We start from the raw sequence: 55,170 nt of genomic DNA, 5'->3' as shown, positions 1-55,170 counted from the left end.
CGGCCTTTGCCGAAAAGCGTGAGCCCGTGTTCAAGGGAGAATGGTAATGACGGTTCTGATGCGGCCACAAGCGCTCGACAATTTCAAGGTGCGCGAATTCCGGATGCTGATCGACGGCAAATGGACCGATGGTGCAGAGGGCGGCGTGATCGAGCGCAAGAGCCCCGGCCATGGTGTCGTGGTCTCGCGCTATCAGGCGGGTACGAAAGCCGATGCGGAGCGCGCCATCCGTGCTGCCCGCAATGCCTTCGACAACGGCCCGTGGTCGCGCATGACCGGTGCCGAACGCTCGAATATCCTGCTCAAGGCCGCTGATCTGATTGCCGCACGTTCCGACGAACTTGCCTATCTCGACTGCATCGAATCCGGCAAACCAATTTCGCAGGCCAAGGGCGAGCTGGGCGGCGCGGTCGATATCTGGCGCTATGCCGCCGCGCTCGGCCGCGATCTGCACGGTGAAAGCTACAACACGCTGGGCGACGGCACGCTGGGTGTGGTCCTGCGGGAGGCGATCGGTGTCATCTCCATCATCACGCCGTGGAATTTCCCCTTCCTCATCGTCAGCCAGAAACTGCCCTTTGCCCTGGCTGCCGGCTGCACGGCCGTCGTCAAGCCGTCCGAACTGACCTCGGGGTCGACGCTCGTTCTCGGTGAAATCCTCATGGAAGCCGGTGTTCCCGCCGGTGTCGTCAACATCCTTGCCGGTACGGGCGCCGAGGTCGGCGCACCGATGACCACCCATCCGGATGTCGATATGGTCTCGTTCACAGGCTCGACCCTTGTCGGCAAGCTGACGATGGCCAATGCCGCCCAGACGCTGAAAAAGGTCTCGCTGGAACTTGGCGGCAAGAATCCGCAGATCGTTTTCCCCGATGCCAATCTCGATGATTTCATCGATGCGGCGGTGTTCGGCGCCTATTTCAATGCCGGTGAATGCTGCAATGCCGGTTCACGCCTGATCGTTCATCGGGATATTGCCGATGAGGTCACGCAGCGTGTTGCCGCGCTGTCGGCCAAGGTCCGGGTTGGCGATCCGCTTGATCCGCAGACCAAGGTCGGCGCGATCATTACACCGGAACATCTGGCCAAGATCGACACCTATGTGCGCAATGCCGCATCGGCGGGCGCTGCCGTTTCCCATGGCGGTACGCCGCTGGATCTCGGCCTTGGGCAGTATATGAGCCCGACCATTCTTTCGGCGGTGCAGCCGGATATGGCCGTCGCGCGTGAAGAAGTGTTTGGTCCTGTGCTTTCCGTGCTAACATTCGAAACGATGGAAGACGCCATCCGGATTGCCAATTCCATCGACTACGGCCTGTCGGCAGGCGTATGGAGCCGCGATTTCGATACGTGCCTGACGGTAGGCCGCCGGGTACGTGCCGGGACCATCTGGATGAACACGTTCATGGATGGTGCAGCGGAGCTGCCGTTCGGCGGTTATCGCCAGTCTGGCCTCGGTCGTGAACTGGGCCGTCATGCGGTCGAGGACTACACCGAGACCAAGACCCTGAACATGCATATGGGGCGGAGGACATTACTTTGGGCGTCGAATTAAATCGATTGTATTCGCCATTCGGCTTATTGTATGAATGAGGCAGGCTGAGGGATAACTGAGGTCTAGGGTAGTGGGAATTTTATCTTTTTTTCCTTGGGAGGAATGAAATGAATAAGTTGATGAATACGGTTGCTGCGGCAGCCATGCTGCTCGGCACGGCCACGATGGCCCGCGCTGCCGAAAACGTCGAAGTCCTGCATTGGTGGACATCCGGCGGTGAGGCGACAGCGCTGGAAGTCCTGAAGAAGGATCTGGAAAAGAAGGGCATCACCTGGTCCGACATGCCTGTTGCCGGTGGTGGCGGTACGGAAGCCATGACCGTTCTGCGCGCCCGCGTCACCGGCGGCAACCCTCCGACAGCCGTGCAGGCCTTGGGCTTCGACATCACCGACTGGGCCAAGCAGGGCGTTCTTGCCAACCTTGACGATGTCGCATCGAAGGAAAAGTGGGCCGACGTTATTCCCGGCGCGCTGCAGAACTTCTCCAAATATGACGGTCACTGGATCGCCGCACCGGTCAACGTCCACTCCACCAACTGGATGTGGATCAACAAGGCTGCACTCGACAAGGCTGGCGGCAAGGAACCCAAGAACTGGGACGAACTGATTGCCCTTCTCGACAACTTCAAGAAGCAGGGCATCACACCGATCGCCCACGGCGGTCAGCCATGGCAGGACGCGACGATTTTCGACGCGGTCGTGCTGTCGCTCGGCAATGACTTCTACAAGGCGGCTTTCATCGATCTCGATCCCAAGGCTTTGGGCGGCGCGAAGATGAAGGAAGCGTTTGACCGCATGACCAAGCTGCGCTCCTATGTGGATAACAACTTCTCCGGTCGCGACTGGAACCTCGCCTCCACCATGGTTATCGAAGGCAAGGCCGGCGTGCAGTTCATGGGCGATTGGGCCAAGGGCGAGTTCGTCAAGGCCAAGAAGGAGCCAGGCAAGGACTTCGTTTGCATGCGCTTCCCGGGCACCCAGGGTTCGGTCACGTTCAACTCTGATCAGTTCCTGTTCTTCAAGAAGAGCGATGCTGAGCACAAGTCGCAGCTCGTCATGGCATCGTCCATCGAGAGCCCGACCTTCCAGTCCGCTTTCAACGTCGTGAAGGGTTCAGCTCCGGCACGTACCGATGTGTCCGATGCAGCCTTCGATGCCTGCGGCAAGAAGGCGATCAAGGATCTTGCTGAAGCCAACAAGGCCGGCACGCTCTACGGTTCCATGGCCCATGGCTATGCGGTTCCGGCCGCCATCAAGAATGCGATCTATGACGTGGTTACCCGCGAATTCAACGGTGACCTGACATCAGACGCAGCGGTCAAGGAACTCGTTTCCGCCGTGGACGCTGCCAAGTAAGCGCGCTCCTTCTGTCCGGGGCGCAAAGCCCCGGACAGGTTCCCGTGAACATGCACGGCAATGACAAGAACTTAAGAGTTGAAGGGGTGAGGCTATGGATACCCGCAGCCGCATACAGGACTTGATACCCAAACTGGTGTTGGGACCGAGTTTTCTGATTGTCCTGATCTTCGTCTATGGCTTTATCATCTATACGGGCGTCCTGTCGTTCACCGACAGCAAGATGCTGCCGTCCTTTGGTTTTGTCGGACTGGAGAATTACCGCAAATTGTGGGCTTTGCCGCATTGGTGGCGGGCCATCACCAATCTGGGTATTTTTGCCTCGCTCTATATCATCATCTGCACCGTCATCGGGCTTGGCCTTGCCATCCTGCTGGATCAGAAGATCCGCATCGAAGGTTTCCTGCGGCCGATCTACCTCTATCCCATGGCGCTGTCGTTCATCGTGACCGGTGTTGCCTGGAAATGGTTTCTCGATCCCGGCATCGGCCTTGAGAACACCATGCACCAGTGGGGCTGGACCAGTTTCGCCTTCAATTGGATCAAGGATTCCAAGATGGCGATCTATACGGTGGTAATCGCCGCCGTCTGGCAGTCCTCCGGCTTCGTCATGGCCATGTTCCTTGCCGGACTGCGCGGCGTCGACAACGAGATCATCAAGGCGGCACAGATCGACGGCGCCTCGACGGCCATGATCTATCGCCGCATCATCATTCCGCTGATGCGTCCGGTTTTCCTGTCGGCCTTTGTCGTGCTCGCCCATCTCGCCATCAAGGCGTATGACCTGGTGATCGCGCTGACCGGCGGCGGCCCCGGACAGGCAACCGAACTGCCCGCGACCTTCATGTATTCCTATACGTTTACACGCAATTCCATGGGCATCGGCGCGTCCTCGGCCATCATCATGCTGATCACCATTTTCGCGATCATCATTCCCTATCTCTATTCTGAAGTCAGGGGAGGCAGCAAATGAGCGCTCCGAGTCCGGACAATGCCATCTCCAGCGGCAAGCTGACCCGCGTCCTTATCTATATCGCCCTGCTGGTCTTCGCCTTTTACTACCTTTTGCCGCTCTACGTCATGGTGGTGAATTCGCTGAAGACCCTTGATGAAATCCGTCAGGGCGGCATGCTGTCGCCGCCGCATGAATGGACCATCGAGCCCTGGCTTGCGGCCTGGTCGACGGCCCAGATCGGCGTGCAGCCGACAGGTTTGAAGCCTTATTTCATCAACTCGATCATCATGGTCATCCCGGCCGTGGCGATTTCAACCGTGCTGGGCGCGCTGAACGGCTATGTGCTGACGAAGTGGCGGTTCCGCGGCTCGAACGTCATGTTCGGCATGCTGCTGCTCGGCTGCTTCATTCCGTTCCAGATCGTCCTCATACCCATGGCGCGGGTTCTCGGCGCTCTCGGAATGGCCGGCACCATTCAAGGCCTGATTTTCGTGCACGTGATCTACGGTCTCGGTTTCACCACGCTGTATTTCCGCAACTACTACGAAGCATTCCCGACGGAGCTGGTCCGCGCTGCGCAGATCGACGGCGCCAGCTTCTTCCAGATTTTCTGGCGCATCCTGCTGCCGTCGTCGGGTCCTATCATCGTGGTGTCCGTCATCTGGCAGTTCACGAATATCTGGAACGACTTCCTGTTCGGCGCCTCGTTCTCGGGGTTCAGCAGCACGCCGATGACGGTCGCGCTCAACAACCTGGTGAACTCGTCGACGGGCGTGAAGGAATACAACGTGCATTTCGCCGGCGCGATCCTCGCCGCACTGCCAACTCTTATCGTCTACATCGTTTCCGGGCGCTACTTCGTCCGTGGACTTATGTCCGGCGCCGTGAAGGGATAACCCAATGTCATTTCTCCAGATCAAGAACCTGCATAAATCCTATGGCAATGTCCCGATCCTGAAGGACATCAATATCGAGATCGACGAGGGTGGCTTTCTCGTCCTCGTCGGCCCTTCCGGCTGCGGCAAGTCCACCCTGCTCAACACAATTGCCGGGCTCGAACCGATCAGTTCCGGCGACATTTCGATCAAGGGCAAATCGATCAGCGGCCTGCACCCGTCCAAGCGCGATATCGCCATGGTGTTCCAGTCCTATGCGCTTTATCCGAACATGACCGTTGGCGGAAACATCGCCTTCGGCATGGAAATCCGCGGCGTGCCGAAAGACGAGCGTGAGAAGGCCATCAAGCAGGTTGCCGACATGCTGCAGATCGGCCATCTGCTCGACCGCAAGCCGAGCCAGCTGTCCGGCGGCCAGCGCCAGCGCGTTGCCATGGGCCGGGCGCTCGTGCGCAACCCGCAGGTGTTCCTGTTCGATGAGCCACTGTCCAATCTCGATGCCAAGCTGCGCGTCGACATGCGCACCGAGATCAAGCGCCTGCACCAGCGGATGAAAACCACGATCGTCTATGTGACGCACGACCAGATCGAGGCGATGACGCTGGCCACCAAGATCGCCGTGCTCAAGGACGGCATCCTGCAGCAATTCGGTACCCCGGCGGAAATCTACAACAATCCGACCAACCTCTTTGTCGCCGACTTCATGGGCTCGCCTGCCATGAACCTGCTCAAGGCGAAAATCGAGGGCGGTGCTTCGGATTTGAGCGTCGTGCTCGACCGGCCCGATTCCTCGCCGTTGCGGTTGCCGATCAAGAAGACCAACAGCGCGCTGGTGGGCCATTCCGGCAAGGATGTGATTTTCGGCATCCGTCCGGAAGCCCTGACCGATCCCGATGGGGCAGACCGCAATGCGAGTTCGCTGGTGGAAGGCGAGTGCCTGATCGACGTGGTCGAACCAGCGGGGTCCGATACCTTCGCCGTGACCAGGCTTGGCAGCAAGGAAGTGGTGGCGCGCCTGCGTGCCGACGCCCAGATCCTGCCGGGGCAGAAGACGCAACTGGCGTTCAATCTCGACAAGGCCGTGTTCTTCGATCCGCAATCGCAGCTGCGTATCGGCGCCTGACGATCACGATGTCATGAACGCCGCGTCGCAACGAAGCCAATCCCCCGATATCGTCATCATCGGTTCGGGGATTGGCGGGTCGACTATTGCCGCCGGTCTGGCGGGATCGGGAGCAGACATCCTGATCCTGGAGGCGGGTGGTCATTTGCCCGACCGTCCGGAGAACCGTGATCCGCGCGCGATCTTCCAGAAGGGTTTCTTCCGCCCGGATGAAAGCTGGTACGATGCGGATGGCAAGGCGTTCAATCCCGGCAATTACTACAATGTCGGCGGCAATTCGAAGTTCTATGGCGCGGTGCTGACGCGTTACCGGGCCGAGGACTTTGCCGAGATGCGGCATCTCGAGGGGGTCTCACCCGCCTGGCCGTTTGCCTATGGCGAGCTGGAGCCGTGGTACGGCAAGGCGGAGGCGCTCTATCAGGTGCGCGGAAGCCAAGGCGAAGACCCGACGGAACCGCATCATTCGACGCCCTACGGCTTTCCCCCCGTGCCCGACGAGGAACCCATCGGTATCCTGCGCAGGCGGCTGCGTGTTGCCGGTGTCCATCCGTTTTCCCTGCCGCTCGGCGTCGATATCGATACATGGATGTCCCACGGCAGGACGCCCTGGGATGCACACCCCAACAGCTTCAACGGCAAGATGGATGCGGAGACCACTGCCCTTGCCCAGGCATTGAAGCACGGCAATATCCGCCTGCAGACCAATTCGCGCGTCACGCGGCTCGAGACAGCTGCAGACGGAAAATCGATTGCCGCCGTGCATTACGTCAGGGATGGCGTACCTGCTGTTCTCAAACCCAAACTGGTGATCCTCTCGGCAGGCGCCGTTCAATCCGCGGTGCTTCTGTTGCGTTCGGCTGACAGCCGCAATCCCGCCGGTCTTGCCAACCGCTCGGATCAGGTCGGCCGCAACTTCATGAATCACAATCTGTCAGCGGTCATCGGGTTCGATCCGCGCTTCCGCAATGATTCCATCTATCAGAAGACGTTCGGCTTCAATGATTTCTACCTGTCCGACGGCGAGGGTGGTGCACCGCTCGGCAATGTGCAATTGCTCGGGCGGATCAGCGGGCCCGTGCTGAAGTCGGACCTCAAGCTCGTACCTGAATGGATTCTCAACCGGTTCTGCAATCATACGGTGGATTTCCTCGCCATGAGCGAGGATGTGCCGAAACCGGAGAGCCGCGTTCGCGTCGACGATGACAGGATTATTCTCGAATGGGTGCGCAGCAACTGGCCGGCACATCAGAAACTGGTCGCCCGGATCAAGTCGGTGCTGCGGGCCGCCGGATTTCCCCTCGTTCTGTCCAAGGCCTTTGACCGCAAGACCCCGTCGCATCAATGCGGCACGGTGCGGATGGGCACCGACCCGGCGCAGGCACCGCTGGATGTCCATTGCCGCGCCTTCGACCACCCGAACCTGTTTGTCGTCGATGCCGCCTTCCTGCCGACATCAGCCGCGGTCAACCCGGCGCTGACCATCGCCGCACAGGCGCTGCGCGTCGCCGATCACATCATTGCCGGGGAGCTAGCATGATGAGTATCCAGTCCAAACCCGTCGCCCTGGTTACCGGCGCCCGGCGCGGCATCGGCCTTGGTATTGCCACGGCGCTTGCCGCCAGGGGATTTGATCTGGCGATCACCGACCTCGTGCGGGATGAAGCGGCTGATGCCGCTGTTTCAGCACTGGAATCACTCGGCGCAAAGGTACGGTTTATCGAGGCGGATCTGGCTGAACTTTCCAATCACGCGCAAACCGTCGGCGCCGTCATGGCAGCATTCGGCCGGATTGATTGTCTCGTCAACAATGCCGGCATCGGTTCGAAAGTGCGTGGTGATTTTCTCGATCTTGAGCCGGCAAACTACAATGCAATCTTTGATATCAATGTGCGGGGAACCGTGTTCTTCACGCAGGCGGTGCTGCGGGCCATGCTTGGCCGCACCGATGGCCGGGCCGCCCGTACGATCGTCAACATCACATCGGTTTCCGCGGAGATGACCTCGCCGGAACGTCTCGATTACTGCATGACCAAGGCGGCACTGGCGTCGTTCACGCAAGGGCTGGCCGTGCGGCTTGCGGACGAGGGGATCAGCGTTTTCGACGTGCGTCCCGGCATCATCCGCTCCGACATGACGGCCGTTGCCGCAGCCAAGTACGACAAACGCATCGCCGAAGGACTCGTGCCGATGAAGCGCTGGGGTGAGCCGGATGATCTCGGCCGCATCGTTGCGGCGCTGGCCGGCGGCGATTTCAACTTTGCCACAGGCTCGATCATCAACGCGGATGGCGCCCTTTCGATCAATCGGCTTTAACAGGTTGCAAAACATGAATTTCACCCCCCTCAGGGCTGCCGCCCATCTCCCCCACAGGGGGGGAGATCAGCTGTCGGTTTCGTTTCATTTCGCCTTGCATCGCTATTCAAGATGCAAAAACATCAATGCCGATGTGATCTCCCCCCCTGTGGGGGAGACGTGCGGCAGCCCAGAGGGGGGTGCCTGAGTCATGGCAAACCCAACCCAAAAATCATCCTCCTACGATTACATCATCACCGGTGCCGGCCCTGCGGGGTGTGTGCTTGCCAATCGCCTCAGCGAGGACCCCGAGGTAAAGGTCCTGCTGCTCGAGGCCGGCGGCGGCGACTGGAATCCGCTGTTCCACATGCCGGCCGGCTTTGCCAAGATGACCAAGGGTGTCGCCAGCTGGGGCTGGTCGACCGTGCCGCAGAAGCACATGAAGAACCGCGTGCTGCGCTATACGCAGGCCAAGGTCATCGGTGGCGGCTCCAGCATCAACGCACAGCTTTATACGCGCGGCAATGCAATCGATTACGACCTGTGGGCCTCGGAAGATAGCTGTGCCGGTTGGAGCTACCGCGACGTGCTGCCCTACTTCAAGCGTGCTGAAGACAATCAGCGCTTTGCCGATGACTACCATTCCTATGGCGGGCCGCTGGGTGTTTCCATGCCGGTGGCGACACTGCCGATCTGCGATGCCTATATCCGGGCCGGGCAGGAACTCGGCATTCCCTACAATCATGATTTCAACGGCAGGCAGCAGGCCGGTGTCGGTTTCTACCAGCTGACCCAGCGCGATCGCCGCCGCTCATCGGCCTCGATGGCCTATCTTGCCCCGGTCAAGGGCCGCAAGAACCTGACGGTCCGCATGGGCGCGCAGGTGACAAAAATCGTGGTGGAGAACGGCCGGGCCGTCGGTGTTGAAATCGCCAAAGGCAACGCCCGCGAGATCATCCGCGCCGAGCGGGAAGTGCTGGTCAGTTCCGGCGCCATCGGCTCGCCGAAACTGCTGCTGCAGTCGGGTATCGGCGCGGCGGATCACCTGCGGAAAACCGGCGTTCCCGTCGTGCACAATCTGCCCGGTGTCGGCGAAAACATGCAGGATCATCTGGATCTGTTCGTAATTTCCGAATGCACCGGCGATCACACCTATGACGGCGTCGCCAAGCTGCACCGCACCCTGTGGGCCGGGCTGCAATATGTGCTGTTCCGCTCCGGTCCCGTCGCGTCCAGCCTGTTTGAAACAGGCGGTTTCTGGTACGCCGATCCCGACGCCCGTTCGCCTGACATTCAGTTCCATCTCGGGCTGGGGTCGGGCATCGAGGCGGGTGTCGAACGGCTGAAGAATGCTGGAGTCACCCTGAATTCGGCCTATCTGCATCCGCGGTCGCGCGGCACGGTGCGGCTGCAATCGGCCGATCCAATGGCCGCGCCGCTGATCGATCCCAACTATTGGAGCGATCCGCACGACCGCAAGATGTCGATCGAAGGATTGAAACTTGCGCGCGAAATCATGAACCAGGCGGCACTGAAGCCCTTCGTCATGGCGGAACGCCTGCCGGGGCCGAAGTACAATTCGGACGAGGAATTGTTCGATTATGGTTGCGCCAATGCCAAGACCGATCACCATCCGGTCGGCACCTGCAAGATGGGCACCGATTCCATGGCCGTTGTCGGCCTCGACCTGAAGGTGCATGGGCTGGAGGGGCTGCGTGTCTGCGACAGTTCCGTCATGCCGCGGGTTCCCTCGTGCAACACCAATGCACCGACAATCATGATGGGCGAAAAGGGCGCTGATATCATCCGCAAGCTTGCGCCGCTGCCGCCCGCTGTGTTCAGTCATGAGCTGAATGAAAAACGCCCGCGGGCGCGGGCGGATATTCGCTGATATCGGAGAATGGGCGCCGCCGGAGCATATGGGTCCCGGCGTCGCCCGCTCCGGTTACTGACGCAGCCTCGTGTCGAGAAACACCCCGGCATCGCGCGCGGCGCTGATAAAGGCATGACGCGCCTTGTGGGCGGGTTTCCACCCGTCCAGGGCATCGAGACAGGCCTGCAATGCGCGGCGATAGCTCGCGCCGGTCTTCGATGGCCAGTAGCGCTGCAGGCACTCCATCGCTTCCCAGACACTGGTGATGGCCCTTTGGCCTGTAGCGCCCAGTTTGACCATGACCGGTATGGGAAAACGCTTGTCGTTCATCACTTCCTCCCTGAGTATTCTGATGAGCATGGCATGCTGTTTGGCAATGCCAGACTAGACGAGGAAATGCGTCGGGAGTCCGTCCGGTTCCATGACAAGTTGATTAAATATTTTTGAATGAGACGGGCCCTGAAAACACGCAGGTTTGATCGGCCCGATCACCGCATGTCCGCGGGCATGGAACTGACTTCGCGGAGCAGCCAGTCAAGGAATATGCGCATGGCCGGCCGTTGCGGCCGGTCCTGCGGACAGGTCAGCCAATAGGCGTGGCGGCTGACGAAGCCAAAGCCTTGCGGATTGACGAGCTTGCCGCTGGCCAGCTCATCGGCGATCAGGCCGCGCGGCACCAGTGCCAGCCCCTGTCCGGCAATTGCTGCCCGGATGACCAGCGCATAGAAGCCGAAATGCGTGATACGGTCCGGCGCGAAATCGGTGATGCGCTGCGCTTCGGCAAACTCCTCCCAGCGCAGGGGCGTGTGCTTGTGGTGGAGCAGCGGAAACGCGCCGATGTCGCCGGGATGCCGGATGCCGCCAAGCCGGGCAATGAAGTGCGGCGCACCGACGAGTGCCACCTCGCGGCCAAAGAGGTAGTGGTTGTCCTGATCGGGCCAATCGCCTTCGCCGAAACGAAACGCGGCATCCGCCTGGTTGATCAGATCGTTGTTGGCAAAGGTCGACAGTTCAACATTGATGTCCGGATGCGCTTCGGCGAAGCTGGCAAAGCGCGGGATCAGCCAGCGGTCGCCCATGATCGGCAGGATGTGCAGCTTGATGGCATTGGGCGACGATCCCAATGCGGCAACCCGCAAGGCCGCATTCTCCATGGCGCCAAGCGCGATGCGGGCTTCGACCACATAAATCCTGCCCGCTTCCGTGGTCGAGAGGCCGTAGGGGGTACGGACAAACAGCGGAACGCCGGCCAGGGCTTCCAGCGCCAGCAATTGCTTGCTGACGGCACTCTGCGTCATGTTCAATGCCTTGGCGCAGGCCGTCGTGCTGCCATGTTCGGCAATCGCCGCAATGACCTGCAATGCCCGTGTGGACGGATATATCCGGCCGGATACCATCGCCTTCGCCTCGCTGGTTCTTTGGAACAGAGGGTATTCCTTTTTGGAATGGATATGCGAATTCATTTCGTTTGTCGTGTCAAAAACACAACCATAAGCTTCCAACAACGAGAAAAAGGGGAATAAATGCCATGACCGAGCAGTCCGTCCGTTTGTGGGGGGCGCGTTTCAGGACGAGCCCATCACCTGAGCTGACAGCGCTTTCCCGTTCGGAAAGCAGCTATTTCCGGCTTGTCCCGTATGACCTGACCTCGTCGCTGTCCCATGCGCGGGAACTGGTGCGCGCCGGGATTTTGACCGAGGCCGAAGCGGAAACGGTTTTCGCGGCAATCAAGGGCATCGGCGCCGACTACGCGGCCGGCGCGATCGAGCCATCCGCTGCCGATGAAGATATTCATACATTCCTGGAGCGGGTTCTGGGCGAACGTATCGGTGCGCTCGGCGGCAAGCTGCGGGCGGGCCGTTCCCGCAATGATCAGGCCGCCAACGACCTGAAGCTTTATCTGCGCGATGTGGCGCGCGGGCTCGGTGCGGATATTCTTCTCCTGCAGCAGGCGCTGACCGGCCAGGCGGAAGCCCACGTGACGACGCTCACCGCGGGTTTCACCCATTTGCAGCCGGCCCAGCCCATCAGCTTTGCCCATCAGCTGCTTGCCCATGCCCAGACCTTTGCCCGCGATCTTGACCGGCTGCGCGATTGGGACAGGCGCGCGGCACGCTCGCCGCTCGGAGCGGCTGCCATGGCTGGTTCAAGCATCGCTGTGCAGCCGGAGCTGTCGGCGCACGAGCTTGGCTATGACGCGCCGTGCGAAAACTCCATCGATGCGGTGGGCAGCCGCGACCATGTGGCGGAATTCCTCTTTGTAACAGCCATGTTCGGCGTGCACCTGTCACGTCTTGCCGAGGAGCTCTTCCTGTGGTCCTCGCGCCAGTTCCGCTGGATCGAAATGGATGATGGCTATGCCACCGGCTCGTCGATCATGCCGCAGAAGAAGAACTGCGATATCGCCGAACTGACGCGCGGCCGTGCTTCCCGGCTGATCGGCAGCCTGACGACGATGCTCGTCGCCCTCAAGGGGCTGCCCTTCGCCTATAACCGTGACCTTGCCGAGGACAAGCATGCCGCCTTCGATACGATCGATGCGCTGACGCTCGTCGTGCCTGCCATGGCCGGCCTCATCCGGACCATGCGCGTCAACACCGATATCATGCGCAGGCAGTCGGTCGACGGCTTTACGCTGGCAACCGAGGTCGCCGACTGGCTGGCCAAGACAGGCGTGCCCTTCTCCGAGGCGCACGAAATCACCGGTGCGCTGGTGCGTTCCTGTGAAGACAGGAACATCGGCCTTGAGGATGTGAGCGATGATGACCTTGCCGCCGTCGATGTCAGGCTGCTGCCGTCGATCCGGTCAAGCCTGTCGCCGCAGGCGGCCGTCGACGCGCGCAAGGGCTATGGCGGAACGGCCCCGGATCGGGTTCGCGAGCAGATCGTCAGGCTCAAAACCGTGTTGGAATCGCAGCGGGAGTGGCTATCCTCCTATGCGAGCCCGACAGCGGCTTTGAAAGGATGAGTACGATGGCCAATATCGAACACACGGTTTCCGTCCCGCCTGCCAAATATTCCATTGCGCACCTGAAGCACCAGCCCCGGCGCCACTATGGCCGCTGGCTGGCCGCCGCCCTGATCATTCTGGCGCTGGCCATGATCGTCAAGGCTTTTGCCCAGGGCCAGATTGCCTGGCCGGTGGTCGGCCAGTTCTTCACCGCACCGGCCATTCTCGCCGGTCTGTGGAACACCATCCTGATGACGATCTGTGCCATGGCCCTCGGGCTGGTGCTCGGCGTCGTCTTTGCCATCATGATCATGTCGCCCAATCCGGTGCTGAAATATGTGGCGGTTTTCTACATCTGGTTTTTCCGGGGAACGCCGCTGCTGCTGCAATTGCTGCTCTGGTTCAATCTGGCGTTGATCTTTCCGACACTTGGCATTCCCGGCCTGTTCGAAATGCGCACCGTCGATTTCATGACGCCGTTCATGGCGACGCTGCTCGGCCTTGGCATCAATCAGGGCGCCTACACCGCCGAAGTCGTTCGCGGCGGCATCCTGTCCGTCGACAACGGCCAGATCGAAGCCGCCAAGGTCATCGGCATGACCCGGCTGACCATGCTGCGCCGTATCGTGCTGCCGCAGGCCATGCGCGTGATCATTCCGCCTGTCGGCAATGAAGTTATCAGCATGGTCAAGCTGACCTCGGTTGCCAGTGTCATCCAGTACGCGGAAATCCTGCGTAATGCACAGGCCGTGTACTACGCCAACAACCGCGTCATGGAACTGCTGATCGTTTCGGCCATCTGGTATCTGGCGGTTGTGACCATTCTTTCCATCGGCCAGCATCTCCTCGAGAAGCACTACTCGAAAAGCCTGGGGCGCCGGACCGGCAAGCGCACCGAACCTGCCGCAGCGGAAGGAGTCTGAACATGTCAGCCATGGTCGTAGCGGTAGACGTCAACAAGTATTTCGGGCCGTTTCACGCGTTGCAGAACGTGTCACTTGAAATCAGTCACGGCGAAGTCCTGTGTATCATCGGGCCTTCGGGCTCCGGCAAAAGCACGCTCCTACGTTGTGTCAACCAGCTGGAGCGCATCGACTCCGGCGCCATCTGGGTCGACGACGAACTGGTCGGCTTTCGCCAGGAGGGCAACAAGCTCTATGAACTGACCGATGCGGAGATTTCGCGCCAGCGCCTGGCAAGCGGCATGGTGTTCCAGCGGTTCAACCTTTTCGCCCATATGACGGTGCTGGAAAACATCGTCGAAGGGCCGGTTATCGTCCAGAAGCGTGCGAAAAGCAGCGTCATCCCGGAAGCCATGGCTTTGCTCGAACGGGTCGGTCTGGCCGACAAGAAGGATGCCTATCCCAGCGAACTTTCCGGCGGGCAGCAGCAGCGCATCGCCATTGCCCGCGCCCTCGCCATGCAGCCCAAACTGATGCTGTTCGACGAGCCGACATCGGCGCTCGATCCGGAACTGGTTGGCGACGTGCTGAGTGTCATGCGCGATCTCGCCACCAGTGGCATGACGATGATCGTGGTCACGCACGAACTCGGTTTCGCCCGCGAGGTTGCGCACCGTGTGGTGTTCATGGACCGCGGCCGGATTGTCGAGACCGGAACCCCGCACGACATCCTCAGCAGCCCGAAAGAAAAACGCACACAGGACTTCATCGCAGCGGTGTTGTCCTGAGCCGAACTGAAATCAACAGGCCGGAAGAACCGGCCAGAGAGGAACCAGACATGAAAACCATGACACGGCTTGCAATTCTCGGTGGAGCGCTGGCATTCAGCTTTTCTGCCATGGCACAGGACCTTCCGGCCCGCATCAAGGATGCCGGTAAACTGGTTATCGCGACCATGCCGAACTATCCGCCGATCACCTACAAGGACCCGGCCACCAATGTGCTGCAGGGTTTTGACATCGAGCTTGGCGAAGCCATCGGCAAGGAACTTGGTCTGAAAGTCGAATGGCAGGAAATCGCTTTTGCCCAGATGCTGCCGTCCCTGCAGACAGGCCGCGTCGATCTGGCGATGGCCGGCATGAGCGACAAGAAGGCCCGCCAGGAAACGGCGGACTTCGTCGATTACATGAAGTCGGGTGCGCAGTTCTACACATCCAAGGCCCTGGCCGGCGAAATCAAGTCGGTGGACGATCTTTGCGGCAAGTCGGTGGGCGCCAGCCGCTCGACGGATTGGCCCGCGCAGATCACCGCCTGGAGCGAAGCCAACTGCGTTGCCAAGGGTAAGCCCGCGATCAATGTCATGGGCACGGAAGGGTCCGCCGATGCCCGCACGCAGATCAAGAGCCAGCGTCTTCAGGCAGCGGCCCAGGGCAATGAAACCCTTCCCTACAATCAGAAGCTGGAACCCGATACTTACGTTACGCTCGGCGAGGCATTCAGCCAGTCTCTGGCCGGCATTCCGGTTCTGAAAAGCGAGACCCAATTGCGCGATGCGGTGAAAGTGGCGCTTGAAAAACTGCAGGCGAATGGTACCTATGATGCACTTTTGGAAAAGTATGGTTTGAAGGCCAACAAGCTGACGCCCGTTACCATCAATGCCGGCGAATAAAGCATAGGGCCGAAGAGACGAAAGAGGCGGTTCCGGTATTGGCTGGAGCCGCCTTTGCATGGAAAGGAATGCGGGATTGATGAAAGTCAGTTTGTCCAATCCGTCGGATCACCCGCAGCTTGCGGCCCTGTTTGAGGAAATGCAGGCCCATTACAACGTGCCCTGTCCGCCGCGCGCGGAAATATTGCGCGGATTGCGCGATATGCCCGATGGGACGGAAATCCTGGTCGCCGGCACCGATGAGCTCGTTGGCTTTGCCGCGTTCTCGTCGATCTATCCGGGGCCGGGCCTGCAATCCGGCCTGTTTCTCAAGGAGCTCTTCGTTTCAAAGGCGCATCGCAGCAGTGGAGCCGGGACCTCGCTGATGCATGCACTGGCCAAACTGGCGCTGGAGCGGGGTTACAAGCGCGTCGACTGGACCGCCGATCGCAACAATCCGAAAGTCCTGGCCTTCTACAATGGTTTCGATGCGTCTCCGCTGCCGGACAAGCTATTTTACCGGATGGATGGCGAGGCGCTTGCCGCTGCCGCCGCGAAAGCCGGTAACGCGTAAGTGTTGGCTTACTAAGACTGCCGCGGCCGTACCAGCCAGCAATAGGCTGAACCAAGGGCCAGCAGCACGCAGGTTGCCAGAAACACGGCGCGCATGCCGAAATGCCCGCCGATGAAGCCGCCTGCCAAGGGGCCGACGACCTGTCCGGCATATTGCGATGATGTCGAATAGCCCAGGATGCCGCCTGCGACCCGGTCCGGAACGTTGTGCCGGATGACGCTGGTGATGCAGGGCAGAAGCCCGCCGAGCGCCAGCCCCATCAGGAACCGCAGCCCGATCAACTGCCAGCCCTCGGTCACGAAAGCCTGGGGTATCAGCAGCAAAGCCGATACGGCGAGGGCGGCAATGATCACATTCCAATGGCCGACACGGTCGGCCAGCTTGCCCAGCCGTGACGCCGACAGGATGCTGCCGAGCGCCGCCGCCGACATGACGACGCCGGAAACAATCGTCACCTTGCTGGCATCGCTGACCAGCTGCGCCACATAGACGGTGATGATCGGTTCGATCGACATGTTGGCCAGCATCAGCAGCAGGCCGGTCGCCAGCATGGCGATGATGGGGCGCTTGTCGGGAATCGCCGACCAGCCGCCCGTCACCTTGGCGCCCTTGCTCTTCGGCGGGCGCCGCTCCTCCTTGATGAAAAGACTGGTGGCGATGAAGGTCAGGAAAATCACGCCGCCCGCCAGCCAGAATGTCTGGCGGATGCCGATCAGCGGCGGCAGGCCGCCGCCGATCAGCGGACCCACCAGATTGCCCGCCATGATGCCCGACGACAGGGTGCCGAGCGCCCAGCCGGTGCGCGCCTTCGGCGTCTGGGTCGCCACCAGCACGGTGGAACCGGAGGCATAGCCGCCGAGCAGTCCGGCAGCGAGACGCAGCGCCACGAGCTGCCACACGTCCGTCGCCATGCCGATCAGCGACATGGCGACGGCCATGCCGAGGCTCGCGCGAATGAGCATCAGCTTGCGGCCATAAAGATCGGCGAGCCGGCCCCAGAGCGGCGCGACGAGGGCCGCGGTGAAAAAGGTGGCGCCATAGGCCACGCCCGACCATTGCACGATTGCCGCGTGTTCCTTGACGCCCAGCTGTTCGACATAGAGCGGCAGGAAGGGCAGAAGCAGCGTCATGGCCACGATCGTCGTGAACGATCCGATGAGGCAGACGACAAGGTTCTGGCGCCAATAGCGCGATTCAGTCTCGGATTCACCGGCAATGGCCGGAGCAGGCGCAGCGGTCACGGTTGTACCGCCCGTGCCATGCTGTTGATCAGGTGTATTCATGGAAACATGTTTTCGCGGCAGGGGGACTGCCGTGCCTCTCACTCTTTCGAGCACCGAACTCGCTTGCACTGTTTCACCGCAGCCGGCCAATAGCAATCGCCCGACCGGCTTGAAGTGGCAACAAGTCGCAATCACCAGGATTCGCAGCAAAGTGATCCATCACCATGACCGCCACGTATTGCAGCGGAAGAACCGGACAGTGGACTTCATCCGCAAGAGGTCTATCCTGTCGGCTGGTTGTCCCGGCAGATGCAAGGAGACGGCATGATGAAGACATTTCCCGCTTATATCATTTTCGGCCTGTTCCTGTTGATCGCCATGCCGGGCGCGGCGATGGCCGATGAACCGCTTGATACGGGACAGTCGATCATCAGGAAGCAGATTGCCGCCTTTCTCAGTGACGATGCGGCAACCGCCTATTCCTTCGCCTCGCCGGCCATTCAGGGCAAGTTCGTCAATCAGGACATGTTTTTCGAGATGGTCAAGCGGGCCTACCAGCCCGTTTACCGGCCGGGAAATTTTGCCTTCGGCCGCAGCAAGGTGTCGGATAGCGAGATCGTGCAGGAAGTTGTCATCCGCGGTCCCGACGGCAAGGACTGGACGGCGCTGTACCAGTTGACGAAACAGCCCGACGGCAGCTGGAAGATCAATGCCGTCCGCATGATGCAGGCCGCGCCCGGACCCGAAATCTGAGCGTCCGGCCGCTCATTCGCCAGCCAGTTGCTCGATGGTGAATATGCCGTCCGTCTGCGGCTGCGCAATGTAGGTCTCGTCCGGTGTCTCGAAGGTGATGCGCGTCTTGCGCGTCGCGTCGACGAGTTCGATGGTCCAGTTTTCCTTCAGCCGCCACGCGGTGATGTCGCCCATGACGGGAAATGCCTTGACGCAGGCCGGATCAATATCGATCTGCGAGCCGCCAATGGTCTCGTCCCGTTTGAGCGTCACCTTGCACAGCCTGTTGCCGCCTTCGTCGCGGATCTGCCATGGGCCAAAAAAGCTTTCGAGCAGATCGGGATCGACGGCATCCATATCCATCGGTTTGAGATCTTCAGCCAGTGCCGCCGTTACCGGCAGGACGGCCATGAGAAAAAGCGAGGCAACCGTGTTCCGCATGATGATCAGACCTGTCACTGTTTCCTGTATATCGGCAAATCTACCCGCAATTCTCCCGCCGGAAAACCGCCAATGCGGTGATTGGGAGACACGGCGGAGTTTCACTGACCGGATGAAGCGACCGACCGCGCAATGAACCATTGCGCCGCATAATAGGTTCCCAGCACCCAGAGGGGGCCAAGCGGCATGGCGAAGCGGAATTTCCCATAGGCCAGCAGCGTGTCACTGGCCAGAAACAGCATGCCGCCCATGCCCGCCAGCCGGGCAGGGGGCGTTGCAAGGCATTGGGCCCGGCTGATCGCCTGGGCGCCCATCGCGGCCAGAACCGCCGCATAGACCGTGACAGGAAGCTTCAGTTCCGCAGGCAGGCTTGACCAAAGGCCCCAGACGATTGCCAGCGCCAAAAGGGCGCAGACGGCGAAGGTGAGGGGCGCGGCGCCGAGGCGGACATCACCGGTCAGCGCGATGATATAGGCGCAGTGCGTGATGAGGAAACAGATCAGCCCGGCGACGAACAGATCCTGCGGCAGCATCAGGAAAATATCGCCGCACAGCGAAAAGACCAGGCCCGCGGCAATCGCCCATTGATAGCGCTTTGAAACCGGGTTGGCCGTCTGCACGACCAGGAGCAGCAGCAGCGCAGTCGCCAGCGGCTTGCTGACATAGTGCAGCCAGCGCCCGTCCGTGCCGAGCAGCGCGCTGGCAATGGCTGCCACCGCCGCAATCGCGAACAGCCTGTGCAGCGCCGGTCGGATGGCCGGTTGTGTCCTGGGTGTCATTGCCGTCCCCCGCGAGGTTTCAGTGCCGTGTCACAGTTTTGGCAGGCCGGCCTTGCCCGCTTCCCCGGGATGCCGCCTGATATAGTCCGCTTTCAGGTCTTCCGAGGTTCTGCGGCTGCCATCATGGCTCCAGCCCGGCGGTGCGGCCATGTAGAGCAGCCGCTCGCGCAAGGTCAGGCCCGGCGAGAAAACATCCTTGAGCATGCCGGCCCATTCGTGGAAGGCCACACGCACCGGGTTGAATGTGCCGATATTCCGGACGATCCCATAGCGCGGAACATCCTCGTCCAGCTCTTCGACGAATGTCCCGAACATGCGGTCCCAGATGATCAGCGTGCCGGCAAAATTGGCATCGAGATAACGCGGGTTGGTCGCGTGATGCACGCGGTGATGCGACGGGGTGTTGAAGATGAATTCGAACGGGCGCCACATCTTGCCGATGGTTTCGGTATGAATCCAGAACTGGTAGACGAGGTTGAACCCGTAGACAAAGGCGATCACGGCGGGGTGGAACCCGAGCAGCACCATCGGCACCTGCAGAACGAACATGCCGGTTATCTGACCGGTCCAGGATTGGCGCAGGGCCGTGGAAAGGTTGTAATGCTGGCTGGAGTGATGGTTGACATGTTCTGCCCAGACCCAGCGTACGCGGTGGGCAATACGGTGATAGCAGTAATAGCGCAGATCGTCGAAAACGAACGCCGCGATGAACACCCACCAGTGCAGGCCGAGATCGAACAAGCGGAACTGCCAGACCCACATCAGGGCTGTCACCGAAACGAAACCCAGAAGCAGCCCGGCGGCGACATTGCCCGTGCCCATCAGCAGGCTGGTCAGTGTATCGCGCGTCTCAAAGTCGCCTTTGCGGTGCCAGTAGCGGATGGCCACGAGTTCAATGAGGATGGCAAGGATATAGAACGGGACGGCCAGTTTCGTGACGTCAAAGAACATGGGCGCGTTCATGGGTGATCCCTACGGCAGACATCGCTGGAGCCTGAAGCCAGGCCCGGACGATACGTCGCTCTGTTTCGCTGGCAAATGAAAATGTCTGGCGCGGCCAGGTGATGTCCTGCCAGCGCACGTTGAGCGCGCGATCGCCGGCCGGTTCTGCGCCTGCAACATCGGGCGCGGAAATACAGCGCGTCAGGAACTTGTTGCCGATGCCATGCACAATGCCGGTCCGGTGCGTCGGGAGTTCGAAAAACGCCGTCCGCCGGTCGTGCGTGTAGACAATCGGCCCGATGCGGCTTTCGGGGAAATCGGCAAGGAAGATCGATCGGGTCTCGTCGTCATCGATGAGGCGCGGCCGCGCGCTGCCGCCAGCCAGGTGCACGGCAAGGACGCCCACTGAAATACCGACAACAATCATGCCGATCAGTGCTGGCAAGCCGAGCAATGCACACCTCCCCATGATGCCGGCCCATCGCCCCGGCCCCTGTGCCGAATCGTGGGACCGTCCCATTCTCCCGCAAATAGTTTTCCACAGTGCGGATCAATGCACAATCACAGAGGTTTCGCGTGCGGTTCGAGGCTTTGGCCGGTCGGCGCTCCCAAGGGATATACTGTTCAAATCTAAGTGATACCCGGCCACGCCGCGTATTTCCTGCTGTATATTTCGCTGATACCCTTGACATAAATTAGAACAATAAAAGAATATAATGATATTGGGGCGGTGATGCAGGGGTATATGGGGGACGATTCAAAACTTAGTCCAGTGATAATCTGTGGATGCAAGAGAAGTGGTACAACAGCGCTCGTTCGAATATTGAATGAGAACGGTATTACTATTTCTAATGAATGGGCTCTGTTTGCTTGGGGCGCATGGAAGCATGAATTTTCACTTTCCGACTGGCTGCACAACAAGCATCTGGAAGTTGAAAACACGGAATGGCTGCAACACTGGAATTATCGAATGAAGCTTTCGGGCGACGAGGCGGAGCTTGGCTTCCCCGCCGCGCTTCACGCGGTTTATGGCAACAGGCCGCGCTGGAAATGGGGCGACAAATGGCCTGACTACGTGTTTCACATGCGGGAAATCAAGGCGCATTTCCCCAATGCCAAGGTGATCTACATCTACAGGGATGGCCGGGATGTGGTGGCGAGCATGCTGCGCAAGCAAATAGCCGACGACGTCAATCATGGTTTCGAACAGTGGGTCGGCGCCATCGGGGCGTGGCGGTCCTGGGAAAACGAGGTCGATCACATCGCCATAAGGCAGGAGGATCTGCTGCGATATCCCGCCGAAGTCGGCGCCTATATCGCCCGGTATTGCGGCATCCGGCTGTCGAGTGCGGATCATGCGCGGCACGTCGTTCTTGGCGCGGATGAGCAGTCGAATGACGATTATGTTGCGGAAAACCCGTTTGCCCACACGGGGGCCTACACCGCGCTGTTTTCCGATGACGATGTTCCGCCGGCGGCAAAGCGCCTGCTGGCATCTCTCGGCTATATCTGATGGATCGGTGTCAAAGGAAGGGAACTGGCGGAGAGAGCGGGATTCGAACCCGCGTTACGCTTTTGACGTAAACACACTTTCCAGGCGTGCGCCTTCAACCACTCGGCCACCTCTCCGCAATTCGTCCGGCATGGGGCCGGTCGGGTTGGTCGTTCTCAGCCGGAAAACCCGGCTCAGGAGCACCGTCAACCATCGGTCACTCAGTCTTTGGAGTTTGCGCGAGTCACTTGAAGATGGTTAGCCAACAACGACCCCGTGCGGCGCGCACTATAGTCAGAACAGGCTCTTGTTCAACACCTATTTCAACATAAATGCGCTTTGGCATAATTTCATTCCTTTGTCACTGAAATTGCTGCGAATTTTCAGGGAAACTTCATCGTTCGGTCCCAAAATGCCGGTAAGTTTGCATTCAACCGGTAGGCGTTCCACGCTAGAATACCGTTTTCCCGGCGCCTGATGGTACCGGCCGATGACTTTGGAGAAAGACGTGATCCGACCTGTATTGAGGCTTTTTGCCTATATTGCGCTTGCCATGGCAATCATTGCTGCGGTTCTCGACGCGGCGCGGTCCGTGGGGGCGTCGCATCTGGTGACCACCCCCTTGCAGGAAAGCTGGCAATCGCTCTCCGCCTCATCCCTCGGCGTCGTCGAGGCCTATTTCAAGGCCCGTCTCTATCCCGTGCTGTGGGACCCGCTGATGCTGTGGATTCTTGCAACGCCCACCTTCGTCGTTTTCGCCATCCTGGCCCTGCTTCTCTATAGCCTGGGCTACCGGCGCGAAAACCGTGCCGGCCGCTTTGCCGCGCGTTGAGGCGCGATCCCGCCAGGAATCCGGTGGTCTGTCGCGGCCTGCGCGGCAGCGGGCATAGCTTGCCCTGTTCCACAGGCGAAATCTGCATAAGGTACTGATAGGGCTTGGTTATTTCGCAATATTTGACCGGGAGGCAAAATTCCGCGTGAATTTTGCCGTGAGCCGTGCAAGATTGCTTTCGGGGCGGCTGTGACGGGATGGGCCGCAACACAGTCCGGAACCGGCGGAATGCCGGTCCTGCTTAACAAAATCCAGAGGGTTGGTATCAAATGAAGCGTATTGTTCTTGGTCTGCTGGCTGCCACAGCCATGTCCTTCTCGGCCTATGCCGCGGACAACAAACCTGCCTTGATCTTCGATCTCGGCGGCAAATTCGACAAATCCTTCAACGAGGCTGCGTTTCATGGCGCAGAAAAATACACCAAGGAATCCGGCGTAAAATTCCGCGAGTTCGAAATCCAGAACGAAGCCCAGCGCGAACAGGCTCTGCGCAAATTCGCTTCCGATGGCAACTCGCCGATCGTGATCGCCGGTTTCTCCGCTGCTGCGGCCATTGAAAAGGTCTCGACGGAATTTCCGGATACGAAATTCGTCATCATCGATGCGGTTGTCGACAAGCCAAACGTGCGGTCGGTCGTCTTCAACGACAATGAAGGCTCCTATCTCGTTGGCGTTATCGCCGCCAAGACCTCGAAGAGCGGCACGGTCAGCTTTGTCGGCGGCATGGATGTGCCGTTGATCCGCAACTTTGCCTGCGGCTATGTCGGCGGTGTGAAGGCGACAAATCCGGCTGCCAAGGTCATCCAGAACATGACCGGCGACACGCCTGCCGCCTGGAACGACCCTGCCAAGGGTGGTGAAATTGCCAAGTCGCAGATGGATCAGGGCTCTGACGTGATCTTCGCGGCGGCCGGCGGCACCGGTATCGGTGTGCTGCAGGCGGCTGCCGATGCGAACAAGCTTGGTATCGGCGTCGATTCCAACCAGAACGGCCTGCATCCGGGCAAGGTTCTGACCTCGATGATGAAGCGCGTCGACGTGGCCACCTACAACGCGTTCAAGGACGGCGCGGACGGCAAGTTCACCGCCGGCGTCAATGTTCTCGGTGTCAAGGAAGGCGGCGTCGACTATGCCGCCGACGAAAACAACGCCAAGCTGCTGACCGACGATGTCAAGAAGGCCGTCGAGGCGGCAAAGGCCGATATCATTTCGGGCAAGGTCAAGGTTCACAACTACAACACGGACAATGCCTGCCCCTACAAGGGCTGATGTTTCACCGATCTGACGGGCCGCCGGTTGCAAGACCGGCGGCTTTGTTTTGGGCGCAGGGTCTGCTTGTTTTATCCATGAAACATGAGAATATGCCGCTCCGCGTCACTGACGCACATTGGAGATCATCCCATGTCTGCGATCGCCGTTTTCTTCACCATTCTTGGGGTTCTGCTGCTGGGCGCGATGAGCCCCGGCCCAAGCTTTGTCCTGGTTTCCCGGATTGCCATCACCTCGCCGCGTTTGCACGGCGTGGCGGCCGCGCTGGGCATGGGCATAGGCGGCGCGATTTTTTGCTGTTTGGCCGTTCTGGGGCTGACCGCCCTGCTGATGCAGGTCGAATGGCTTTATCTGATCCTCAAAGTCGCCGGCGGGGCCTATCTGATCTACATTGCCATTCGCATCTGGAGCAATGCATCCGAACCCCTGGCTTTGACGGGAACCGGCGGGCATATGTCGCTGGCCCGGTCATTCTCCTTTGCCCTGATGACCCAATTGAGCAATCCCAAGACAGCAATTTTCTATGCCAGCCTCTTTGCCGCGCTGTTGCCCGCTGACGCACCGCTCTGGCTGTTACTGGCGCTGCCGCCCATGGTGTTTCTGATTGAGACGGGCTGGTACACGCTCGTTGCCACCATGTTTTCGACGACAAGAGCCCGTGCGGCCTATGCCGGGTTCAAGGCATGGATCGACCGCGGCGCCGGGGCCGTCATGGGCGCGCTGGGCATGAAGCTGATCGTCGAGGCGTTCAAGACGCACAGGATCTGATCAGAGGGCGCGATTGAGGATCGCCATTCCAGCGTTCTCGCCGGCCAGCGCTTCGTGATGTTTCCAGCCGGCGGTGCGGTAGTAGTCGGGCTTGTCCGTGTAGAGATAAAGCTCTGAATGGCCTTGATCGCGGGCAGCATTTTCCGCCGCCGCGATCAACTGCTTTCCGACACCCTTGTTGCGGAAGGCAGGATCGACATACAGGCTGGCCAGCCAGGGCGTGAGATGGGCATGGCTGTCGAGATCATTGTCGATCAGAAGCACCAGTCCGGAGGGAAAGCCGGACACGAGCGCGACAAAGGCTTTCTGCCGGCTGCCGGGCGCCAGCAGCTCCATGAAGGCGTCGATGGTTTGCTCCATGCTCCGGCCATCGGCATGGCCCCATTCATGAAAATTCCAGCGCGCGCATACGGGAACAAGCTCGGGGCGATTTTCCAAGGGTTCTACGGTAATCATGGAATATCCGGCCTACCAGTGGGGTGGTTTGGTCACCGGAATGTCCGGCGTGGTTTGTTCTTCGAGAACAAGGAAGCGGTCCGTTAAGGCATCGAGCTTCCGGCGCATGGCTTCGATCACTGTCCATTGTTCGGCAATCTGGGCAGAAAGCTCTTCAATGGTTTTTTCCTGTTCCGTCACCAGGATTTCCAGGCTGGTGACACGGTCCGTATCAGCGGTCATTTCTCTCTCCGTTACCAGGCCGTTCTGTAGATCGCCAAGGCATCGGCCTCGGTCACATCCCGCGGGTTGTTGACGAGAAGCCGCCCCTGTTTCATGGCATCGGCCGCCATCACAGGCAGATCGCCCTCGCCAATGCCGACATCGCGCAACCGCGTCTGCAGCCCCAGCTGGGCCGAGAGGCCAGCGAGGCGGTCGATAAACCTGTTGCAGATGCGCTCTACCCCTCCCGACACATCGATACCGGCGAATGCATGCGGCGCCAATGCAGCATAGTGTGTAGCCGCCCCATTCATCGAATCGGCCGCGTTGTACCGCAGCACATGGGGCAAAACCAAGGCGTTGGACAGGCCGTGCGGCACATGGAAGGTCCCGCCGATGGGGTAGGCAAGGGCGTGGACAGCGGCAACGGGGGAGTTGGCGAAGGCCTGTCCGGCCAGCATCGAACCGAGCAGCATGGCCGAACGCGCCGCCTTGTCCCGGCCATGGAAAACTGCGGTCTCGATATTCGTGCCGAGAAGCCGCAAGGCCTCGACGGCCAGCGCCCGGGAGAGTGGATTGTTGTTGGCGTTCTTGGAGGCATAGGCCTCGATGGCATGCACCATGGCGTCGATGCCCGTCGCCGCCGTAACATGCGGCGGAAGGCCGAGGGTGAGGTCCGGGTCAAGCAGCGCCACGTCGGGCAGGATGAGCGGTGACGAGACGCCGCGTTTTTCATTGCTGCCGACGGTGATGATGGAAACCGGCGTCACCTCGGAGCCGGTTCCGGCGGTGGTGGGGACAAGCGTCAATTTCAGGCGCGGTCCCCTGGCATTGCCCACGCCCCAGGCATCGTCGAGATTTTCATTTGAACCTGCGAGCAGCGCGACGAGTTTGGCCACATCCAGCGAGGAACCGCCGCCAAAGCCGAGCACATGGTTCGCGCTGTTCTCCCGGGCCACGTCCACGGCATTCAGCAGTGTATCGAGCGATGGATCCGCTTCCACCTCGCCGAACACCGTGATATCGGCTCCGGCGGCTTGCAGGCTGGCAATGGCCGGTTGCGCCAGTCCAAGGGCCAGGATGGTGGCATCCGTGACGACAAGCAGCCGGTCCTTGGGCTTTATGCGCAGGTGCGCGGCGATATCACCGCTGGCGCCTGCCGCAAAGACGATGCGCGGCGTGGTGTGGAAAGCGAAGGGAGCGATGATGTCGGCCATGTCAGGAGATTGCCAGAGCCGGGCCCGGTTTGTCGAGGCCCGCTACGGAACGGGAAATGTGCAATTCTTGACTAAAAAGTAAAAAATCCGGTGAACGAGCAATCGGGGACCCAACGGAACCGGTTCCATTTGATTTTTCTTTGCTCTAGGGTCAAAAGTTCGGAACGATAAAAAGCTGATCAACAGCGGATGGGGACATGGCAGAACCGGCGATTGAACTTGTTGGAATTGATAAGCGGTTTGGTGCAGTTCACGCCAATCGCGACATTCATTTGCGCGTCGAAAAAGGCACTATTCACGGTATTATCGGGGAAAATGGCGCTGGCAAGTCCACGCTTATGTCCATTCTCTACGGGTTTTATCAGGCCGATAATGGCGAAATCCGCATCAATGGCGCGCCGGTCAGGATCAGCGATCCCAATGCGGCCATTGGGCTGGGCATCGGCATGGTGCATCAGCATTTCATGCTGGTTGAAAATTTCACCGTGCTTGAAAATGTCATGCTCGGTGTCGAGGGCGCGCCGCTCCTGAAGCGGGGCATTGCCAAGGCCCGCGCCGAGCTGAAGCGGCTGGAACAGGAATACCAGCTGGATGTCGATCCGGATGCGCTGATCGAGGAATTGCCGGTCGGTCTGCAGCAGCGTGTTGAAATCCTCAAGGCGCTGTATCGCGGCGCTGATATTCTGGTGCTCGACGAGCCGACCGGTGTGTTGACGCCAGCCGAAGCCGATCACCTGTTCCGTATTCTGGAGCAGCTCAAGGCGCAGGGCAAAACCATCGTCCTCATCACCCACAAGCTGCGCGAGATCATGGCCGTCACCGACAATGTGTCCGTCATGCGCCAGGGCTCGGTCGTGGCAACGCGCAAGACGGCGGAGACGACGGTCGAGGAACTGGCCGAACTGATGGTCGGACGCCGGGTTCTCCTGCGGGTGCAGAAAGGCGAAGCGAAGCCGGGCGAGGTCAAACTCTCGGTGGAAAATCTCACGGTGCGCGACAGCCGCGGCGTGGTCATGGTCGACAATGCGTCCTTTACGGTTCGCGCCGGCGAAATCGTCGGCATTGCCGGTGTGGCGGGCAATGGCCAGTCGCAGCTGATCGAGACGGTCGCCGGCATTCGCACCGCCGTGTCCGGCCGCGTGCTCCTGGACGGGCAGGTCATCGATATTACGGGCGCGGCCGATCCGGGCGAATTGCGCGATCGCGGCCTCGCCCATGTGCCGGAAGACCGGCATCACATGGGGCTGGTTCTTGCCTTCGAGGAATATGAGAATTCCATCCTCGGCTATCACGATGATCCGCTCTATCTGAACGGGCCATTCCTCGATATCGACGCCATCAAGGCCGATGCACGCAAGAAGATCGAGAAATATGACATCCGCCCGAGTGATCCGCGCCTGAAGACGGCGAATTTTTCCGGCGGCAACCAGCAGAAGATCGTCCTGGCCCGCGAGATCGAGCGTGACCCGGGCGTGCTGATCATCGGCCAGCCAACGCGCGGTGTTGACGTTGGTGCGATTGAATTCATCCACAAGCGGATCATCGAGATGCGCGATGCGGGCAAGGCCGTGCTGCTCGTTTCGGTTGAGCTGGATGAAATCCGCTCCCTGTCCGACCGCATTCTGGTGATGTTTGCCGGACGCATCGTCGGAGAACGCGACGCGGATGCGAGCGAAGGCGAGCTGGGTCTTCTGATGGCCGGCGTTGAAAATCAGGAGGCGGCGGAATGACCACCACCCAGGCACTTCTCGTCATCGATGTGCAGAATGCCATCGATGATCCGAAATGGGGCCGCCGCGGCCAGCCGGAAGCCGAGGCGCAGATTGCCCGGCTGCTCGGCGCATGGCGCGAGCGCCGCCTGCCGGTCGTCCATATCAAGCACGATTCCACCGATCCGGCATCGCCCTATCGCCCCGGCACGCCAGGCAATGATTTCAAGTCCGAGGTGGCGCCGCAGGTGGGCGAGCCCGTGGTCGACAAGCGCACCAACAATGCCTTCATCGGCACCGATCTGATGGACGTGCTCGATGAACTGCAGGTGCACAGCCTCGTGGTAACGGGTGTCCTTCTCGAAAACTCCGTTGATGCGACCGTGCGCATGGCGGCCAATCTCGGCTTTGAGGTTATCGTCCCGGAGGATGCTGTGGCCAGCATCGATCGCACCGATCATCGCGGCAAGAGCTGGAGCGCGGAAGATGTTCACGCGCTGGCGCTGTCCGTTCTTGATGGCGAATATGCCAAAATCTCCACCTCCGACGCCATCATCGAGGCCCTGCCATGAGCCAGCCCTTTGCCAAACTGCCCGCCTGGGCTGACTATGGCCTGCTGCCGCTGATCAATCTGATCGTGGCGTTTTTTGTTGCGGGCCTCGTCGTTATGCTGGTCGGCGAAAGCCCGATCGATGCCGCCGTCCTGATGGTCAAGGGCGCCTTCGGCTCCGGCGATGGTGTCGGCTACACGCTGTATTATGCGACGAACTTCATTTTCACCGGCCTTTGCGTCGCGGTGGCGTTCCATTGCGGCTTGTTCAACATCGGCGGCGAGGGGCAGGCCTATATTGGCGGCCTCGGCGTTGCGGTGGTCGGTCTTGGCCTCGGCAATGTCCTGCCCTGGTGGATCACCTTTCCGCTGGCCATCATTGCCTCGGGGCTGGTCGGCGCGCTCTGGGCCCTCATTCCGGCCTGGCTGCAGGCCAAGCGCGGCTCGCACGTGGTCATCACCACGATCATGTTCAACTTCATTGCCGCCAGCATCATGGTCTATCTGCTGGTGGGCTATCTCAAGGCGTCGGGCACGCAGGCACCGGAAACCCGTGTCTTCGGCGATGGCGGGCAATTGCCGGGCCTCGGCTGGCTGCTCAGCCTGATCGGGCTGAACATGCGCTCCGCGCCGCTCAATATCAGCTTCCTCCTGGCGCTGGTTGCCGCATTCCTTGTCTGGGTGCTCATCTGGCGCACCAAGCTCGGTTATGAAATCCGCACCATGGGTTACAGCCCCAAGGCCGCGCGCTATGCCGGTATTGGCGAAGTCAGGATCATCGTCATCACCATGATGATATCGGGCGCGCTGGCCGGCATGATGGCGCTGAACCCGATCATGGGCGCGCAGCACCGCGTGCAGCTTGATTTCGTCGCCGGCGCCGGTTTCGTCGGCATTGCCGTGGCGCTGATGGGACGTTCGCATCCGGCGGGCATCGTTCTCGCCGCCATCCTGTTCGGCATGCTCTACCAGGGCGGTGCGGAAATCGCCTTCGACATGCCCAATATTTCCCGCGATATGATCGTCATCATCCAGGGCCTGGTGATCCTGTTTGCCGGCGCGCTGGAGCACATGTTCCGCCCGACCCTGTTGCGCGTTCTGCAGCGGTTCGCCCGGACGAAGCGCCAGTCCACACCGGCCGTTGCCGCCGAGGGAGGTCAATAATGGATAGCTTCACCGTCGTCCTGCAGGTTCTCGATTCAACGATCCGCCTCTCCGTGCCGCTGCTGCTGGCCTGTCTTGCCGGGCTCTATTCCGAACGTGCGGGCATCTTCGATATCGGTCTGGAAGGCAAGATGCTTGCCGGCGCCTTCGCGGCAGGTGCGGCGGCCACCTATTCCGGCTCGGCCTATGCCGGGCTGCTCGCGGCCGTTGTGGTTTCCGTTGCGCTGGGGCTGGTGCATGGCTTTGCCTCCATCACCCATCGCGGCAACCAGATTGTTTCGGGCGTTGCCATCAACTTCATTGCCGCCGGCACCACCGTCATCCTCGGCCAGGCCTGGTTCCAGCAGGGCGGGCGCACGCCGTCGCTGCCCAACGCCGCGCGCTTCAACCCGATCGACCTGCCGGGCGTGGAAACGCTGAACGGCATTCCGGTCATCGGCGCGATCTATTCCGAGCTGATTTCCGGCCACTCCGTGCTGGTCTATCTCGCCTTCCTGCTGGTGCCGTTCACCTGGTGGGTGCTGTACCGCACGCGCTTCGGCCTGCGCCTGCGCGCGGTCGGCGAAAACCCGGCGGCGGTGGATACGGCTGGCATTTCCGTGCCGTGGCTGCGTTACCGCGCGGTGATCTGCTGCGGCTTGCTCTGCGGCATCGCCGGTGCCTATCTGGCAACAGCGCAAGGGGCGGGTTTCGTCAAGGATATGACCGCTGGCAAGGGCTATATCGCGCTTGCCGCCCTGATCTTTGCCAAGTGGCGGCCGGTCCATGCCATGTTTGCCTGCCTGCTCTTCGGCTTTCTCGATGCCATTGCCATCCGCATGCAGGGGCATCCCCTGCCACTCATCGGTGAGGTTCCCGTGCAGCTGATGCAGGCCTTGCCCTATATTCTCACCATCGTGCTGCTGGCCGGTTTCATCGGCAAGGCAATTCCGCCCAAGGCGGGTGGTGTGGCCTATGTGAAAGAGCGATAGAATGAATACAGACCTGTTCGATGCCGCCTTTGCGGCCATGCAGAAAGCGCATGCGCCCTATTCGCAGTTCCCGGTGGGCGCTGCCGTGCGCACCAGCGATGGCCGGATTTATTCCGGCTGCAACATCGAAGTCATTTCCTATCCGGAGGGATGGTGCGCCGAAACCACCACCCTGTCGCATTTCGTCATGGGCGGCGGTGGTACAATCACAGATATTCTAGTGGTTGCAGAAAAGAAGGCGAAATGCACGCCCTGCGGCGGCTGCCGCCAGCGGCTGGCGGAGTTCGCCGGTCCCGAGACGCGCCTGCACCTGTGCGACAATGACGGCGTCGTCGAAACGCTGACGATGAAGGAGATTTTCCCCTACGGCTTTGAAGCGGAAGTTCTGGGAAAAGGAAGTGCCGCATGATTGCGCCTGCCACCGGAGCGCTCATCCACAAGTTGCAGGGCCTGGCGCCGCGTGTCGCGCTCGTCCTCGGGTCCGGTCTGGGATCCCTCGTGGATGCGGTCGAGAATGCCATCCGCATTCCCTATGCCGATCTGCCGGGTTTCCCCCACAGTGGTGTCTCCGGCCATGCCGGGGAAGTGGTTGCCGGCTATCTCTCCGGCAAGCCGGTGCTGATGCTGGCGGGCCGCGCCCACTACTACGAAAAGGGCGATGCCGCGGTCATGCGCCCGGTCATGGCGGCGCTGGCCGACCTTGGCATCGAAATGCTGATCCTGACCAATGCGGCGGGCTCGGTGCGCCACGACCTTGCGCCGGGCAGCGTCATGCTGATTGACGATCACATCAACTATTCCGGGCTCAATCCGCTGATCGGCGAAGCCTCCGATCAGCGCTTTGTCGGCATGACCGCTGCCTACGACAAGAAGCTCAAGGATGCCTTTGTCATCGCCGCCGGTGAGGTGGGCGAGAAGCTGCCGATGGGCGTCTATATGTGGTTCTCCGGCCCCTCGTTCGAAACACCAGCGGAAATCCGCATGGCACGCACGCTCGGCGCCGATGCGGTTGGAATGTCGACGGTGCCTGAAGTCATTCTCGCCCGCTTCTTCGGCCTGCGGGTCGCCGCCTGTTCGGTCATCACCAATTACGGGGCGGGGATGACCGGAGCGGAACTCTCGCACGAGGAAACCAAGGATGTCGCGCCGAAGGGCGGTGCGCGCCTGCAGACAATTATCCGGGCGCTGGTCCGGGAGATCGGCTGATCATGTTGCTGCCGCAGGAAATCATCCGCCGCAAACGCGATGGGCATGCGCTCGATGCGGCGGATATCACCGCCTTCGTCAACGCCATGAGCTCGGGCGCCATCACCGAAGGGCAGGTTGCCGCCTTTGCCATGGCGGTGTTCTTCAACGGCATGAAGCGCGACGAAGCGGTCGCCCTGACGCTCGCCATGCGCGATTCCGGCGATATTCTTGATTGGTCCGATCTGCCGGGCCCGGCTGTCGACAAGCATTCGACCGGCGGTGTCGGCGACAATGTCTCATTGATGCTTGCGCCCATTGCCGCCGCGTGCGGGGCCTATGTGCCGATGATTTCCGGGCGCGGCCTTGGCCATACCGGCGGCACGCTCGACAAGATGGATTCGATCCCCGGCTATCGCAGCCAGCCGGACAATGCGCTGTTTCGCAAAGTCGTGCACGAGGTCGGTTGCGCCATCATCGGCCAGACCGCCAATCTCGCACCGGCCGACAAGCGCTTCTATTCCATCCGCGATGTCACCGCGACGGTCGAATCGATCCCGCTGATCACCGCGTCCATCCTGTCGAAAAAACTGTCGGCCGGGCTCAATGCGCTGGTGCTCGATGTGAAATCGGGCAATGGCGCATTCATGGCGCGCAGCCGCGATGCCGTGGCCCTGGCCGAAAGCATTGTCGCGGTGGCAAGCGGCGCGGGACTGACCACCACCGCTTTGCTGACCGACATGAACGAGCCGCTGGCACTTGCCGCAGGCAATGCCGTGGAAGTGCTCAATGCCGTGGATTTCCTGACCGGCGATCTCCGGGATCCACGCCTTGAAGCGGTGACGCTGGCCCTGGTTGCGGAAATGCTGGTTTCGGCCAAGCTTGCCGCCAGTCCCAAGGCCGCCATGGACAGGGCGCGGGAAGCCCTGAATTCAGGCAAGGCAGCGGAGGTCTTTGGCCGCATGGTTGCCGGGCTTGGCGGACCCACCGACTTCGTCTCCCGCGCCCGCCACTATCTGCCGGTTGCCCCGGTGACGCTGGAAGTGAAGGCACCGCAGGCAGGATATGTCGCGTCGGTGGAAACCCGGGAGATTGGTGTCGCCGTTGTCGCGCTGGGCGGCGGGCGCATCCGTCCGCAGGACCCGGTTGACCACGCGGTGGGCATCACGGCGCTGCAGCCGGTCGGTGCGCTGATGGAAGCGGGCGATCCGATTGCCCTTGTCCATGCGCGCAGCCAGAGCGATGCCGAGGCGGGTGCTCGCGCCATTCTTGCCGCCTATGGTTTCTCCGGCCGCAAGCCGCGCACGGTCAATCCCGTCCTGCGCCGCATCGGCGGAGCATAAAATTCGCTGCATCTGCAGTGTGCGTGGTTCGACAAGCTCACCATGAGGGAGGGCGAGGATTGCAGCCAAACCACTTCCCTCATGGTGAGCTTGTCGAACCACGCACGGTGTTCTTGCGGCAGACCTACTTCGTCCCGTACATGCGGTCACCGGCATCGCCGAGGCCCGGCATGATGTAGCCCTTTTCATTCAGGTGGCTGTCGATGGCCGCAGTGAATACCGGCACATCGGGATGGGCCTTGGTGAAGCGCTCGATGCCTTCCGGTGCCGCAAGCAGGCAGAGGAAGCGGATGTTGGTTGCGCCGCGATCCTTCAGCTTCTGGATTGCCGCTATCGCCGAATTGGCGGTCGCCAGCATCGGGTCAACGACGATGATCAGCCGGTTGACGATATCTTCGGGTGCCTTGAAGTAATATTCCACCGGCTGCAGCGTGTCGTGATCGCGGTAGAGACCGATATGCGCCACGCGCGCGGCGGGCACCAGGTCGAGCATGCCTTCGAGCAGGCCGTTGCCGGCGCGCAGGATCGAGGCGAACACCAGCTTCTTGCCTTCGAGCACCGGCGCATCCATTTCCATCATCGGCGTCTGGATGCGGATGGTGGTCAGTTCGAGATCGCGCGTCACCTCGTAGCACAGCAGCAGCGAGATTTCCTTGAGCAGCCGCCGGAAGCCCGCCGTGGATGTATCCTTGTCGCGCATGATGGTGAGCTTGTGCTGGACAAGCGGGTGGGAAACGATCGTAACGCCCATGGAGAACTCCTACTCGAATTTTCCCCGACCTTAGCTGCTTGCAACCGATCCCGCAAAGTCCGCATCCCCGGCACGCACAGTTTTGTCGCCGTCGAGGCGCTCAATCAGGGCGTTTCGCGTGGTTTCATCGATATAGGCGGCCTTGAGCGCCGTGCGCGTGATCTCCGTCAAGGCGTCGTCGTCACAGCCGAAGAATTCGGCAGCAATGTCATATTCACGGCTCAGATCCGTATGGAAATAGGGCGGGTCGTCGGAATTCAGCGTGACCGGCACGCCAGCCTTGGCCAGCATGGGAAAGGGATGGGACGGGAAATCGGCGTAAACCTGCAGTGAAATATTGGAGCCGGGGCAGCATTCCAGAAGGATTTGCTGCTCCGCCAGCCGCCGCACCAGATCCGGGTTCTCGATGGCGCGCACGCCATGGCCGATGCGCGACGGCCTGATCGCATCGAGCGCGTCGGCAACGCTTTCCCAGCCGGAAAGCTCGCCCGCATGCACGGTGATGCCCAGTCCGGCATCGCGGGCGACATCGAAAGCCCGGGCAAAATCCCTGGGGTGGTGCATGCGTTCGTCGCCGGCCATGCCGAACCCGGTCACCAGCGGATGCGGATTTTCGGCGATGTATCGTGCCGCTTCCATCACCGCGTCCGGCCCCTTGTGGCGCAGCCCCGTGGCGATCATGCGCGATTCGATGCCGGTGGCCGCCTTGGCGCGCCGCATGCCTTCCGCCAGTCCCTCGATATAGGCGCGCGGCGAAAGCCCGGCGCTGATCGCATGGTCGGTGGAGATGAATACTTCCGAATAGATCGCGTCCTGTGCGCTGAGGGACAACAGGTAATCCTCGGTCAGATCCGCGTAATCCTCCTCCGTGCGGAACAGTGCCGAGGCCAGATCATAGGCGCGCAGGAAGGAGGTGAAGTCGTGCCAGACGAACCTGCCGTCGACGATGAAGGCCGAAACATCGGCGCCATATTTGCCGGCTTTTCGCTCGACGAGGGCGGGAGAGGCTGCGCCTTCGACGTGACAATGCAGTTCGGCCTTCAACACCATGGGCGGTCTCCATTCGACAAAATGTGCAGCGCGTCGCTTCATCGCGCAACAGACAATAGCCTTCTGCGTTTCAATCTTCTATGCTCCGCCCGCAAAAGAGATCAGCAGGTAGCACAATGAGCCAGCAACGCACCGGTGCCCATGGCGGCATGGAAACATCCTTCGGTTTTCAGGATGTCGGCGACGGAGAAAAGCAGACACGCGTCAATGACGTGTTTCATCGCGTCGCCAAGCGCTACGATGTGATGAACGATCTGATGTCCGGCGGGCTGCACCGCGTCTGGAAAGATTCGATGATCGCCTGGCTTGCCCCGTCCAAGACATCGAACTGGAAGACACTCGATGTTGCCGGCGGCACGGGTGATATCGCCTTCCGCATCGTCGAAGCTTCGAATCGCAATGCCCATGCCACCGTGCTCGACATCAACGGCTCGATGCTGGGTGTCGGCCGTGACCGCGCGGCGAAAAAAGGCCTTGCTGACAATACCGAGTTTGTTGAAGCCAATGCCGAGGAACTGCCATTCGAGAATGCCAGCTTCGATGCCTATACCATCGCCTTCGGCATTCGCAACGTGCCGCATATCGACCGTGCTCTGGCGGAAGCTTACCGCGTGCTGAAGCCGGGCGGACGCTTCCTCTGCCTTGAATTTTCCGAGGTGGAACTGCCGGTTCTCGACAAGATTTACGACGCCTGGTCGTTCAATGCGATTCCGAAAATCGGCAAGGCGGTCACGGGGGATGCGGATTCCTACCAGTATCTGGTGGAGTCCATTCGCAAATTCCCCCGCCAGGCGGATTTCGCCGAGATGATCCGCACGGCAGGTTTCGAGCGGGTGAGTTGGCGCAACTTTACCGGCGGTATCGCTGCCCTGCATTCCGGCTGGAAATTGTGACGTTCTGAATGAGTAAGTTTACCGCAACATTTCGCCTGATCCGGGCCGGATGGATCATGACGCGCGAAGGCGTTATTTCCGCACTGCCCGCCGAAGGCCTGAGCGGCCTTCCCGCATTCGGCCACCGCATCGCCGGGCTGCTGGCAAGGCGGCGCGCCCGCACGGCCCGCCGTTCTGAGCGCATGTCGCGCGCCATCAACAAGCTCGGGCCGTCCTACGTCAAGCTGGGCCAGTTCCTGGCAACGCGGCCGGATGTGGTCGGCACCGAAGTGGCCGATGATCTGGCACTGCTGCAGGATCAGCTGGATTTCTTCCCGATGGAAGCGTCGGTCAAGGCCATAGAGGGCTCGCTCGGACGCTCCGTTGATGATCTCTATGTAAGTCTTGGCGAACCAATTGCTGCCGCATCCATCGCGCAGGTCCACCCAGCGTATATCAAGACGGATGGTGAAGACCGCAAGGTTGCCGTCAAGGTTGTCCGGCCGGGCGTACGCCAGCGCTTCAACAACGATCTGGAAAGCTTTTTTATGGTGGCGCAATGGCAGGAACGCTACGTGCCTGCAACGCGCCGCCTGCGGCCGATCGAAGTGACGCGCACCCTGGCGCAGACGACGCGGATCGAGATGGATCTGCGGCTGGAAGCGGCTGCGCTTTCGGAAATCGGCGAGAACACCAAGAACGATCCGGGCTTCCGCGTGCCGACCGTCGATTGGGAGCGCACGGGGCGCGATGTGCTGACGCTCGAGTGGATCGACGGCATCAAGATGTCGGATATCGACGGCCTGCGCGCCGCCGGTCACAATCTCGTCGGTCTTGCCGAAACGCTGATCCAGTCCTTCCTGCGCCATACATTGCGGGATGGTTTTTTTCATGCCGACATGCATCCCGGCAACATGTTCGTCGATGATCGCGGGCACATCGTTGCCGTGGATTTCGGCATTACCGGGCGGCTCGGCAAGAAGGAACGGCGGTTTCTCGCGGAAATCCTCTACGGCTTCATCACGCGTGACTATGTCCGTGTCGCCGAGGTGCATTTCGAGGCGGGCTATGTGCCGCATCACCACGACGTGGCGAGCTTTGCCCAGGCTATCCGTGCCATTGGCGAACCCATCCACGGCCAGCCGGCGGAAACCATTTCCATGGCTAAGCTCCTGACCCTGCTGTTCGAGGTCACCGAGCTTTTCGACATGGAAACGCGGCCGGAACTCGTCATGCTGCAAAAGACCATGGTGGTGGTGGAAGGCGTCTCCCGCACGCTCGATCCGCATTTCAACATGTGGAAAGCCTCCGAACCTGTCGTGGGCGACTGGATCCGCCGCAATCTCGGTCCGCAGGGAATTCTTGCCGATGCGCGCGAGGGCGTCGGCGCCCTGCTGCATCTCGCCCGTCAGGCGCCCGAACTCGTGGCGCGCGCTGACCGCCTGTCGAAAGAGATGGACCGGATGGCGGAGCAGGGTTTCCGCTTCGATGACGAGACGGCAAAGGCCATCGGCAGGGCGGAGGCGCGGCATACCCGTTCCGGCCGCGTCGCCCTATGGGTGATTGCAATCTGTCTGGTTATCATCACTTACACCCTTCTTTTCTGAGCTCAATTGCGCTAATGTGATTGCAATGATTGCATTTGATGCAGTCTTTGTTCTCGGAGTGCAATCATGGCGAGCATAACCATCCGCAATCTCGATGACGCGACCAAGGAAAAGCTGCGGCTGCGCGCCGCCGCCCACGGCCGGTCGATGGAAGAGGAGGTGCGCCTCCTGCTTGCGGCGCTGGATGTGCATGCCGGCCCTTCCATCACCCAGATCTCTGCACCTTCGTCAGGGCTGGCTACCGGACCGCTTGCGGGGCGGCATATTCTTCTCATCATCGGCGGCGGCATCGCCGCCTATAAATGTCTCGACCTGATCCGGCGCCTGCGCGAGCGCGGTGCGCATGTGCGCCCGGTGCTGACCAAGGCAGCGGAAGAATTTGTTACGCCCCTGTCCGTCGGTGCACTGGCCGCGGACAAGGTCTTTAGCGACCTGTTCTCCCGTGAGGACGAGCACGATGTCGGGCATATCCGCCTGTCGCGTGAAGCGGATCTCATTGCCGTGGCTCCGGCAACGGCGGATCTCATGGCAAAAATGGCGGGTGGTCTGGCCAATGATCTCGCCTCGGCGGTACTCCTGGCGACCGACAAGCCCGTCCTGATTGCACCGGCCATGAACCCGAGAATGTGGAATCATCCCGCAACACGGCGCAACCGAACGACCCTTGCCAATGACGGCATCCGCTTTGTCGGGCCGAACAGCGGCGAGATGGCCGAAAGCGGCGAGGCGGGCGCCGGGCGCATGGCCGAGCCACTGGAGATCGTCGCCGCGATTGAAACGCTGCTGGATATCACGCCGAAACCGCTTGCCGGCAAGACCATTGTCATGACCTCCGGCCCGACGCACGAGCCCATCGATCCCGTGCGCTACATCGCCAACCGCTCTTCCGGCAAGCAGGGCCATGCCATCGCCGCGGCCCTGGCGCGGCTGGGTGCAACGGTGCATCTGGTCTCCGGGCCGGTCACGATTGCGGACCCCGAGGGCGTGTTCGTCACCCATGTGGAATCCGCGCGCGACATGCGCGATGCCGTGGAACGGTTGCTGCCCGCCGATGCGGCTGTCATGGTTGCTGCCGTCGCCGACTGGCGCACGGCAAATGAAGCGGGCGAAAAGATCAAGAAGCAGCCGGGCGCGGCGGCCCCGGCCCTGCAGATGGTGGAAAACCCCGATATTCTCGCCGGGGTCGGGCACAGCAAGCAGCGCCCGCGCCTCGTGGTGGGGTTTGCTGCGGAGACTCAGGACCTGCTCGCCAATGCGCGGAAGAAGCTCGACAAGAAAGGCGCCGACTGGATCGTTGCCAACGATGTCAGCCACGCCACCGGCGTGATGGGCGGCGACCGCAATGCCGTGCGCATCGTCACGCGTTCCGGCGTCGAAGAGTGGCCCGACATGAGCAAGGAAGAGGTGGCGGAACGGCTGGCCGCCCGGATCGCTGCCGCCTTGCAGACGATCGAGGTGTGATGCCGGAACGCCTGTAAGGTAAGCATATGCTTACGCGATAAGCCGTTTGACTTGATGAACAATAATCTCCAGAAAACCCAATATCATTGTTGAAGACGGAATCCCCATGACCGCCACCACCACGCCCATCGTTGAAACCGAACGCCTCATTCTGCGCGCACACAGACTGGACGATTTTGAAGCGCTACACAGCCTGTGGACGCAACCGGCGGTTTATGAATTCATTTCGGGCAAGCCGTCGACCCGCGAGGCCTCCTGGGGCCGATTGCTCAAATATGCCGGTCTCTGGACTTTGAACGGCTATGGATTCTGGGCGGTCGAGGACAAGGCCACAGGCCGCTATGTCGGCGATATCGGCTTTGCCAATTTCCTGCGTGATATCGAACCGCCCTTTGGCGACACGCCGGAGATGGGCTGGGTTCTCGCACCGGAAATCCACGGCAAGGGCTATGCCAGTGAAGCGCTTGCGGCGGCTGCGGCGTGGGGCGACGGTTTTTTCAGGCAGGATCGGGCCCTGTGCATCATTTCGCCGGAAAATACCGCTTCGCTCCGGGTGGCGGAAAAGACCGGTTTCGCCCGGATTGGCACGGCCGACTATACCGGCGAAACGGTCCTGCTGCTCGAGCGCAGGTTCAAACGCTGATCGGGCAATAGTAGCCGGTCACCGCTTACCACCCTTCACCCTTCTGCGATATGTGGTGAACGATCTGGCAGGGACTGGCAATCCAGAAATCCCGGTGGCCCTCCGGCAGCGCCTCGATTGCGTCGCAGCGGACAACGCCGGCAGCGTCCAGGTGTGTCGCAGCGGCACCGGCATCGTCCGCGGCAATTTCCAGCCACAGTTCCGCCTGGCTCATGCCGGGCGCCCGGTCGATCCACAGCTGGTTCGAACCGAAATGGAACCCGATATGGGGAGGGTGATTGTCGAGGGGTTTCAGGCCGATCACATCGCGGTAGAAGGCGACCGTTGCCTCATACTGGTGCGGCGGAACTTTCATGGCGATGTTGTGGTTGCCTTCGTAGCGCGGTTTCATGCGAGGTCATCCTTTCGGGAGTGTAGTGCGCCGGCGTTGACGCAGCAAAAATGTCATGCGGGCAGCGCCCTGTCATATTCAGCCTCGAGGTGCTCCAGCTTCGCCCAGAAATCGGCGGTTTCGACCCCGTTCAGCACGTTGATCAGCACGCTCAGATGCGTGTGCCAGCCGCTGGCGACGCTGACCATGGCGCCATGATCGGCGAGACGGCTGTGGGTGAGGGTCAGCAGGGTGTCGTCGCCGGCCGCCTGCAGTTCAAAACTCACCTCCGATGCCGTGCCATTGCCCTCTTCCCATGTGAAGGACAGGTATGTCGGCGGCTCGCAGCGTATGACCTTCCCGATATTGCGGTGGCCTTCATATTTCCGGTACTTTTCCGGGGTGGGCGCGGTGGATAGTTCGGAATGGCGGAAGGTCAGTTCCACCGGTCCGCCGGCATGGCCCGCCATCGGCCCCCTGGCGAGCCATTTTCCGCGCTTTTCCGCGTCGGTGAGATAGGCCCATACGCGCTCCACCGGGCCGGGAAGCAGTCGTTCGATGCGAACGGTGCGCGGGGCTGTTGCAATGCCAAGCTGGTCGTTTCCCTGATGCAGGCTCATCGTTCTACTCCTTGGTATCCGGTTTGGATTTGGGGGTCTTGCGGGCCCCGTGTTTTGCGGTCTCGGCAAGCGCACGGTCCTCCGCGCGCAGAATATCTTCCAGATCGTCGAGCCGTTCCTGCCAGAACTGCTCGTAGTAGCGCAGCCATTCCTGCGCTTCGGCCAGCCGGGCCGCCTGCAGGGCGCAGATGTGGGTCCGGCCCTGCACGTGCCGCCGCACCAGCCCGGCCGCTTCGAGCACCTTGATGTGCTTGGATGCGCCGGCGAGCGACATGTTGAACGGCGTCGCCAGTTCGCTGACGGTGCGTTCGCTGGTCGACAGCCGGTGCAGCATGGCTCTCCGCGTCGGGTCGGAGAGGGCATGGAAAACGGCGTCGAGCGTGGGTGTGCTATATTCAACCATAAGGTTTAATATAGTGGCGCGATTTCAATTGTCAACCATTTGGTTGAATAAATGCGCGAGGCTGGTCAGGGTGACGAACAGCGGTCAGTCCGGTTGAAGGGTAAGCGGGCTCAGGCGGCTTTTTCGCGGACCTGATAATCCTTGATCGCGGCGAAGCGGATAGCCTTCCAGCGCTCTGCCTCATAGGACAGCGAAAAGGAATTTTGCGCCAGGAACACCGGATCATTGTCGAGATCGTGGGCGATATCGGCCCGGTGCGCATTGATGAAGCGCTGCAGCTCCGCCGGGTCATCGGCCGAAATCCAGCGCGCAATGGTAAAGCGTGCGGGCTCGAAGCCGACGGGAAGCGTGTATTCGACTTTCAGCCGTTCGGTCAGAACGTCGATCTGCAGGGCGCCGACCACGCCGACAATGGCGGGCGAACCGTCGTCGGGCAGGAACAGCTGGACAACGCCTTCTTCCGCCATCTGCTGCAGCGCCTCGCGCAGTTTTTTCGCCTTCATCGCATCGTCGAGCCGCACGCGGCGCAGGATTTCTGGGGCAAAGTTTGGCACGCCGCGGAACAGGATGTCTTCGCCTTCCGTCAGCGTGTCGCCGATGCGCAAGGTGCCATGGTTGGGAATGCCCACCACATCGCCGGCCCAGGCCTCGTCGGCGATCTGGCGGCTGCGGGCGAAGAAGAATTGCGGTGCCGACAGGCTCATCGGCTTGCCGGTGCGTACCAGCTTGGCTTTCATGCCGCGCGACAGTTTGCCGGAGCAGACGCGCAGGAAGGCGATGCGGTCGCGATGGTTCGGGTCCATGTTGGCCTGGATCTTGAAGACAAATCCGGTCATCTTGTCTTCGGTTGCCTCGACGCGGCGGATATCGGCGTCCTGCGCACGCGGGCTCGGTCCGAAATCGCAGAAGGCTTCGATCAGGTCGCGCACGCCGTAATTGCGCAGCGCCGAGCCGAAATAGACCGGCGTCATGTGGCCTTCGCGGAATGATTGCAGATCGAAGGGATTGCAGGCATCGCGCGCCAGCGTCACCTCGTCGATCCACGCCTGGCGTTCGTTCTCGGGCAGCAGGCCGGAGGCCCCGGCGGCTTCCGGTCCGTTGACCGGTGTCGGCTTTTCCTCTTCATCGCGCCGCCGCACGGTATTGTCCTGCAGGTTGTAGGTACCGGCAAAGCTCTTGCCGCGTCCGATCGGCCAGGTGATCGGCGCGGTGTCGAGCGCCAGTTTCTGCTCGATTTCGTCGAGGATTTCGTAGGGATCGCGGCTTTCCCGGTCCATCTTGTTGACGAACGTGACGATCGGAATATCGCGCATGCGGCAGACTTCGAAGAGTTTCAGCGTCCGCGCCTCGATACCCTTGGCGGCGTCGATGACCATGACGGCGCTGTCGACGGCGGTGAGTGTGCGGTAGGTGTCGTCGGCGAAATCTTCGTGGCCGGGCGTATCCAGAAGGTTGAAGATGCAGTCCTTGTACTCGAAGGTCATCACCGAGGTGACGACCGAGATGCCGCGATCCCGTTCGATGTTCATCCAGTCGGAGCGGGTCTGGATGCGGTCCTTCTTGGCCTTGACCTCGCCGGCGAGCTGGATCGCTCCGCCGAACAGCAGCAGCTTTTCGGTCAGCGTGGTTTTACCGGCGTCCGGGTGCGCGATGATCGCAAAGGTACGGCGTTTCGAAACGGGATGGTCGGCAGAAGACATGAAGCGGCTCAAATTTCGTAATCGTAGGGTTGCGCGCCTTCTATCAGCCGAAGACCCTGCCGTCGACTGTCAATTCGAAATGGGTGTTACGCCCTCTCCAGCACCGGCCCGGACTTTTCCTGTGCCATGAACGGCTCGATGGCGATGCGCTTGCTGTTCTTGACGGTCACGAAACTGTTCGGCGGCACCGGCATCCAGTTTTCCGCTTCTCCGTCCAGCGGTTCGGAGACGACGCACAGGCCCGAGCTCGGTGAGAGCGTCGCCGTATAAAGCGTCGGGGCAAAGCGGTCGGTGGCGTAGCGCACCGCGTAGAGCTGTGTCCCGTCGGAAAATGCCGCGGTCAGCCGGATGAAGGGTGGCACGCCGGCGCGCTCCGCCTCGGCGGTGATGACATTGACCGTCTCCACCAGCGATTGTGCCGGGTCCTTGTCCAGGCCGTGCTGCAGCATCAGCAAGAAAATCAGCTCCGAATCCGTCGATCCCAGCTTCTGCACATAGAGCGCATCGTCGAGCTTGGCTTCCAGCCCGCGCCGCAGCCGGTCGAAATGGCCGATCTGTCCGTTGTGCATGAAACTCCATTGGCCCGAGACGAACGGATGGCAATTGGTCCGGCTGGTCGAGCCGCCGGTGGAGGCGCGCACATGGGCGAGAAACAGGTGCGACCGGATTTGCCGCGACAGGCTCTTCAGGTTCTGGTCGGACCAGGCAGGGAGAATATCGCGGTAAAGGCCAGGTTCCGGCCGCTCGCCATACCAGGCAACGCCGAAACCGTCGCCATTGGTGCGGGTCTTGGCCTCGTGCGCATCATGGCTCTGGGCGATCAGCGAATGGCAGGGCGAAGCAATGACATCTTCGAGATAAAGCTGAGGTCCGAGATAGGCTGCCCATCGACACATGATTCACCCGATTCACTCTTGATCCGACTGACAATAGCGCGTCGCACGGCGCTTGGGAATCGTCAGGTTCAGCTACTGCTAGAAAGAGATTGTGTGTAAACAATGATCCGGACAAATCTTGTGAGTTGACCAATCCGGCGGACTGGTGAAAAAGGTGATCTCATGTCTCAATCATCCGATTCCGCACGTCACGTGCATCCCGCTCTCGGTCTTGTCCGGTTGCCGCATGGGCGGGACCTCGATTTGCCCGCCTATGAAACCCCCGGCTCGGCCGGAATGGACCTGCGCGCCGCAGTGCCCGAGGACCGTCCGCTGCTGCTTTTGCCCGGCCGCCGCGCCCTGGTGCCGACCGGCCTCGTCTTCGAAATCCCGCAAGGCTATGAAGCGCAGGTAAGGCCGCGTTCCGGCCTTGCCCTCAAGCACGGAATTACCTGCCTCAACACGCCGGGGACCATTGATTCCGACTACCGGGGTGAGGTAAAAGTAATCCTGATCAATCTTGGAGATGACGACTTCTACGTCGAGCGTGGCATGCGCATCGCGCAGGTCGTGCTGGCGCCGGTCGTGCAGCTCGAGGTTGAAGAACGGCAGCATGCCAGCGAAACGGCACGCGGTGCCGGAGGGTTCGGGTCAACGGGCACGTCGTAATCGCGGGAGGATAGCATGGACAAGGGCAAGGTTTTCCGTCAGCTGCATCAGGGACCGGAAATTCTGTTGATGCCCAATCCATGGGATCCCGGCACGACCCGGTTCCTCGCGTCGCTCGGCTTCAAGGCGCTGGCCACCAGCAGCGCGGGGTTTGCCTTTTCGCGCGCTCTGCCCGATGGCGGCGTCGCCTTCGATGTCATGATGCAGCATTGCCGCGATCTCGTGGCGGCAACGGATCTGCCCATTTCCGGCGATCTGGAAAAGGGCAAGGGTGACAGCGCCGACAGCGCCGGCGAGACCATCTTCGCCGCCGAAGCCGCCGGTCTTGCCGGCTGCTCCATCGAGGATTTCTCCGGCGACGCGGACAAGCCGATCTATGATTTCGACCATGCGGTCGAGCGTGTCTACGCGGCGGCGGAAGCCGCGCGGGCGCTGAAGAGCGATTTCGTCTTCACGGCGCGTGCCGAGAATTTCCTGCATGGCCGTGCCGATCTCGATGACACGATCAAGCGGTTGCAGGCATTTGAACGGGCCGGTGCCGATGTGCTTTTTGCGCCCGGCATTTCGGATCTCGAGAGTATCCGCACGATCTGTGCCTCCGTGTCGAAGCCGGTCAATGTCCTCGCGCCGGCGTCATTGAGCGTCAGCGCGCTGAAATCCGCCGGCGTGCGCCGCGTTTCGCTCGGGCCGCGGCTGATCACCGCCGCCTTCACCGCCATTCGCGATGCGGCCCGCGAAGTGCTCGACAAGGGCACGTTCGAATTCTCAAAAACCGGCGTGACGTTCGGGGAGCTGCAAAAGCTCTACGCGCAGGACGCAGACAAGGAAGATTAAGCATGACACGCCCCGATCTGGTGATTTTCGACTGTGACGGGGTCCTGGTCGATACCGAAGCCCTTGCCAATCAGCATCTGATCAAGATGCTCAATGCCGCGGGCTATCCCATCACCTTCGATGAGGCGCGCAAGAACCTCTGCGGCATGCCGATGCGCGCGGTGAAGGAGAAGGTCGAGGCGCAAGGCTACTCCCTTGGCGACGATTTTGTCGAGCGCTGGTATCAGGCCATTCCCGTCATTTTCGAAAACGGCGTTGAAGCCATCCCGCACATCGAAACGGTCATCGATGCGGTGAAGGAAGCGCAACTGTCCTACTGCGTGGCCTCCTCCGCAAATGTGGAAAAAATGCACCTGACGCTGGGGAAAACCGGGCTGATCGGCCATTTCCATGATGTGCTGTACAGTGCATCCATGGTGGCGCGCGGCAAGCCGTTCCCCGATCTCTTCCTGCATGCGGCACGGCAGATGGGGGTCGAGCCGTCCCGCTCCGTGGTGATCGAGGACAGCGTGGCAGGAACAACGGCGGGAACGGCGGCCGGCATGCGGGTGTTTTCCTATTGCGGCGATGCGCACGCCGACCGTGAGGGTCTCGTCGCGGCGGGTGGTATCCTGTTTGACGATATGCGCAAGCTGCCCGCGCTTCTGGGCATCGCCTGATGGCCGCGCCACTCAGCGTCGTCGACATGCACACGGGCGGCGAGCCCCTGCGCATCATCACCGGCGGCTATCCCGTTCTGCCGAAAGGCACGATCCTGGAGAAGCGCGCCTATGTCAGGGACAATCTCGACCATCTCCGCAAAATCCTGATGTTCGAGCCGCGCGGCCATTTCGACATGTATGGCGCGCTACTGGTCGAACCGAACCTGCCCGGGGCTGATCTCGCTGTGCTGTTCATGCACAATGAGGGCTATTCGACGATGTGCGGCCACGCCATCATCGCGCTTGGCCGCTATGCCATCGATTATGGCCTTGTAGAGAAGGTCGAGCCGGTCACGACGGTCCGCATCGAATGTCCCTGCGGCATGGTGGTGGCCTCCGTCGAGGTGAAGGACGGCAAGTCCGCCAGCGTGTCCTTCGAAAGCGTCCCGGCTTTCCTGTTTGCCGGGGACCGGACCATCCATCTGCCGCCCCATGGCGACGTGACGTTCGACGTGGCCTATGGCGGCGCCTATTACGCACTCGCCCATTGCAGCCAGTTCGGCCTTGAATTCGGCCGCGATCCCGCGCGCAAATTCATCGAGGCGGCAACATTGCTTACCGAAGCGGTGAAGGACGCCGTGCCGCTGGCGCACCCGGATCACAGCGACCTTGCCTTCCTCTATGGTTCCATCCTCACCGACGGTCTCGACGGCTGGTCGGAAGCGCCGACAAAGAATGTCTGCATTTTCGCCGATGCCCAGCTCGACCGCTCGCCGACGGGGTCGGGTGTGACCGCGCGGCTGGCTGCCATGCACGCCAAGGGCCAGATTCATGCCACCGAAGCGCGGATTTTCGAAAGCATTGTCGGCTCGCGTTTTGCCGGGGCTGTCGCCTCGCTCACCAGGGCGGGAACCTTCGACGCCATCACGGCGCGTGTCTCCGGCCACGCCTATTACAGCGGCAAGGCGGAGTTCATCGTTGAAGACGATGATCCGCTGGGACAGGGATTTCTGGTTCTCTAGGTCGAACACGCATAAATCTGGCTGGAATGATATGAGGCATTTGCCCGGCGACGTCGTCGCACAGCCCCGAAAATGATGAATGCGACAAATACTTGAAGCCGATTGCCAGTGCGGAAAATCGGCGTATTGTCCCGCCGCACAGATTTCACGCAGAGATTGATCATGACACTTGCCGGTTTCATCGCCTATTCGGGCGCCCTTGCCATTGCCGCCGCCATTCCCGGGCCCGGTCTCACCGCCCTCATCGCACGGGCGCTGGGCTCCGGTTTCCGCTCGGCCCTGTTCATGTCGCTCGGCCTCGTCCTCGGCGATCTGACCTATCTGACGGCCGTGGTGCTCGGCCTTTCCATGGTGGCGCAGACTTTCGGAACACTGTTTCTGCTGATCAAATGGGCGGGTGTGGCCTATCTCGCCTATCTTGCCTGGAGCTTCTGGACCGCGGGAATTTCCGCTGAAAAGATTGAAGCCAAGCGCGGCAGCGGCGGGGCTCTCGCCAGCGTGCTTTCCGGGCTTGCGGTTACCCTCGGCAATCCGAAGACCATGATCTTCTATATCGCCCTGACGCCGACGCTGATCGATCTGCACGCCATCACCCCGACCGATTATGCCCTGCTCGCCTGCGTAACGGTTGTGACGCTGCTTGTCGTGCTGGTTCCCTATCTCGCGCTTGCATCCAAGGCACGCTGGTTCCTGCAATCGCCGCGCGCGCTGAAACGGCTGAACCGCACCGCCGCCGCATTCATGGCGGGCGCTGCACTTGCCATCGCCGGCCGGGCGTCCTGACCGTAGAATTTTATTCTAAGGCTGTAGGCATATTGGCATGAAATTCCCGTGATCGGGCTGTTTATGCATAGGCTCGACTATGAATTTTCAAGCTCGCGCCATAAGATGGCTGCCACAGCAATTGAGGGAGCATTTCCATGAGCACGAGTGATGCGCGCAAACCCGGCCGCGGCCGTATCTACAATTCCATTGTCGATACCATCGGCGATACGCCGATTGTCCGTCTTGATAAGCTGGCAAAGGATCAGGGTGTCGAAGCCAATCTGTTGGCCAAGCTCGAATTCTTCAATCCGATTGCCAGTGTCAAGGATCGCATTGGCGTCGCGCTGATCGAATCGCTGGAAGCACAGGGCAAGGCAACGCCGGGCAAGACGACATTCGTCGAGCCGACCTCCGGCAATACCGGTATTGCGCTGGCGTTTGCCGCCGCCGCCAAGGGCTACCGTCTCATCCTCACCATGCCGGAAACCATGTCGGTCGAGCGGCGCAAGATGCTCAAGCTGCTCGGTGCCGAACTGGTTCTGACCGAGGGCGCCAAGGGTATGAAGGGCGCCATCGCCAAGGCCAATGAACTGGTGGAAACCACGCCCGATGCGGTCATTCCCGGCCAGTTCGACAATCCGGCCAACCCTGAGATTCACCGCAGGACCACCGCCGAGGAAATCTGGAACGATACGGACGGAAAGGTCGATATCTTTGTGTCCGGCATCGGCACCGGCGGCACCATCACCGGTGTCGGCCAGGTCCTGAAGCAGCGCAAGCCGGACGTGCGCATCGTTGCAGTCGAGCCGAAGGATTCGCCGGTTCTATCAGGCGGCAATCCCGGCCCGCACAAGATCCAGGGCATCGGTGCCGGTTTCGCGCCGCAGGTGCTCGATACCCACATCTATGACGAGGTCATTCAGGTCTCCAATGAGGATGCCTTCACCTATGCCCGCCTGGTGGCCAAGCTCGAAGGCGTGCCGGTCGGCATTTCCTCCGGCGCCGCGCTCACGGCGGCTATCGAGCTCGGCAAGCGTCCGGAAAACAAGGGCAAGAATATCGTCGTGATCATTCCGTCCTTTGCTGAACGGTATTTGTCGACGGCACTCTTCGATGGCCTCGACGCCTGATAGAACCGATACTGTTTTGCAATCAGCCCCGCCGCGCGCCAAACGCCTGGCGGGGCTGATTGTTTTGCGGCCGCGATCGTTCGGCCGTGATCGAAGCATCGCGTCATCCGGCTGTTCTAAAACAGGCCAATCCACACGAAGGAGCGGCCGTTATGAGCATCACCTGCATTATCAAATATGAGATCGACCCCTACCAGAAGGATGCATTCGAGCACTATGCACGCACCTGGAACGAGGCGATTCCGCGCTGCGGTGCCGACCTGATCGGCTATTTCGCCCCGCATGAGGGGTCGGCCACATTGGCCTACGGGATTTACACCATCGAGGATCTGGCGGCCTATGAGGCGTACCGCGCGAAATTGACGGCCGATCCGCTGGGCCGCGCCAATTACGAATTTTCGCGCGAACGGAAATTCATCCGCCGCGAGGACCGCACGTTCCTGCGCCGGGTTACTGGAAACAATGGGGAATTGATCCGATGATTGCGGTGATTTTCGAAGTGGAGCCGAGGGATGGCCACGAGAAAGATTATTTCGAGCGGGCGGCGAATTTGCGCCCGCTTTTGGAAAAGATGGACGGCTTCATTTCCGTCGAACGGTTCCGCAGTCTTGCCAACGAGAACCGTTATCTCTCCCTGTCGTTCTGGCGCGACGAAGCCTCAGTTGCGGCTTGGCGCCAGACCGAGGAACATCGCGCTGCCCAGAGCGCTGGCCGCGCCGAAATCTTTGCCGATTACCGGCTGCGGATTGCGGCTGTTATGCGTGACTATGGCTTGCGAGCCCGTGATGAGGCTCCGTCTGACGCGCGCGTTTACCATCATGCCTGACCGTGGTTGCGCTGTGCACAGGCGGGGCCGGGGCCGCGCATGTAATGGCGTTCCGGCCGGTAGGACGGTGCAATGAATTCACGGACGACGCGAAGCGTATCGCGCAGTTGAACGAGCATGGTCATATCTTCATTTCCTGAATCTCGATCGCCCGAAAAAACCGGTTAGCGATCATTTAGCTAAAATTTAACCGATAAATATGAACGCTTGCTGAATACCGATGGTTAAGGCCCGGTGAATTCATGGAAAATTAGCTTTAACACCTGAGGCAGGCCGTAATTTCCCGGTTGAAAAGCCAAAAAGAAACCCGGTGTTAACCACCGGGTTTTGTCGATTCTGATTCGCCTTTGAGACAAATCTATGTGCGCTGACTGTCACAGATTGTCGGCGCTACCATGCTGTTAAGACCATCATTACTCGACGATCTGAACGGTCTGCTCCTTGCCGGTTTTCAACGGTGAACGGGCGTCCATGAAAGCAGTTACTTCGCTGAATGTCACATAGCCGTTGTGATCTTTGTCAATTTCCGCAAAGTGGCTCGCAACAAATCCCCAGCTCGCATCATCAGCACCCTTGGCGGTCAAAAGATGATTGGAGTGAACAGTCGCCGCATCGAAGCGCGCCTTCAAACGCTGATGAAGGACTTGCTGAACGGGCGGCTGGGCGCCCTGATCAGTCGTGGTCGACGGAAGCCGCAAGCCGTCGCCTATGCGCAAGATTCTTTCCTGATATGGCGGTATCACTGAAAAGCGCGTGACTTCCCTGGGAAAGGCATGTGCCGAAGGCACAAGCGCTGCCGCTGTTATTGCGCTGCTGACAAAGGCAAATGATCGATAATATTTTTTCATGTTCAAATCCATTCTTGCAAAGGAGATGCTCAATTCGTCGCCACGATTACAGGGGCGCGGGTGTAAAATTCATCCAAAACTTTTTTCATCGGCTTTCGCGCGGCCTCGGAATAATAGAACATGTGCCCGCCCTCAAACAGGTGCATGGGGATAAGTTTGTCCAAGCCGGCTTGTTTCAATTGTGTTTCGGTCTCGAAGAACGGCGTTACCTGATCATAATAACCGTGAAGTGCCATGACGGTCAGATGAGGATCGGCAGTAAGAGCTTGAGTCAGATCGGCAACACCGCCAATCCGCGGTTTTTCATTAAAAGAACTGCGACAGCCGCAATTGATGGCATATGTGCTATTCACTTCCTTGACGCCGCCTGAAACATCCGTTGCATCAGCATTGGCAGAATAATTCATGAATGTTTGCAGATGCGTTTTGACACCATTTCCCAGAACGTCATCATCGAAAAAATCGGGGTCGTAATCGTCAGCGATCATGCGGGCATCGTACGAGCCATGATATTTGGCGGCCGGTCGATTGGTTAAAATATTCCCCTTGAAGAAGTCGCCCCATGTCAATGCCTGATTTCCGCCAATGTTGCGGAATTCCTGCAATACTGGCCCGTGTTTCGTCAGCGCGATATCAGTTCTGGAGGTGGAGGTGGGGAATTCTTTGATCACCGCAATATACGAACTCACTGCGAATTGCCTTATATAGTCAGCATATTGATCGATTGTTCGGTTACCCCGCCAGCTTGCCCCGGGCTTTTGAAAATACTCTGCCGTTATGGCGTTGGTCGGCATTTCTGTATTGCAAGAGTTCATCCCGAAAAATTTGCAAGCTTCTCCTGACAGGTATGGAGAGCTTAAAACCACGCCCGACAGCACGACGGGTGGCTTGCCCGATGGGTCCGGATCGAGATTGCTCGTGCCGGCATCCTCCAGAAGCGCGGCGGTCAGGGAGACGCGGGCACTCCCCCAGGATTCCCCGAGAAGGTATTTGGGGGAACTCTGGCGGTGGTTCCTGTTGGTGTAGCTTGTGATAAAATCGCGCGCGACCTCGGCATCTGCGTTCACGGCGTAAAATTCCTTGTCGGCGTGGGGTGCAATCGCCTTGGAAAAGCCGGTGCCGACGGGATCAACGAAGACAAGGTCCGTGTGATCGAGCAACGTCTCCTCATTGTCGACGACAGGAAATTTCAGATCACTTTTTTTCATGGGCATGAATGGCGCATCAATCTTGATCCGCTTGGGGCCGAATGCCGCCATATGCAGAAAGACCGAGGCATAGCCGGGACCGCCATTGAATAAGAATGTTACCGGGCGGCTTTCATGTGGCAGGTCATCCCGCGTATAAGACATATAGAAAATAGCAGCCTTTGCGTCTTTCCCACCTGTTTTCGGATCCTTCTGACCATAAGCGATGATGTGGCCGGCCTTGGCGGTGTACCAGACGGTCTTGCCGTTCAGCGTCATCGAGTGGCGCTTGACGGAAGGTGTTTCGCTCACCTCAGGCGAAGAGGGCTTGGCGGGGTGGTCATTGACGTTAAACGCGTAATCCTCAGGTGCGAAGAGTTCAAACGCGTCTTTGTCCAGACCGGCGCTCCGCAGGGCGATGGCTGCCTCCTGAAGTTTACCGGCTGCCTTGAAATCACCTGCCTTCTTTCGTGCTGTTTCTTCAATTGATGGAGGTGCAATAGGGGGCGTTACGGGTGTTGTAGAGTGATCTGATGTGTTTTGTGAAACTCTTGTTTCCGGCTTGTCCGGGCTTGTGCCGGGCGCGACAATGACAATCTCAGACGGTTTGGCTTCCGGCTTGACCTTGTCCGGTTCCTTCGTCCCGGCTTCCTCAATCGGCAAAGCTGCGGTAGACGCAGACGGGACGTCAAAGGTTCCTTGTGAAACCTCTGTTTCCGTGTTTTCCTTGTTGCAGGCAGTAAGGCCCAAAAGGGCCACAAGCAATAAAATTCTAACAATCATATTGGCCTCTCAAAATTCGCAAAAATTCAATAGTGCGAATGAGAGGTCAGCTCGGTCAATCGAACGAAAGTCTCGGTTTGCTCATTTAATCATCAAAAATTGATGCCGATATAATATGAGGCAATGCGTATCCGGCATCAACTTTGCCGCGCACGCATTGCCTCTCTTCCCATCACGCATTGCCGATGAGAATGCCCGTAGCCAGCACGAGGCTGCCGCCCAGCACCACCTGTATCGCCGCGCGGAAGAACGGCGTTTCCATATATTTGTGCTGGATATAGGCAATCGCCCAGAGTTCGACGAAAACCACCATCGCGGCAACGGTCGTTGCCGTCCAGAAATCCGGGATCAGGTAGGGCAGGGCATGGCCCAGGCCGCCGATCGCCGTCATCATGCCGTTGGCGAGGCCGCGCTTCAGCGGCGATCCGCGCCCGGACAGCTTGCCGTCATCATGGGCGGCTTCCGTGAAGCCCATCGAGATGCCGGCACCGAGCGAGGCGGAGAGGCCGACCAGAAATGTCTGCCAGGTGTCCTGGGTTGCGAAGGCCGCCGCGAAAATCGGCGCAAGCGTCGAGACGGAACCGTCCATCAGCCCCGCCAGCCCCGGCTGGACATAGGTGAGCAGAAACTGGCGTTTTTCCGTCAGTTTCTCGTCCTGTTGCACCGCATCGGGCGTGTGCTGTTCGCCCAGCCGGTGCGCCAGCGATTCATGGGTTTTCTCGGCAATGGCAAGATCCCCGAGCAGCTTGCGCGTCGAGGCGTCACTGACCAGCTTCACCGCTTCCGTGTAGAAGCGGTAGGCCTGCTCCTCCATTTTCTCCGCCATCTCGCGCACCTTGTCGATGCCGAGCGGCCGCACCAGCCAGTCCGGCTTGCGCTCGAGATAGCCGCGCACATGTTCGCGCCGGATCAGCGGAATGCGGTCGCCGAAACGCTCGCGGTGCATGTCGATGAGCGCCTGCCGGTGCAGGTTCTCCTCCTCCGCCATATCCTCGAAGACTTTGGCGCTCTGCGGGAAATCGTCCCGCAGCCCGTCGGCATAGGCAAGGTAGATCCGCGCATCGTCTTCTTCCGATGAAATGGCGAGCGCGAGGAGCTGCTGTTCCGACAATTCGTTGAGTTCGTGGCGGCGGGGACCGAAGAAGCGGCTGAGCATGACACTGTCCTAATTTAGAATAATTCTAAACTATAGAAAGCAGGCGCGCTTTTCAAGAGGGCGCCCGGGACAATGATGACAATGATTTGGATGCCGAAACGCCGCGCTGGTGCTATGAATGGCCAGACCCGCCCATTCAGCAGCCGAGGACATGATGAACGCGTTCGCCATTGCCAATACCGATATCGTCGATGCCGCCATCCGGCTCAAAGGCCAGCTTGTCACCACCCGGCTGATCGAGTCGGAGGCGCTCAATGCCAAATATGGTGCACGCATCCTGTTCAAGCCGGAATGCCTGCAGCGGACCGGTTCGTTCAAGTTCCGCGGCGCCTACAATCGCATCAGCCAGATGACGGCGGACGAGCGCACGCGCGGCATCGTCGCCTTTTCCTCCGGCAACCATGCGCAGGGCGTGGCAAGCTCCGCCCAGCTTTTCGGCATCAAGGCTGTCATCATCATGCCATCCGATGCACCGCAGTTGAAAATTGCCAATACGAGATCCTATGGCGCTGACGTCGTGCTCTATGACCGTTACAAGCAGAGTCGGGAGGAGATCGCGGCTGAGTATATTAACGGGCGCGGCATGATCCTGGTGCCGCCCTATGACGATCCTGCGATCATGGCCGGGCAGGGCACGATCGGCATCGAGCTGATCGACGAGGCGGAGGAACGCGGCATCGTCTTCGACGACCTGTTCGTGCCGAGCGGCGGCGGCGGGCTGATCAGCGGCATTTCCGTTGCCGTCAAGGCGCGTTCCCCGCACACCCGCATCTGGGGTGTCGAGCCCGATCATTTCGACGATCTGCGCCGGTCGCTGGTGGCCGGCAGGCAGATTGCCAACGAGCCGGGCTACCGCTCGATCTGCGATGCGATCCTGACCCAGCAGCCGGGTGACCTGACCTTCCCGATCAACAAGCAGAACCTGGCGGGCGGCGTCGCGGTTTCCGATAAAGCGGTTGCCGCTGCGATGCGCGATGCGGCGACCTATCTCAAGGTGATTGTCGAGCCCGGCGGCTGCGTCGGCCTTGCCGGCGTGGCGGCACGGGCGGATGAGCTGCAGGGCAAGACGGTTGCCGTGGTCCTGTCAGGCGGCAATGTGGACCTGGATATCTATGGCGGGCTGATCGCCGCGGCATAGGGGCAGGGCTGAATCTGCATGGCAATTGTGCGTGGTTCGACAAGCTCACCATGAGGGATGTGGTTTGGCTGCAAGCCAATCGCCAGCGTTGCTAAATCGGGCTCCCTGCGATCCTCGCCCTCCCTCATGATGAGCTTGTCGAACCACGCACGCGACAGCATGTCTACTTCTCACGCCGTCCGTTCGGGTGACATATGTCCGCAGCGAAAGGACGCCGTCATGGATCCGTTCATTCTGTCGAGAATACAATTCGCTGCGAATATCTCGTTCCATATCCTGTTCCCGACGATCACCATCGCGCTCGGCTGGGTGCTTTTGTATTTCAAGCTGCGCTATCGCCGGTCCAGCGACGAAGGCTGGATGAAGGCCTACCATTTCTGGGTCAAGGTTTTCGCCCTGTCCTTCGCCTTTGGCGTGGTGTCG

The 55,170-nt window shown here is 60.4% G+C and carries 61 protein-coding genes and 1 tRNA gene (2 of these 62 cut by a window edge); 40 read left to right on the top strand and 22 right to left on the bottom strand.

Going from position 1 to position 55,170, the window contains the following annotated elements; all coding sequences use genetic code 11:
* The 9 genes from J1W56_RS05955 to J1W56_RS05915 all read left to right on the top strand — a co-directional run.
* On the top strand, positions 1–47 hold the end of the coding sequence (locus tag J1W56_RS05955) for an enoyl-CoA hydratase/isomerase family protein (RefSeq protein WP_223612349.1). Its footprint begins 733 nt before the window's first position; only the last 47 of its 780 coding nucleotides appear in the window; its start codon lies beyond the left edge, outside the window; its stop codon occupies positions 45–47.
* Entirely contained in the window at positions 47–1,555 is a 1,509-nt protein-coding gene (locus tag J1W56_RS05950; protein WP_223612348.1) for an aldehyde dehydrogenase family protein, read from the top strand. Before J1W56_RS05955 ends, J1W56_RS05950 begins: the two co-directional genes overlap by 1 nt.
* A gap of 107 nt (positions 1,556–1,662) precedes the next feature.
* Positions 1,663–2,910: an ABC transporter substrate-binding protein gene (locus tag J1W56_RS05945; protein WP_223612347.1), complete on the top strand. Its 1,248-nt coding sequence runs from the start codon at positions 1,663–1,665 to the stop codon at positions 2,908–2,910.
* Between the two features lie 94 nt (positions 2,911–3,004).
* The gene (locus J1W56_RS05940; RefSeq protein WP_105733954.1) at positions 3,005–3,883 is read left to right on the top strand and encodes a carbohydrate ABC transporter permease; all 879 of its coding nucleotides are present in this window, start codon (positions 3,005–3,007) and stop codon (positions 3,881–3,883) included.
* On the top strand, positions 3,880–4,761 hold the full coding sequence (locus J1W56_RS05935; protein ID WP_223612346.1) for a carbohydrate ABC transporter permease: 882 nt from the start codon (positions 3,880–3,882) through the stop codon (positions 4,759–4,761). The genes J1W56_RS05940 and J1W56_RS05935 overlap by 4 nt, the downstream gene beginning before the upstream one ends.
* 4 nt (positions 4,762–4,765) lie before the next feature.
* Positions 4,766–5,884: an ABC transporter ATP-binding protein gene (locus tag J1W56_RS05930; RefSeq protein WP_223612345.1), complete on the top strand. Its 1,119-nt coding sequence runs from the start codon at positions 4,766–4,768 to the stop codon at positions 5,882–5,884.
* Between the two features lie 13 nt (positions 5,885–5,897).
* Positions 5,898–7,421 (top strand): GMC oxidoreductase, encoded by a 1,524-nt coding sequence (locus J1W56_RS05925; RefSeq protein ID WP_223612344.1) that lies wholly within the window; start codon positions 5,898–5,900, stop codon positions 7,419–7,421.
* Complete coding sequence (locus J1W56_RS05920) at positions 7,421–8,197, top strand: 3-ketoacyl-ACP reductase (protein WP_223612343.1); 777 nt, start codon at positions 7,421–7,423, stop codon at positions 8,195–8,197. Before J1W56_RS05925 ends, J1W56_RS05920 begins: the two co-directional genes overlap by 1 nt.
* Before the next feature lie 190 nt (positions 8,198–8,387).
* The gene (locus tag J1W56_RS05915) at positions 8,388–10,067 is read left to right on the top strand and encodes a GMC family oxidoreductase (RefSeq protein ID WP_223612342.1); all 1,680 of its coding nucleotides are present in this window, start codon (positions 8,388–8,390) and stop codon (positions 10,065–10,067) included.
* A 54-nt stretch (positions 10,068–10,121) separates the two neighbouring features.
* On the opposite strand, the gene J1W56_RS05910 is transcribed toward J1W56_RS05915, so the two are convergent.
* Positions 10,122–10,379: a DUF982 domain-containing protein gene (locus tag J1W56_RS05910; protein WP_105733947.1), complete on the bottom strand. Its 258-nt coding sequence runs from the start codon at positions 10,377–10,379 to the stop codon at positions 10,122–10,124.
* Positions 10,380–10,537: 158 nt separating this feature from the next.
* Positions 10,538–11,512 (bottom strand): LysR substrate-binding domain-containing protein, encoded by a 975-nt coding sequence (locus J1W56_RS05905; RefSeq protein WP_223612341.1) that lies wholly within the window; start codon positions 11,510–11,512, stop codon positions 10,538–10,540.
* A 65-nt stretch (positions 11,513–11,577) separates the two neighbouring features.
* Between J1W56_RS05905 and argH the strand changes: the two genes are divergently transcribed.
* The 5 genes from argH (at position 11,578) to J1W56_RS05880 (ending at position 16,123) form a co-directional block, all read left to right on the top strand.
* Complete coding sequence (argH, locus tag J1W56_RS05900) at positions 11,578–13,017, top strand: argininosuccinate lyase (RefSeq protein WP_223612340.1); 1,440 nt, start codon at positions 11,578–11,580, stop codon at positions 13,015–13,017.
* 5 nt (positions 13,018–13,022) lie between these two features.
* Positions 13,023–13,922: an amino acid ABC transporter permease gene (locus tag J1W56_RS05895; protein ID WP_223612339.1), complete on the top strand. Its 900-nt coding sequence runs from the start codon at positions 13,023–13,025 to the stop codon at positions 13,920–13,922.
* A 2-nt stretch (positions 13,923–13,924) separates the two neighbouring features.
* Positions 13,925–14,689, top strand: a complete 765-nt coding sequence (locus J1W56_RS05890; RefSeq protein WP_288194796.1) for an amino acid ABC transporter ATP-binding protein — start codon at positions 13,925–13,927, stop codon at positions 14,687–14,689.
* A 59-nt stretch (positions 14,690–14,748) separates the two neighbouring features.
* Entirely contained in the window at positions 14,749–15,570 is an 822-nt protein-coding gene (locus J1W56_RS05885; protein ID WP_223612429.1) for an ABC transporter substrate-binding protein, read from the top strand.
* A gap of 79 nt (positions 15,571–15,649) precedes the next feature.
* Complete coding sequence (locus J1W56_RS05880) at positions 15,650–16,123, top strand: GNAT family N-acetyltransferase (protein WP_223612338.1); 474 nt, start codon at positions 15,650–15,652, stop codon at positions 16,121–16,123.
* A gap of 11 nt (positions 16,124–16,134) precedes the next feature.
* On the opposite strand, the gene J1W56_RS05875 is transcribed toward J1W56_RS05880, so the two are convergent.
* Positions 16,135–17,406: a multidrug efflux MFS transporter gene (locus tag J1W56_RS05875; RefSeq protein WP_223612337.1), complete on the bottom strand. Its 1,272-nt coding sequence runs from the start codon at positions 17,404–17,406 to the stop codon at positions 16,135–16,137.
* Between the two features lie 264 nt (positions 17,407–17,670).
* Between J1W56_RS05875 and J1W56_RS05870 the strand changes: the two genes are divergently transcribed.
* Positions 17,671–18,099 (top strand): DUF4864 domain-containing protein, encoded by a 429-nt coding sequence (locus J1W56_RS05870; RefSeq protein WP_374042785.1) that lies wholly within the window; start codon positions 17,671–17,673, stop codon positions 18,097–18,099.
* A 12-nt stretch (positions 18,100–18,111) separates the two neighbouring features.
* Here the strand turns inward: J1W56_RS05870 and J1W56_RS05865 are convergent, their stop codons facing one another.
* The 4 genes from J1W56_RS05865 to J1W56_RS05850 all read right to left on the bottom strand — a co-directional run bounded on the left by J1W56_RS05865 (position 18,112) and on the right by J1W56_RS05850 (position 20,694).
* Positions 18,112–18,537 (bottom strand): AprI/Inh family metalloprotease inhibitor, encoded by a 426-nt coding sequence (locus J1W56_RS05865; RefSeq protein ID WP_223612336.1) that lies wholly within the window; start codon positions 18,535–18,537, stop codon positions 18,112–18,114.
* An 83-nt stretch (positions 18,538–18,620) separates the two neighbouring features.
* Positions 18,621–19,298 carry a lysoplasmalogenase gene (locus tag J1W56_RS05860; RefSeq protein WP_223612335.1) on the bottom strand — a complete coding sequence of 226 codons (678 nt, stop codon included), beginning with the start codon at positions 19,296–19,298 and terminating at the stop codon, positions 18,621–18,623.
* A 30-nt stretch (positions 19,299–19,328) separates the two neighbouring features.
* The gene (locus J1W56_RS05855; protein WP_223612334.1) at positions 19,329–20,261 is read right to left on the bottom strand and encodes a sterol desaturase family protein; all 933 of its coding nucleotides are present in this window, start codon (positions 20,259–20,261) and stop codon (positions 19,329–19,331) included.
* A complete protein-coding gene (locus J1W56_RS05850) occupies positions 20,239–20,694 on the bottom strand; it encodes a hypothetical protein (RefSeq protein ID WP_223612333.1) in 456 nt (151 codons plus the stop codon). The genes J1W56_RS05855 and J1W56_RS05850 overlap by 23 nt, the downstream gene beginning before the upstream one ends.
* A 279-nt stretch (positions 20,695–20,973) precedes the next feature.
* On the opposite strand from J1W56_RS05850, the gene J1W56_RS05845 reads away from it, so the two are divergent.
* The gene (locus J1W56_RS05845; RefSeq protein WP_319025517.1) at positions 20,974–21,753 is read left to right on the top strand and encodes a sulfotransferase family protein; all 780 of its coding nucleotides are present in this window, start codon (positions 20,974–20,976) and stop codon (positions 21,751–21,753) included.
* A 25-nt stretch (positions 21,754–21,778) separates the two neighbouring features.
* On the opposite strand, the gene J1W56_RS05840 is transcribed toward J1W56_RS05845, so the two are convergent.
* A tRNA-Ser gene (locus J1W56_RS05840) sits at positions 21,779–21,869 on the bottom strand.
* A 371-nt stretch (positions 21,870–22,240) separates the two neighbouring features.
* Here J1W56_RS05840 and J1W56_RS05835 point away from each other — a divergent pair.
* The 3 genes from J1W56_RS05835 (at position 22,241) to J1W56_RS05825 (ending at position 24,600) form a co-directional block, all read left to right on the top strand.
* The gene (locus J1W56_RS05835) at positions 22,241–22,564 is read left to right on the top strand and encodes a hypothetical protein (RefSeq protein ID WP_223612331.1); all 324 of its coding nucleotides are present in this window, start codon (positions 22,241–22,243) and stop codon (positions 22,562–22,564) included.
* Between the two features lie 269 nt (positions 22,565–22,833).
* Positions 22,834–23,832, top strand: a complete 999-nt coding sequence (locus tag J1W56_RS05830; protein WP_223612330.1) for a BMP family lipoprotein — start codon at positions 22,834–22,836, stop codon at positions 23,830–23,832.
* Positions 23,833–23,964: 132 nt separating this feature from the next.
* Complete coding sequence (locus tag J1W56_RS05825; protein WP_223612329.1) at positions 23,965–24,600, top strand: LysE family translocator; 636 nt, start codon at positions 23,965–23,967, stop codon at positions 24,598–24,600.
* Here J1W56_RS05825 and J1W56_RS05820 read toward each other — a convergent pair whose 3' ends face one another.
* The 3 genes from J1W56_RS05820 to J1W56_RS05810 are packed head-to-tail and all read right to left on the bottom strand — an operon-like array spanning position 24,601 to position 26,462.
* Entirely contained in the window at positions 24,601–25,056 is a 456-nt protein-coding gene (locus J1W56_RS05820) for a GNAT family N-acetyltransferase (protein ID WP_223612328.1), read from the bottom strand. It lies immediately after the preceding gene.
* A 12-nt stretch (positions 25,057–25,068) separates the two neighbouring features.
* Positions 25,069–25,278, bottom strand: a complete 210-nt coding sequence (locus J1W56_RS05815) for a SlyX family protein (RefSeq protein ID WP_105733935.1) — start codon at positions 25,276–25,278, stop codon at positions 25,069–25,071.
* Positions 25,279–25,289: 11 nt separating this feature from the next.
* Positions 25,290–26,462, bottom strand: a complete 1,173-nt coding sequence (locus J1W56_RS05810) for an iron-containing alcohol dehydrogenase (RefSeq protein WP_223612427.1) — start codon at positions 26,460–26,462, stop codon at positions 25,290–25,292.
* Positions 26,463–26,671: 209 nt separating this feature from the next.
* Here J1W56_RS05810 and J1W56_RS05805 point away from each other — a divergent pair, with 209 nt between their 5' ends.
* Genes J1W56_RS05805 through deoA form a run of 7 tightly spaced genes read left to right on the top strand, consistent with a single transcriptional unit; the run spans position 26,672 to position 33,396 of the window.
* A complete protein-coding gene (locus J1W56_RS05805) occupies positions 26,672–28,204 on the top strand; it encodes an ABC transporter ATP-binding protein (RefSeq protein WP_223612327.1) in 1,533 nt (510 codons plus the stop codon).
* Positions 28,201–28,755, top strand: a complete 555-nt coding sequence (locus J1W56_RS05800; RefSeq protein WP_223612326.1) for a cysteine hydrolase family protein — start codon at positions 28,201–28,203, stop codon at positions 28,753–28,755. The genes J1W56_RS05805 and J1W56_RS05800 overlap by 4 nt, the downstream gene beginning before the upstream one ends.
* Positions 28,752–29,897, top strand: coding sequence for an ABC transporter permease (locus J1W56_RS05795; protein WP_223612325.1), 1,146 nt, complete (start codon positions 28,752–28,754; stop codon positions 29,895–29,897). The genes J1W56_RS05800 and J1W56_RS05795 overlap by 4 nt, the downstream gene beginning before the upstream one ends.
* A complete protein-coding gene (locus tag J1W56_RS05790; protein WP_223612324.1) occupies positions 29,897–30,868 on the top strand; it encodes an ABC transporter permease in 972 nt (323 codons plus the stop codon). The genes J1W56_RS05795 and J1W56_RS05790 overlap by 1 nt, the downstream gene beginning before the upstream one ends.
* A gap of 1 nt (position 30,869) precedes the next feature.
* Positions 30,870–31,277, top strand: coding sequence for a cytidine deaminase (locus J1W56_RS05785; RefSeq protein WP_223612323.1), 408 nt, complete (start codon positions 30,870–30,872; stop codon positions 31,275–31,277).
* Entirely contained in the window at positions 31,274–32,074 is an 801-nt protein-coding gene (locus J1W56_RS05780; RefSeq protein WP_223612322.1) for a purine-nucleoside phosphorylase, read from the top strand. The genes J1W56_RS05785 and J1W56_RS05780 overlap by 4 nt, the downstream gene beginning before the upstream one ends.
* A 5-nt stretch (positions 32,075–32,079) precedes the next feature.
* Positions 32,080–33,396 carry a thymidine phosphorylase gene (gene deoA / locus J1W56_RS05775; protein WP_223612426.1) on the top strand — a complete coding sequence of 439 codons (1,317 nt, stop codon included), beginning with the start codon at positions 32,080–32,082 and terminating at the stop codon, positions 33,394–33,396.
* A gap of 124 nt (positions 33,397–33,520) precedes the next feature.
* Here deoA and upp read toward each other — a convergent pair whose 3' ends face one another.
* Positions 33,521–34,147 carry a uracil phosphoribosyltransferase gene (gene upp / locus J1W56_RS05770; RefSeq protein WP_105733928.1) on the bottom strand — a complete coding sequence of 209 codons (627 nt, stop codon included), beginning with the start codon at positions 34,145–34,147 and terminating at the stop codon, positions 33,521–33,523.
* 30 nt (positions 34,148–34,177) lie between these two features.
* The gene (locus tag J1W56_RS05765) at positions 34,178–35,197 is read right to left on the bottom strand and encodes an adenosine deaminase (RefSeq protein ID WP_223612321.1); all 1,020 of its coding nucleotides are present in this window, start codon (positions 35,195–35,197) and stop codon (positions 34,178–34,180) included.
* A 116-nt stretch (positions 35,198–35,313) separates the two neighbouring features.
* On the opposite strand from J1W56_RS05765, the gene ubiE reads away from it, so the two are divergent.
* The 4 genes from ubiE to J1W56_RS05745 all read left to right on the top strand — a co-directional run bounded on the left by ubiE (position 35,314) and on the right by J1W56_RS05745 (position 39,780).
* Positions 35,314–36,090: a bifunctional demethylmenaquinone methyltransferase/2-methoxy-6-polyprenyl-1,4-benzoquinol methylase UbiE gene (gene ubiE / locus J1W56_RS05760; protein WP_105733926.1), complete on the top strand. Its 777-nt coding sequence runs from the start codon at positions 35,314–35,316 to the stop codon at positions 36,088–36,090.
* Between the two features lie 8 nt (positions 36,091–36,098).
* The gene (ubiB, locus tag J1W56_RS05755) at positions 36,099–37,676 is read left to right on the top strand and encodes a 2-polyprenylphenol 6-hydroxylase (protein WP_223612320.1); all 1,578 of its coding nucleotides are present in this window, start codon (positions 36,099–36,101) and stop codon (positions 37,674–37,676) included.
* A gap of 66 nt (positions 37,677–37,742) precedes the next feature.
* Positions 37,743–39,137: a bifunctional phosphopantothenoylcysteine decarboxylase/phosphopantothenate--cysteine ligase CoaBC gene (gene coaBC / locus J1W56_RS05750; protein ID WP_223612319.1), complete on the top strand. Its 1,395-nt coding sequence runs from the start codon at positions 37,743–37,745 to the stop codon at positions 39,135–39,137.
* A 106-nt stretch (positions 39,138–39,243) separates the two neighbouring features.
* Positions 39,244–39,780, top strand: coding sequence for a GNAT family N-acetyltransferase (locus tag J1W56_RS05745; RefSeq protein ID WP_223612318.1), 537 nt, complete (start codon positions 39,244–39,246; stop codon positions 39,778–39,780).
* A 25-nt stretch (positions 39,781–39,805) separates the two neighbouring features.
* On the opposite strand, the gene J1W56_RS05740 is transcribed toward J1W56_RS05745, so the two are convergent.
* The 5 genes from J1W56_RS05740 to J1W56_RS05720 all read right to left on the bottom strand — a co-directional run bounded on the left by J1W56_RS05740 (position 39,806) and on the right by J1W56_RS05720 (position 43,769).
* A complete protein-coding gene (locus J1W56_RS05740) occupies positions 39,806–40,171 on the bottom strand; it encodes a hypothetical protein (protein WP_223612317.1) in 366 nt (121 codons plus the stop codon).
* A gap of 53 nt (positions 40,172–40,224) precedes the next feature.
* Positions 40,225–40,770, bottom strand: a complete 546-nt coding sequence (locus tag J1W56_RS05735; protein ID WP_223612316.1) for an SRPBCC family protein — start codon at positions 40,768–40,770, stop codon at positions 40,225–40,227.
* Positions 40,771–40,774: 4 nt separating this feature from the next.
* Positions 40,775–41,173: an ArsR/SmtB family transcription factor gene (locus J1W56_RS05730; RefSeq protein ID WP_223612315.1), complete on the bottom strand. Its 399-nt coding sequence runs from the start codon at positions 41,171–41,173 to the stop codon at positions 40,775–40,777.
* Positions 41,174–41,283: 110 nt separating this feature from the next.
* A complete protein-coding gene (locus J1W56_RS05725; RefSeq protein WP_223612314.1) occupies positions 41,284–42,873 on the bottom strand; it encodes a peptide chain release factor 3 in 1,590 nt (529 codons plus the stop codon).
* An 86-nt stretch (positions 42,874–42,959) separates the two neighbouring features.
* Positions 42,960–43,769: a class II glutamine amidotransferase gene (locus J1W56_RS05720; RefSeq protein ID WP_223612313.1), complete on the bottom strand. Its 810-nt coding sequence runs from the start codon at positions 43,767–43,769 to the stop codon at positions 42,960–42,962.
* Positions 43,770–43,931: 162 nt separating this feature from the next.
* Here J1W56_RS05720 and dut point away from each other — a divergent pair, with 162 nt between their 5' ends.
* From dut to J1W56_RS05680, 8 genes are all read left to right on the top strand, one after another.
* Positions 43,932–44,417 carry a dUTP diphosphatase gene (gene dut / locus J1W56_RS05715; protein ID WP_223612312.1) on the top strand — a complete coding sequence of 162 codons (486 nt, stop codon included), beginning with the start codon at positions 43,932–43,934 and terminating at the stop codon, positions 44,415–44,417.
* Between the two features lie 15 nt (positions 44,418–44,432).
* Positions 44,433–45,251, top strand: a complete 819-nt coding sequence (locus J1W56_RS05710) for an isocitrate lyase/PEP mutase family protein (protein ID WP_223612311.1) — start codon at positions 44,433–44,435, stop codon at positions 45,249–45,251.
* 2 nt (positions 45,252–45,253) lie between these two features.
* The gene (locus tag J1W56_RS05705) at positions 45,254–45,910 is read left to right on the top strand and encodes an HAD family hydrolase (RefSeq protein WP_223612310.1); all 657 of its coding nucleotides are present in this window, start codon (positions 45,254–45,256) and stop codon (positions 45,908–45,910) included.
* Positions 45,910–46,914: a proline racemase family protein gene (locus J1W56_RS05700; RefSeq protein WP_223612309.1), complete on the top strand. Its 1,005-nt coding sequence runs from the start codon at positions 45,910–45,912 to the stop codon at positions 46,912–46,914. Before J1W56_RS05705 ends, J1W56_RS05700 begins: the two co-directional genes overlap by 1 nt.
* A gap of 162 nt (positions 46,915–47,076) precedes the next feature.
* Positions 47,077–47,697 (top strand): LysE family translocator, encoded by a 621-nt coding sequence (locus J1W56_RS05695; protein ID WP_223612308.1) that lies wholly within the window; start codon positions 47,077–47,079, stop codon positions 47,695–47,697.
* Positions 47,698–47,834: 137 nt separating this feature from the next.
* Positions 47,835–48,809 carry a cysteine synthase A gene (gene cysK, locus J1W56_RS05690; protein WP_223612307.1) on the top strand — a complete coding sequence of 325 codons (975 nt, stop codon included), beginning with the start codon at positions 47,835–47,837 and terminating at the stop codon, positions 48,807–48,809.
* Positions 48,810–48,961: 152 nt separating this feature from the next.
* Positions 48,962–49,291 (top strand): NIPSNAP family protein, encoded by a 330-nt coding sequence (locus J1W56_RS05685; protein WP_223612306.1) that lies wholly within the window; start codon positions 48,962–48,964, stop codon positions 49,289–49,291.
* Positions 49,288–49,635, top strand: a complete 348-nt coding sequence (locus J1W56_RS05680; RefSeq protein WP_223612305.1) for an antibiotic biosynthesis monooxygenase family protein — start codon at positions 49,288–49,290, stop codon at positions 49,633–49,635. The genes J1W56_RS05685 and J1W56_RS05680 overlap by 4 nt, the downstream gene beginning before the upstream one ends.
* Here the strand turns inward: J1W56_RS05680 and J1W56_RS25950 are convergent.
* The 4 genes from J1W56_RS25950 to mbfA all read right to left on the bottom strand — a co-directional run bounded on the left by J1W56_RS25950 (position 49,626) and on the right by mbfA (position 53,609).
* A complete protein-coding gene (locus J1W56_RS25950; RefSeq protein ID WP_264319104.1) occupies positions 49,626–49,760 on the bottom strand; it encodes a hypothetical protein in 135 nt (44 codons plus the stop codon). The two genes, J1W56_RS05680 and J1W56_RS25950, sit on opposite strands and share 10 nt — an antisense overlap.
* Before the next feature lie 288 nt (positions 49,761–50,048).
* Positions 50,049–50,483, bottom strand: coding sequence for an EF-hand domain-containing protein (locus J1W56_RS05675; RefSeq protein ID WP_223612304.1), 435 nt, complete (start codon positions 50,481–50,483; stop codon positions 50,049–50,051).
* Between the two features lie 29 nt (positions 50,484–50,512).
* Positions 50,513–52,453 carry a S10 family serine carboxypeptidase-like protein gene (locus J1W56_RS05670; RefSeq protein ID WP_223612303.1) on the bottom strand — a complete coding sequence of 647 codons (1,941 nt, stop codon included), beginning with the start codon at positions 52,451–52,453 and terminating at the stop codon, positions 50,513–50,515.
* A 172-nt stretch (positions 52,454–52,625) separates the two neighbouring features.
* Entirely contained in the window at positions 52,626–53,609 is a 984-nt protein-coding gene (mbfA, locus tag J1W56_RS05665; RefSeq protein WP_223612302.1) for an iron exporter MbfA, read from the bottom strand.
* 154 nt (positions 53,610–53,763) lie between these two features.
* On the opposite strand from mbfA, the gene J1W56_RS05660 reads away from it, so the two are divergent.
* Positions 53,764–54,747 carry a threonine ammonia-lyase gene (locus J1W56_RS05660; protein WP_223612425.1) on the top strand — a complete coding sequence of 328 codons (984 nt, stop codon included), beginning with the start codon at positions 53,764–53,766 and terminating at the stop codon, positions 54,745–54,747.
* 219 nt (positions 54,748–54,966) lie between these two features.
* Positions 54,967–55,170: the 5' portion of a cytochrome ubiquinol oxidase subunit I gene (locus tag J1W56_RS05655; protein ID WP_223612301.1), read on the top strand. 1,161 nt of this gene lie beyond the right edge of the window; only the first 204 of its 1,365 coding nucleotides appear in the window; the start codon lies at positions 54,967–54,969; its stop codon lies off the right edge, out of view.

Source organism: Phyllobacterium calauticae, assembly GCF_019991125.1.
In the GTDB taxonomy this organism is placed as follows: domain Bacteria; phylum Pseudomonadota; class Alphaproteobacteria; order Rhizobiales; family Rhizobiaceae; genus Phyllobacterium; species Phyllobacterium calauticae.
This window is presented reverse-complemented; position numbering and strand designations above follow the sequence as displayed.

Coding starts and splice junctions, on each gene's coding strand:
- J1W56_RS05950 (WP_223612348.1), top strand. CDS start 47: ATGACGGTTCTGATGCGGCCACAAGCGCTCGACAATTTCAAGGTGCGC.
- J1W56_RS25950 (WP_264319104.1), bottom strand. CDS start 49,760: ATGACCATGCTCGTTCAACTGCGCGATACGCTTCGCGTCGTCCGTGAA.
- J1W56_RS05705 (WP_223612310.1), top strand. CDS start 45,254: ATGACACGCCCCGATCTGGTGATTTTCGACTGTGACGGGGTCCTGGTC.
- J1W56_RS05700 (WP_223612309.1), top strand. CDS start 45,910: ATGGCCGCGCCACTCAGCGTCGTCGACATGCACACGGGCGGCGAGCCC.
- J1W56_RS05670 (WP_223612303.1), bottom strand. CDS start 52,453: ATGATTGTTAGAATTTTATTGCTTGTGGCCCTTTTGGGCCTTACTGCC.
- J1W56_RS05845 (WP_319025517.1), top strand. CDS start 20,974: ATGCAGGGGTATATGGGGGACGATTCAAAACTTAGTCCAGTGATAATC.
- J1W56_RS05660 (WP_223612425.1), top strand. CDS start 53,764: ATGAACGCGTTCGCCATTGCCAATACCGATATCGTCGATGCCGCCATC.
- J1W56_RS05680 (WP_223612305.1), top strand. CDS start 49,288: ATGATTGCGGTGATTTTCGAAGTGGAGCCGAGGGATGGCCACGAGAAA.
- J1W56_RS05870 (WP_374042785.1), top strand. CDS start 17,671: ATGATGAAGACATTTCCCGCTTATATCATTTTCGGCCTGTTCCTGTTG.
- J1W56_RS05820 (WP_223612328.1), bottom strand. CDS start 25,056: ATGATTACCGTAGAACCCTTGGAAAATCGCCCCGAGCTTGTTCCCGTA.
- J1W56_RS05795 (WP_223612325.1), top strand. CDS start 28,752: ATGAGCCAGCCCTTTGCCAAACTGCCCGCCTGGGCTGACTATGGCCTG.
- J1W56_RS05895 (WP_223612339.1), top strand. CDS start 13,023: ATGGCCAATATCGAACACACGGTTTCCGTCCCGCCTGCCAAATATTCC.
- J1W56_RS05675 (WP_223612304.1), bottom strand. CDS start 50,483: ATGAAAAAATATTATCGATCATTTGCCTTTGTCAGCAGCGCAATAACA.
- upp (WP_105733928.1), bottom strand. CDS start 34,147: ATGGGCGTTACGATCGTTTCCCACCCGCTTGTCCAGCACAAGCTCACC.
- J1W56_RS05735 (WP_223612316.1), bottom strand. CDS start 40,770: ATGAGCCTGCATCAGGGAAACGACCAGCTTGGCATTGCAACAGCCCCG.
- argH (WP_223612340.1), top strand. CDS start 11,578: ATGACCGAGCAGTCCGTCCGTTTGTGGGGGGCGCGTTTCAGGACGAGC.
- J1W56_RS05765 (WP_223612321.1), bottom strand. CDS start 35,197: ATGGTGTTGAAGGCCGAACTGCATTGTCACGTCGAAGGCGCAGCCTCT.
- J1W56_RS05790 (WP_223612324.1), top strand. CDS start 29,897: ATGGATAGCTTCACCGTCGTCCTGCAGGTTCTCGATTCAACGATCCGC.
- J1W56_RS05780 (WP_223612322.1), top strand. CDS start 31,274: ATGATTGCGCCTGCCACCGGAGCGCTCATCCACAAGTTGCAGGGCCTG.
- J1W56_RS05935 (WP_223612346.1), top strand. CDS start 3,880: ATGAGCGCTCCGAGTCCGGACAATGCCATCTCCAGCGGCAAGCTGACC.
- J1W56_RS05800 (WP_223612326.1), top strand. CDS start 28,201: ATGACCACCACCCAGGCACTTCTCGTCATCGATGTGCAGAATGCCATC.
- J1W56_RS05930 (WP_223612345.1), top strand. CDS start 4,766: ATGTCATTTCTCCAGATCAAGAACCTGCATAAATCCTATGGCAATGTC.
- J1W56_RS05740 (WP_223612317.1), bottom strand. CDS start 40,171: ATGAAACCGCGCTACGAAGGCAACCACAACATCGCCATGAAAGTTCCG.
- dut (WP_223612312.1), top strand. CDS start 43,932: ATGTCTCAATCATCCGATTCCGCACGTCACGTGCATCCCGCTCTCGGT.
- J1W56_RS05745 (WP_223612318.1), top strand. CDS start 39,244: ATGACCGCCACCACCACGCCCATCGTTGAAACCGAACGCCTCATTCTG.
- J1W56_RS05860 (WP_223612335.1), bottom strand. CDS start 19,298: ATGACACCCAGGACACAACCGGCCATCCGACCGGCGCTGCACAGGCTG.
- ubiB (WP_223612320.1), top strand. CDS start 36,099: ATGAGTAAGTTTACCGCAACATTTCGCCTGATCCGGGCCGGATGGATC.
- J1W56_RS05730 (WP_223612315.1), bottom strand. CDS start 41,173: ATGGTTGAATATAGCACACCCACGCTCGACGCCGTTTTCCATGCCCTC.
- cysK (WP_223612307.1), top strand. CDS start 47,835: ATGAGCACGAGTGATGCGCGCAAACCCGGCCGCGGCCGTATCTACAAT.
- J1W56_RS05905 (WP_223612341.1), bottom strand. CDS start 11,512: ATGAATTCGCATATCCATTCCAAAAAGGAATACCCTCTGTTCCAAAGA.
- J1W56_RS05685 (WP_223612306.1), top strand. CDS start 48,962: ATGAGCATCACCTGCATTATCAAATATGAGATCGACCCCTACCAGAAG.
- J1W56_RS05725 (WP_223612314.1), bottom strand. CDS start 42,873: ATGTCTTCTGCCGACCATCCCGTTTCGAAACGCCGTACCTTTGCGATC.
- J1W56_RS05785 (WP_223612323.1), top strand. CDS start 30,870: ATGAATACAGACCTGTTCGATGCCGCCTTTGCGGCCATGCAGAAAGCG.
- J1W56_RS05940 (WP_105733954.1), top strand. CDS start 3,005: ATGGATACCCGCAGCCGCATACAGGACTTGATACCCAAACTGGTGTTG.
- J1W56_RS05720 (WP_223612313.1), bottom strand. CDS start 43,769: ATGTGTCGATGGGCAGCCTATCTCGGACCTCAGCTTTATCTCGAAGAT.
- J1W56_RS05945 (WP_223612347.1), top strand. CDS start 1,663: ATGAATAAGTTGATGAATACGGTTGCTGCGGCAGCCATGCTGCTCGGC.
- coaBC (WP_223612319.1), top strand. CDS start 37,743: ATGGCGAGCATAACCATCCGCAATCTCGATGACGCGACCAAGGAAAAG.
- J1W56_RS05805 (WP_223612327.1), top strand. CDS start 26,672: ATGGCAGAACCGGCGATTGAACTTGTTGGAATTGATAAGCGGTTTGGT.
- J1W56_RS05875 (WP_223612337.1), bottom strand. CDS start 17,406: ATGAATACACCTGATCAACAGCATGGCACGGGCGGTACAACCGTGACC.
- J1W56_RS05880 (WP_223612338.1), top strand. CDS start 15,650: ATGAAAGTCAGTTTGTCCAATCCGTCGGATCACCCGCAGCTTGCGGCC.
- J1W56_RS05710 (WP_223612311.1), top strand. CDS start 44,433: ATGGACAAGGGCAAGGTTTTCCGTCAGCTGCATCAGGGACCGGAAATT.
- J1W56_RS05695 (WP_223612308.1), top strand. CDS start 47,077: ATGACACTTGCCGGTTTCATCGCCTATTCGGGCGCCCTTGCCATTGCC.
- J1W56_RS05925 (WP_223612344.1), top strand. CDS start 5,898: ATGAACGCCGCGTCGCAACGAAGCCAATCCCCCGATATCGTCATCATC.
- J1W56_RS05920 (WP_223612343.1), top strand. CDS start 7,421: ATGAGTATCCAGTCCAAACCCGTCGCCCTGGTTACCGGCGCCCGGCGC.
- ubiE (WP_105733926.1), top strand. CDS start 35,314: ATGAGCCAGCAACGCACCGGTGCCCATGGCGGCATGGAAACATCCTTC.
- J1W56_RS05885 (WP_223612429.1), top strand. CDS start 14,749: ATGACACGGCTTGCAATTCTCGGTGGAGCGCTGGCATTCAGCTTTTCT.
- J1W56_RS05825 (WP_223612329.1), top strand. CDS start 23,965: ATGTCTGCGATCGCCGTTTTCTTCACCATTCTTGGGGTTCTGCTGCTG.
- J1W56_RS05815 (WP_105733935.1), bottom strand. CDS start 25,278: ATGACCGCTGATACGGACCGTGTCACCAGCCTGGAAATCCTGGTGACG.
- J1W56_RS05910 (WP_105733947.1), bottom strand. CDS start 10,379: ATGAACGACAAGCGTTTTCCCATACCGGTCATGGTCAAACTGGGCGCT.
- mbfA (WP_223612302.1), bottom strand. CDS start 53,609: ATGCTCAGCCGCTTCTTCGGTCCCCGCCGCCACGAACTCAACGAATTG.
- J1W56_RS05855 (WP_223612334.1), bottom strand. CDS start 20,261: ATGAACGCGCCCATGTTCTTTGACGTCACGAAACTGGCCGTCCCGTTC.
- J1W56_RS05915 (WP_223612342.1), top strand. CDS start 8,388: ATGGCAAACCCAACCCAAAAATCATCCTCCTACGATTACATCATCACC.
- J1W56_RS05830 (WP_223612330.1), top strand. CDS start 22,834: ATGAAGCGTATTGTTCTTGGTCTGCTGGCTGCCACAGCCATGTCCTTC.
- J1W56_RS05890 (WP_288194796.1), top strand. CDS start 13,925: ATGTCAGCCATGGTCGTAGCGGTAGACGTCAACAAGTATTTCGGGCCG.